Origin of the sequence: Rhodoferax koreense (assembly GCF_001955695.1) — a bacterium.
Classification (GTDB): domain Bacteria; phylum Pseudomonadota; class Gammaproteobacteria; order Burkholderiales; family Burkholderiaceae_C; genus Rhodoferax_B; species Rhodoferax_B koreensis.
Genome location: NZ_CP019236.1, coordinates 675,902 through 731,959, shown reverse-complemented (window position 1 = coordinate 731,959; position 56,058 = coordinate 675,902). Strand labels below are relative to the sequence as shown.

Sequence of the window (56,058 nt, the reverse complement as noted above, 5' to 3'; positions counted from 1 at the left end):
CGATCACTCGGAGTGCCTGCGGGAACACGATCCATTTCAACGTGTTTGATGATTTCAAGCCAAGGGCGCGGGATGCTTCTATCTGTCCATGACTAACCGACTGGATGCCGGAACGAACAATTTCGGCAATGAATGCCGCGTTGTAGATCACCAGACCAAACAACAGCGCAAAGAATTCTGGCGAGACGGTGACGCCGCCACGGATGTTGAAACTCTGTGGGCTAGGCATGTCCAAGGCGAACGGAGCGCCCAGCGTAATCACGACCGTGGCGGGCATGACCGCCATGAGCAGGACCGCGGTCGGCCAAGTGGCGCGCTGGCGCCCATCGTCCAGTGACTTGCGAGTGGCTCGCTTTGCGGAGATCACAGTGGCAATCAAACCAAGGATGAAAGCGAGGAGCGTCCAGCTGTGGGCCGTTTGCCAGTCGAGAACCGGGAAGCTCAAGCCGCGGTTGGACAGGTAGACGCCCGCGATGGGGTGGATCGCTTGGCGAACCGGCGGCAGACCCTGAAGAAGGGCGTACCAGAGGAACAGTTGCAACAGCAGGGGCAGATCGCGGAAGAACTCGACGTAAGCCGACATCAGCTTTGCGAGCAGCCAGTTCTTCGATAGGCGGGCAACTCCGATTACGGTGCCCAGGATTGTGGCGAGCACGATGCCCCAAAACGCAACCCAGAGCGTGTTGAGCATGCCCACGACCAGCGCACGCAAATAGCTATCTGCTGGGGTGTAAGGGATCAGGTGCTCCGCAATGGGAAGCCCTGCTTCGCGTTGCAGAAAGCCGAATCCCGAGGCAACATTACGTGCGCCGAGATTCGCCTGTGCATTACCGATCAGCCAGCTGAAAACGCCGATCACGATCAGCGCAGCGAGCACTTGCCATACGACCCGACGCATGGGGACCTTGGAGCGGGACAATCTGTTTGAGGACATTGGAGTTTCGCCATCCCGACCAGATGGCGGGCTTAAACATTGACTAGGGAAAAGGGATTCGCCGGCTCGATTTGAGCCGGCGACATCAGCGTGACTAGCGCATCGGAGCGGCGTACTGGATGCCGCCGTCCTTCAGTAGACGATTCAGGCCGCGCGGCAGGCCCAGGGGCGCGATGCTGCGCTCGTAGATCTCAGCATAGTTGCCAACGCCTTTCACGACGTTCACTGCCCATTGCGCGTCGAGGCCGAGCGCGGCGCCGAGGTCGCCTGTCTCACCCATGAAGCGCTGGATAGCCGGATTCGAGTTGTTCCTGAACTTGTCAATGTTGGCGGCTGTCATGCCGAATTCTTCGGCGTTCAGCATGGCCGCGTGGGTCCAGCGAACGATGTCAAAGAAGCGCTGGTCACCCTTGCGGATGAAAGCTCCCAGCGGCTCCTTGGAGATGATTTCGGGCAGGACCTGGTAGTCGTTACCAGCGCTACCGATGGATGCCTTGAAAGAAGCAAGTTGCGCGGTGTCGTTTGTATAGGCGTCGCAACGGCCGCTCACGATGGCGTCGCGCATTTGCTCCATCTTCTCGATGACGACCGGCTTCATCTCGAGCTTGTTTGCGCGGAAAAAGTCGGCGGCATTCACTTCGCCGGTGGAGCCGGGCTGGAAACACACTGAGGCGCCGCCGAGATCATGCGCGCTCTTGATGCCGTCCTTTTTCTTTACAAGAAAGCCCTGACCGTCATAGAAGTGGATTGCCGGCACTTCCAAGCCAAGCTGCGCTTCGCGGGTCAGCGTCCAGGTGGTGAAGCGAGCCACGATGTCGACTTCGCCGGACTGAAGCGACGGGAAGCGCGTCAGGCTGGTCAAAGAGACGAAGCGAACCTTGTCCGGATTGCCGAAGATCGCCGCCGCGATGGATCGACACACGTCTGCATCGAAGCCGCGCATCACGCCGCGTGCGTCGGGGAAGCCGAAGCCGGGGCGATCACCGCCGACGCCGCAAATGAGCTGGCCACGTGCCTTGATGGCGTTGAGCGTAGGCGAAGCCACCGATGGCGCCGCTACGGCCACAGGCGCCGAGGCCGGCCGCGGTTGTGCGATGGCAACACTGGCCACAAGCGTTGCCGCGCAGGCAACTGCGTTGAAGATGTTGCGGGGGCGATGACCGTTCGTGGACATGGAGTTTGTTCCTTCAGGTAGGTGGAGTGGTATAGGAAATCGTAAAAGTGACCCCTCGCACGAATGGTTGAATCTGGATAGCGAAAGCGCGCCGTTATTGCGTTCGTGAAACATTCAGCCGAGGGTTTCCCCTGATAGGGCGCGTGGCACGCACAAAATTGGGCGCTTTTCCTCGTTTTGAGCCCCTGGTGCAACAATGTTTCGGTTGCCAGCGCACATACGCGTCAAAAAACCGCTCCTTGCGGCCCAGAATTTAGCTAGCGCTGACGCATAACAACCATGCTTTTAGACAACTACGACATCAAGCTCCTCAGCCTCCTGCAGGCGGACAGCAAGATTTCCCAACGCCAGCTCTCGGAAGAGGTGAACCTGTCGCCGTCGGCAGTGAACCGGCGAATTGCTGCGCTTGAAGCGGCCGGCGTCATCATGACGACGGTAGCCGTCGTCGATCCAACGGCGGTGGGTCGCCCCATCACCATCCTGGTCGAGGTGAAGCTGGAGAGCGAGCGGCTGGATCTGCTCGATCAAGTCAAGAAGAGTTTCGCGAACTGTGTGCAGGTGCAGCAGGTCTACTACGTGACTGGTGATTTCGACTTCATGCTCGTGATCAACGTCAAGGACATGTCCGAATACGAAAAGCTCACGCGCGAGCTGTTTTTCTCGGCAGGAAACATCAAGACGTTCAAGACTTACGTTGCCATGCAGCGGATCAAGGTATCCCTCAACGTGCCGTTAACGATTTAGGAATTTCGATGCGAGATTTTGAAGCCCCAAGCCGGTCTGTCGCGGTCGGCAGCAGGGGAATGGTGGCGACCTCCAACCCGCAGGCAGCATTGGCTGGACTGGACGTCCTGCGGTCCGGTGGGAATGCCATCGATGCAGCAGTCGCTGCTGCGGCAATGCTGGCAGTCGTCGAACCGACCCAGACCGGAATCGGCGGCGACTGCTTCGTCATGCTTAGAAAACGTGGCCAGGCGCCGGTCGCGCTCAACGGATCGGGTTGGGCTGCCAAGGCGGCGAGCGCGGAAGAATTGCGCGGGCGCGGAATGGCCTCCATCCCGGTCGATAGCGTCCATGCCCTGACCGTTCCAGGTGCGGTACGCGCGTGGAATCGATTGGTCGAAGACTACGGGACGCGTTCGCTGCAAGAACTGCTCGAGCCCGCGATCGGTGCCGCCGAATTGGGTTATCTGGTCACGGAACGCCTTGCGCACGATTGGGCGCGACAGGCGGCAAAAATGATGGCGACGGCAGAAGCGAAAGCCCTGTTCTTTCCCGCAGGCAGAGCGCCTGCCTTAGGCGAACGCAGAAGCAATCCTCAGTTGGGCAAGACGCTGCGCGCCATCGCCAAGTCCGGCGCCGACTCGTTCTACGAAGGCTGGGTTGCCGAGAACATCGTGACCTCGTTGCGAAAGAAGGGAAGCCTGCTGAGCCTCGACGATTTCGCTGAATTCAAGCCGGAGTATGTGACGCCGATTTCGGCGAGCTACCGTGGCTATCGATTGTGGGAGTGCCCGCCCAACGGGCAAGGGGTCGTGGCGCTGCAGATTGCGGCGATGCTCGAGGCGTTTGATCTCAGTGCAATGGGGCCTCTCAGTGCAGAAAGGTTTCATCTTCAGGCAGAGCTATCGCGCATCGCCTATGCACAACGTAACGCTTTCCTATGCGACCCGCGGTTCAACGCAGTAGATGTGAATGAACTGCTTTCCGACGACACGATTGAACGCTTGACCCGAGGGATCGATCTAGACACGAAGTCCGATGGATGGACGCCTGTTGCGTTGCCCGAACACAAGGACACCGTCTACGTGTCAGTCGCCGACTCGGACGGCACGCTCGTCTCATTCATCAATTCGATATACGACGATTTTGGCAGTGGGATCGTGGCACCTGGCACAGGAGTCCTGATGCACAACCGAGGATCAGGCTTCGTACTTGAGGAAGGTCATCCCAACGAGTTGCAGGGACGCAAGCGGCCCATGCACACCATCATTCCCGCGTTGGTCACCAAGGATGCAGACACCGTCATGAGCTTTGGAGTTACTGGTGGCCACTTCCAGCCGGCGGGCCAGCTCCAAGTACTCTCGAATATCGTCGACTACGGCATGTCTGTGCAGCAAGCTATCGATCATGCGCGGATGTTCGCCAGAGGCGATGTGTTGGAGCTCGAGCGGACGGTTCCTGACGCGGTGTGGTCAGGCCTTCGCAAGCGAGGCCACGAGCCGGTGGCAGCGCCGAGCCCGCTCGGTACCTGCCATGCAATCTGGGTCGATCAGGGATCGGGTGTCTATATGGGTGGCTCTGACGGTCGACGGGACGGGCTCGCGATCGGCTTCTGATGAAGCCGTTGCGGGCATGGCGGTCAGCGCTGAATTCCGCTACGGTTGGAAGAGAAGTAGTCCATCGCTGCCTGCACGCTGTTGCCAGCGAGCTTGACGCCCGCAATGCGCAGACCCATCTCGGCACCGGCGGAAGGTAGCTGGGCCCTGCCGCCTTAATCCCGTGCTTGACCTGCTGGGTGAGTTCATCGGCCTGCACCTCATCGACGCCCGATTTGATTCCGTCGAGCACGCGCCTGAAGATTTCCTCGGGACTGGACTTCGGGACATCGAACCCGCGCGTGAAGTCGGTGTCGACGTACGCCATGTGCAGCCCCAGCACTTGCGCCTTCTGCGCCGCCAGTTCATTGCGCAGGGCATTGGTGAGCGACCAGGCTGCGAACTTGCTTGCCGAATAGGCCGCCAGCTCGCCGTCGTTCACCCACGAGGCGACCGACAGGACGTTGAGCAGCGCGCCGCCACCGTTGGTCTTGAGAATTGGCGCGAAGGCATTGCTCATGCGCACGGCGAAGTAATTGGTCTCGAAGATGCTCCGTGCGAAGTCTTCGCTATCGGCTGCGAGAAAGCTTCCCGGCTGGGCAATGCCGGCGTTGTTGATCACCAGCGTCACATCGGACGCACGCCAGCGCTGCGGCGGCCGCCACGTCTTCCGGCTTGTTGACGTCCAGGTGCAGGGCCTCCACACCGGATTGGGTGATGGTCGCAGGGTCGCGTGCGCCGGCGTAGACCTTTGGGGCACCGCGGGCGAGCATCTCGCGCGCGAAGGCCAGGCCGACACCGCGGTTGACCCGTGACGAGGGCAATAGCGTTTGCAATCTTGATGGGAGTTCCAAAAAGCTGGGGTGGAGAACTAGGCTCATTTGATCTTGATAACGACCTTGCCCTTTGCGCGACCTGCTTCGACATAGGCCAGGGCCTCGTTGGTCGACTCGAACGGGAAGACCCGATCCATCACGGGGCGGATGACGCCAGCATCGAAGAGACGGGTGATCTCGCGCAGCTGGCTCCCGTTCGGCTTCATGAAGAGGAACGAGAAGCCAACGCCACGGCTCTTTGCCCTCCGCCTGATTCCCGAGCTCAGTAGCCGCATGACCAGCTTCACGAAGCCGGGTGCCCCGATGTCCTTGCCGAATTCGGGATCGGGCGGTCCGGAGATGGAGATGAGCTTTCCGCCGCGCTTGAGCACGCGAAGGGATTTTTCGAGCGTCTTGTTGTCCTGGCTGTTCAGGACCACGTCGTAGTCCCGCAAGAGATCCTCGAAGTCCTGCGTCTTGTAGTCGATGACGACGTCTGCGCCCAGACTCTTCACGAGCGCGACATTGGTCGTGCTCGTCGTCGTGGCCACGGTGGCGCCCAGATGCTTGGCCAGCTGAATGGCAAAGGTGCCCACGCCGCCGGAGCCAGCCTGGATGAAGACCTTCTGCCCCTTCTTCAGGCGCGCCTTCTCGATCAGTGCCTGCCAAGCCGTCAAAGCCACCAGAGGAATGGAGGCGGCTTCTTCCATCGTGAGGCCCTTGGGCTTGAGCGCCAGCGAGGCTTCCTTGACGGGGACGAATTCGGCGAACGTACCGATGCGGAAGTCGTCCGCCCGCGCATAGACCTCATCACCCAGCTTAAACTGGCGCACGCGTGGGCCGACTTTGACCACCACCCCCGCCACATCGTGACCGAGGATCAGAGGCAGACGGTAGGGCAGTATGAGCTTGAACTCTCCGTCCCTGATTTTGGAGTCCAGCAGGTTTACGCCAGCGGCGTGGACCTGCACCAGGACTTCGTCGTCGCGCAGTTCCGGTGTCGGCACGTCTGCCAAGGGCCATGCGAGCTTTTTCCCATATCGACCGAGAACAAAAGCTTGCATGTCTTTCCTTGGTATTTTTGCGCCGAGGTTTGCGGAGGGTCCAAGACGGTCACGCGGATAGCCGCCTAAGCTTCGAGTCGAAGGTCTTTTCGAACCCCTGCATCTAACACCCTGGCGGGCGCAAATCTACGCAGCAGCCGCATGCGGCTAGCAAGGCCCGGGGTGTAGTGGATCTTTGGATGCGCCACCGTTGCCGCCTTCAACACGATTTCGGCGACCACATCGGGCCCGTCCGCGCCCACTAGCGCCTCCTTGACGCGTTTCGCCACTCCCTCGCGAATCTCTCGATACACGTCGAGGGGCGCATCGGGTTGAATTAGGTTCGCGTCGAAAGGCGTATTGATGTAGGCAGGCTCGACCACCGAGACGCGAATGCCCTGCTTGCGCAGTTCATGGTCGAGCGATTCCGAATAGCCCGCGACCGCATGCTTGGTGGCGGAGTACAGCGCCATGTAAGGCATGGGCAGGAAACCCAGCACGGAGCCGATATTGATGATGCGCCCACCCTTTTGGCTGCGCATATGCGGCACAACGGCCCGGGTCATCCGCACCAGCCCGAAAAAGTTGGTATCAAAGATCGACTGAGCCTGCTCGATCGAACTTTCTTCAGCGCCGGCTGCTGCGACCCCGAAGCCTGCGTTGTTGACGAGAAGGTCGATGCGGCCTTCCAACTGCATCACCTTCTGGACCGCAGCTTCGACCGACTCGTTCTTGGTCACATCAAGGGGCAGCATCTCGAACGATCGTCGACCCGCCTGATCTCCACGTCTGCTGGTGCCGTAAACCTTGTAGCCAGCCTTCGCAAGCCGCTGCGCAGTCGCTTCACCGATGCCTGAAGAGGCCCCTGTAATGAGCGCAACCTTGTTTGCCATGTTCATCATGTTTCTCCTTGAACCGCGTATTGTGCTATTGAAATGATGTTCATCATATGTTCTGGCGAGCAGCTAGGCTGCATGTTTCAGTTGGCTCAGGTGGGGGGTAGATGCTTCAATGCGGCCGCGCACAGACTGTCCGACAGTGCAGGCTCGTCGACCGCACGGGCCAGCAGCAATGTGCCCACCATAGTGGCGACGGTCACGAGTGCCCGTTCGTGGGCACCGGGCTGCCCCCAGTCAGGCGACTGACGGGCGACAAGATCGATCATTTCCTTGACGTGCCGGGTGGTCACCCGGCGTACTTCGGGTGCCTGGCGAGGCGTCTCCGAGCCCAGTGCGGCCAGGGGACACCCCATTTCAACTTGTTCCAGGTGCTCGCGCGAGAGATAGACGCGAAGCATGGATGGCAAAGCCTGCTCGGAAGGCACGCTGGCGACAACCTCCGCCGCTACGGCAGCTGACTCAGCGCACGCCCGACTCGCTGCTTCGGTGAGCATAGCTTCGCGCGACGTGAAATGAGCATAGAAGGCGCCATGGGTCAGGCCGGCCTCCTTCATGATGTCGGCGACTCCGGTGCCGTCGTAGCCGCTACGACGGATCGCCCGCGCAGCTGCGGAAACGATGCGCTCGTGCGAGGCTTCCTTAGCCGCAGTTCTGACGTTGTGGTTCGTCTTTCGCATGACGATGATCATACATGATTCGCGAAACATGCGCTGTGACGTTCTTGGCGATGCCGTTAGGCGGCAACGCATCGCAATGAGACGAGCGAATACGGAAGCCGAATTAACGTCAGGACATGATCGAATACCAAAGGCTCACCCGAGAGTTGTGCTTCATTTCCGGAAACATCAATGCGATGTCGACTGGCGATGTCGATGTCGATCATGGTGGCGACGGGACGTGGCGCGACGCAGGGCGCGTCGTTCCGCGACGCCGCCGCCATCGACAACCTGCGCCGCGTCGACATGCTCATCGTGAGCAAGACGGGCACGCTGACGAGCGCCGGCTGGCTGTCTGATCCGGTCAAGGCCGGCACGCCCGCAGCGTTGGCTGTGCTGCATGCGGCGGGCCTGCGAATCGTGACGGCGACAGGCGACCACGCCCTGGACCGTCGCCGCGCGGCTGGGCATTCGGTGGAAGTCTCGTTGTGCAGGACACAGACAGCTTTGCTTTTCTGAACTCCATCGCTCCATCTGCCCGCAAGCGTTCTTCGAGCATGCCCGCTTCCACGCACCGCTGCGAATCGGGGTGGCCAACGGAAACGCGCAACCCAAACTTTCGGGGTGCTTGGTACGCTATCTGAGAAAGTCTGTACCGAGCAGATAGTCTACTGTTCGATTGAGGTGGGTGCCTAGTAGCTCGCACGCGAGCTGCGGCCTCCGTTCAACAACCGCTTTCGCTAACTCTTCATGCTCACTGTTGAGATCACGCTCACGGTTCGCATGCAGCAACGATAGCCATCGATATCTCTCACTGTGTGTGAAAAGAAGGTCGCGGGCCCGAAGTAGCCAGTCGCTGCCGCAAGCATCGATAAGCGCGCGATGAAATTCAGAATGCGCGTCAGTGACCGCCAGTACATCTTCTGCCTCGGCTGGCCCGAGAATCGACAAACGCTTAAGGCGGTGAAGCGCAGACATGATTCTGCTCTCCCACTCTACATTGCCCAATTCGATCGCCTTTCGCAGACAAATCCCTTCCAGTTCGACTCGCGCACCTGCGAGATCAATGAACTCGCTAGCAGATACGGGCGCGACGCGGAAGCCCCGCTGCGGCTCCGCGACAACTAGCCCCTCCGCGGATAGCCGCGACAAGGCCTCTCGGATGACCCCAGAGCTCACGGAGAGCGCATCACCAAGATCGGCGATCTTCAACTTAACGTCGGGTGCGTACCGACCTTTAAGCAAATCGGCGCGCAAGACCTGATAAATCGAATGAGTGATGCTGCTGTTGCTTGGTGAGATACCCATATCTTTGTCTGCGCTGAATTAGAAATTGTGCTGCCGTACCGATGCTGACCCACAGGAGAAAGCTCACGTCATTCTGGACGACTGGTCGTCTCGCGAGGCGCCCTCGCGAGAGGGCCTCAGATGGTGCTCAGGAAGGGGCTGTGGCCGTCATCGATGTCGTTCCTTATGGCATCCGCACTCCAAGCCAGCTTCAGGATGATCATGTGCGGCCAGCCGACATAGGCGCCCGGCTGCCAAAGTCAGATCCCGGGAGCGGGTGAGCGCGCAAAAGGCTCACCACCAAGACCCTGCATCTCCTCACTCTTTTCAAGGAATATAGGATATTCTATGCGTTTGTCGACATTATATCACAATGTCGTACAAATGGCAGAGAAGTGCGACAAGGTGGAACTTTTCGAGCTTCGGAGTGGCGCGCAGTATGGACCAGGCGCCTCAATGGGAGCCGAAGATTCGCGTTTCTCACAGGAGGACAGTTCAGGCTTTCCGAGCCGCCTCGGACCCAGTCGCTTCCACGGCTTGGGTAGCTCGGCACGCGAACTGTTTGCCTCGGGTCATGTGCGCTTCGAGTTCAAACGGCTGTCGCCGTCACCTTTCAGAAGGTGTGGCGAATTTGCATCGGGCTGAACTATCGTTTCTACCCGGGCGAGAGCGGGGGGCGAGAGCGGGTTTAGGGTTTTCGAGTGCCCATCGGCTTACTCACGCCTTGGTTTCCAAAGCGCCGGAGACGGCGTGGCCATCATTTGGTGCCGCTAATCCCGAGCAATTCGACGGAAAGGGCGACTTGGTTGCCATTTTGGGCGAAAGCCTGCGCCACTTCTCGGGTGACCCGCCTAGCGTTGGGCAATCAGCGAGAGCAGCTGCGGGTTGGCCGCGGTGGTTGCCGCCAGGCCCCGCGCAGTCCACTGCTCCCACAGTTGCCCCCTGTGCTTGAAGCTCAGGCTTCGCGACTCCTGCCCGTGTCAAGATAGTTGTCGCCTGAGTCATGCAGCCAAGCGCTGTTTACGTAAGCGGTCCACGTCGGCCGCGACCACGCTGTCACGCTCCGGATTCAGTGTCACCGCGCCCGCTGGTGTTCAGTTGCGCGTGCTGCGCGCCCAGTGCGCCGGATGGCGCTCGCGCGCCTGGGTGTAGAGCGCGTGCGATCACCGCATCAAGGCCAGCATGGCGCTGTGCAGGCGTGACGTAGCGAATGCCGCTTTGAGATGCAGGCCTCACGTTAGCAGCCAGGTCACGCATCACTTGGCCAGGAAGGCCAGTGCCTTGGGCACGAAGTCCTCGTGGTACTGGAAGATGCCTCCGTGACCTGCATCGGGGTAGACGATCAGCTCGCTGTTGGGCAGGCGTTTGGCTAGGTCGTAGGTATTGCTGGTCGGCACCATCCGGTCGTCGTCGCCATTGGCCACGAGGGCCGGCTGCTTGATCACCGAAAGGTCAGCAGGCCGCTTCTGCCCCCATGCGCTGAGCGCCTGCAACTGCGCCAGATACGCCCCCGCGGCGATGTCCTTGTCGCGGTTCACGGTGCGCTCCTGCAGGCGCTTCAGGAAAGTCTTGCCGGCCTCGATCCCATTCGGCGTGCGGGTGAAGAAGAGGTACTGCTTCGGGTCTTGGCCGGTGAAGGTCGCGCGCAGCAGGTCGTAGTTCGCCACGCCCGCCACGGTGCTGATGCCTGGACCGCCCGCGGGGCCGGTGCCCGTCAGGATCAGCTTGCGCACGAGCTGCGGCTCTTTCAGCACGATCTCCTGGGCGATCATTCCGCCCATCGAGAAGCCGAAGAGGTCCACCTGCTTGAAGCCTTTGGCCTTGATGAAGGTGATGGCGTCGTCCGCCATTTGTTCGATGGTGTTAGCCGGCGAGCCGGTGGAGGCGCCGATGCCGCGGTTGTCGAACGCGACCACGTAGTGCTTAGCGGCGATGCCATCCACCACACGGGGGTCCCAGTTGTCCAGAACGGCGGCCAGATGGGTGAGCAAGATCACCGGCGTGCCGGCGTTCTTCTGGCCCAGCTCGCGGTACGCGAAGTCAACGCCGCCCGCAGAGAGGGCCTGCGTTGGCACGCTGTTCCATGTGAGGCCCTGCGTCGTGGCGACCTTGGCAGATGTGGCTGCGGCCACAGGCGGCTTGTCGGCCGTGGCGCAGGCCGACAGCAGCGTGGCAGAGAGAGCGAGCAGGCACAGGCCGACTCGGGACAGGTAAAGCATGGTGTCTCCGGTGGAAAGAGTGATGGGGTGATGAAGAACTGAGGGGGCAATCAGGCTTGCTGTCGATAGCGGTCGGCAGCGTGCGCCTGCCGGATGTCCGCCAAAAGTCCCTGACGCGCGCCGTCCAACGCAGTCCAGCGCTCGGCCACGTGCAGCGGCGGGATCGTGATCAGTTCGCGGCGGTCGAAACCGACCAGTGCCGCATCGACCAGTTCGTCGACGTCCATTACCTCGGTCAGCGTGTTGACGTCGATCCCGGCGCGCTCCCAGATTTCGGTGCGGGTGGCCGCTGGCAACACGGCTTGCACGTAGACCCCCTTGGGAACCAGTTCCAAGCTCAGCCCCTGCGACAGGAACAGCACGAACGCCTTGGTGGCACCGTAGATCGACATGCCGAATTCGGGCGCGAAGCCGACCACGGAGCCGAGGTTGACGATCGAGCCAGCGCCTGCCTGCGCAAAGCGCGGCGCGGCTGCTGCCGCGAGCCGCGTGAGCGACGTGATGTTGAGCGCGATCAGACGGTCGATGCTCTCTGCCGTCTGCTGCTCGAAGCCGCCCGACTGGGCCATGCCGGCGTTGTTGATCAGGATGTCGATACGGGCGTCGTCACGCAGGCGGGCTTCGACGGTAGCCAGGTCGGCCTGATTCGTCAGGTCGGCCTGCAGCACGTCCACTGCAACCTGGCGTTCGTCGCGCAGGCGCTGCGCAAGCGCGTCCAGGCGTGCCTTGTCGCGCGCGACCAGCACGAGGTCGTGCCCTCGCTGCGCGAAGCGCTCGGCGTAGGTGGCGCCGATGCCGGTCGAAGCGCCGGTAATGAGGGCGGTGGATTGGGTGGTCATATGGACGTTCTCCGCAGATCAGAGGGCACCGGGCCGCAGCGTTGGGCCCGGCGCCTGTTTGCTTACCTGGCCCCGGCCAGCGTGGGGTAGTCGGTGTAGCCCGCGGCGCCTCCGCCGTAGAGCGTGGACGGGTTGAGCTGTGCCAGCGGCGCGCCGCTCTTCAATCGTTCGACAAGATCGGGGTTGCTGATGAACGGCCGACCGAAGGCAAACAGGTCCGCCTTGCCCGATTCGAGCTGAGCGGCAGCGAATTCCAGGTCGTAGCCGTTGTTGGCGAGGTAGGTCTGCTTGAAGCTGCTGCGCAGCGCGGCGAAGTTAAATGGGGCCACGTCGCGCGGGCCGCCCGTCGCACCTTCGACCACGTGCAGGTAGACGATGTCCAGCGTGCCGAGCTGTTCGACGATGTAGCCGTACTGCGGCTGCGGGTCGCTGCTGGAGATGCCGTTGGCCGGCGATACGGGGGAGATGCGCACGCCGGTGCGATCGGCACCGATCTCCTTCGCCACCGCGGCGACGACCTCCAGCAGCAGGCGGGCGCGGTTCTCGACCGAGCCGCCGTAGGCGTCGGTGCGATGGTTGGCCCCGTCCTTGATGAACTGCTCCAGCAGGTAGCCATTGGCGCCGTGGACCTCCACGCCGTCGAAGCCGGCGGCGATGGCGTTGGCAGCGGCCTGGCGGAAGTCGTTCACGATGCCCGACAGCTCGCTCAATTCGAGGGCGCGGGGTTCGGATACGTCAGCAAAGCCGTTGTTGACGAAGGTCTTGGTCGCCGCGCGGATGGCCGAGGGCGCGACCGGCGCGGCACCGCCCGGCTGCACATCGACGTGCGACACGCGGCCCACATGCCAGAGCTGCACGAAGATGCGCCCGCCCTGGGCGTGCACCGCGTCCGTGACCTGGCGCCAGCCGGCGATCTGCTCGGGCGTGTACAGGCCAGGGGTGTCCTGATAGCCCTGGGCCTGGGCCGACACCTGGGTGGCCTCGGTGATGATCAGGCCGGCCGAAGCGCGCTGTGCGTAGTAGATCGCGGCCAGTTCGCTGGGCACCAGGCCGGCGCCGGCGCGGTTGCGGGTCAGCGGCGCCATGACGATGCGATTGGCGAGGGTCAGAGGTCCCAGCTTGTACGGCTCGAAGAGCGCTATCTTGCTCATGTTGGTAATCGTTCTCTTGAATGGATGGACACGCGGCCGATGCGCGGCATGCGGCCGCCGAGTGAAGTCAATGGCTGGTGGCGCAGTTACTCGTGCGCACCGTCACTCCGCCAGGAACTGGATGGCGTGCTTGAGGAAGCGTTCGGGGTACTGGAACTGCGCGCCGTGGCCGGCGTCCGGGTAGACCAGCAGCTGGGCGTTGGGGATGTTCTGCGCCAGGTGCCAGGAGTTGATCGTGGGGATCATCACGTCCTTGACCCCGTTGAGCACCAGCGTGGGCTGCTGGATGCCATTCAGGTAGGCGTAGGGGTTCTCGCCAGCCAGCGGCGGCAGGTAGGCGCCATGTGCTTCGGCCTGCGCCTGGGCCACCGCTGCGGAGCTGGGCGGGTCCTGGTCGACACGCTGGTGGCGGCGATCCCAGAAGGCCTGCCCAGCCTGCTTGGCGGCTTCGGAGCGTCCGAAGAACAGGTAGAGGAAGTCCTCCACCGTGGGCACCGGTCGGGGCGCGACTTCGAGCACCTTGGGCTCCATGTTCGGATCGCCGCCGCGCAGCCCGGTGCCCAGCAGCAGCAACTTGCGCACGAGCTGCGGATGGCGCAGCGTCACCTCCTGCACCTGGAAGCCACCGAGCGAGAAGCCCAGCAGGTCCACCTGCGACAGACCCAGCGCCTGGATTACCAGCGCAATATCGTCGGCCATGTCCTCGATGCGGTTGCGCGGAGTGCCGCTCGACGAGGCAATGCCACGGCCGTTGAAGAGGATGACCTCGCGGCCAGTGGCGAGACCATCGGTCAGCAGCGGGTCCCAGTGATCCATGCCACCGCGGAAGTGCTGCACGAAGAACAGCGGCGACTGCGAACTCGAGGCGTTGCCCCAGCGGCGGTAGGCGAACTTGTCGCCATCGACCTCGACGAACTGGGTGGGTGCGGTCAGGTGCGTGTTGCTCATGATCAGGGTCCTTTCAAGTGAGAGACACCAATGATGATGATCATAATCTAACTTGTCAAGAGGTTTGATGATGAACGACATCAATGTATAGTGAGGCCTCCTCGCACAGCGAAAAATCAACTCAACTCCGATATGAAGGTCACCAAGGCACAAGCGCAGGCGAACCGGGCGCACATCGTCGAAACAGCGTCGGCGCTCTTCCGCGAGCGTGGCTACGACGGCGTGGGCGTTGCCGACCTGATGGCCGCTGCGGGCTTCACCCACGGCGGCTTCTACAAGCACTTCGGCTCCAAGGCCGATCTGATGGCGGAATCCGCAGCGTGCGGCATCGCGCAGACAGCGGCGCTGACCGCGGGAGTGGACACCCCGGATTTCGTGCGCGCCTACGTCTCGCGCGAGCATCGCGACGCCCGCGCCAGCGGTTGCACGATGGCTGCGCTGGGCGGGGACGCCGCCCGTCAGCCCGAAGCGGTCCGGTCGACGTTCGTGGCTGGCATCGAGAGCCTGCTGGCTGAGCTGAGCCGCGCGGGCACTGCATTGGATGGTGCAGATCCGGAACAGGCGCGAGCCCGGTCGCTCGGCATCCTGACCCACGTGGTGGGCGCTATCGTCCTGTCGCGCGCCTGCCCGGACGATTCGCCGCTGGCCGACGAGATCCTGACGGTGTGCCGCGATTCGATCCTCGCGTCGGTGGACCTGCCTGGGAGCCCGTCTGCGAAAACCCGCGCATCAGCGCGAGAGCGCAGCGCGAGTTGATTTCCGGGCCTTGAGCGGAGGGGCGGTCGCCGGCATGCGAGCGCCCATCCGCAGTGTTCAGTGATTGTTTCTCGGGACGAATGCGCCTCGTGGACCAACGAGGAAGTCCAGGTCGCAGCCTTCATCTGCTTGCGAGACGTGGTCGACATGCAGGCGCCAGTAGCCGCTCTCCAGCGGCGCTGTGGGCGCCTTACACTTGGCGAGACGTGCGGCCAGCTCTTCGGCGCTGACATGCAGGCGCAGCAGGCGCTGCGGCACGTTCAGCTCGATGAGGTCCCCATCACGAACGGCCGCGAGAGGGCCGCCGGCAGCAGCCTCGGGGCGCGAATGCAGTACCACGGTGCCGTAGGCCGTTCCGCTCATGCGTTCGCACACGGCGGCGAAGACCTCCAGAGGGGTGTTGCCCGCGCCCAGGCCGGCAACCGATCCGTCGATGCGCGTCGCGCCCGCGCGCACGGCGGCGACGGAGTTCGCGATGCCCATCCCCAGGTTGTGCTGCCCATGGAAGCCGATCTCAGTCGCGGGATCGAGCACGTCGCGCAGCGCCGACACGGCCGCGCCGACGTCCTCGGGAAGCAGATAGCCTGCGGAGTCCGTGATGTAGACCGTCTGCGCTCCATAGCTCTCCATGAGCTTTCCTTGCGCGGCCAGATTCTCCGGACTGTTGAGGTGCGCCATCATGAGGAACCCCGTCGTGTCCATTCCCAGCTTGCGAGCATACGCAATGTGCTGCGACGAGGTATCCGCCTCCGTGCAATGGGTGGCGACTTGCACGCTGCGCGCGCCGCAGTCGTAAGCCGACCGAAGCTCGGCCATGGTTCCCTCCCGGGGCAAAGCAGCACCGAAACCTTGGCCTGCTTCACCTGCGCGCACACGGCACTGATGTACTCGTCGTTGCTATGGGGGCAAAGCCATGCTGCAGGGAGTTGCCACCCAGTCCGGCACCATGGGTGAACTGGATGTACGGCACGCCCGCATCATCGAGCGCCGTTGCCACCTTGACCATCTGCTCCAGGCTGATCTGCTCGCGCTTGGCGTGCATGCCATCGCGCAGGCACATGTCATGCAGGACGATTTTCTTGCCGCTCACGTCGGAGGCATTCATGCTGCAATCTCCTTTAGCGTGCGCTGCATGGTTCCCGCGAGCATCTCGCCCGCGAAGACTTCGGCCGTTCAGCTCGCCGCCGCAGTCATGATGTCCAGATTGCCGGCGTACTTGGGCAGGTAGTCACCCAAGCCTTCCACTTGCATGTACACCGCGACGCGGTGGCCCCTGGGTGTGTCGTCAAAGACCGGGCCATTCACGAGGCGATAGCCCAGCACATACTTCTCGACCTTGTCGATCATGGCGTGCACCGTCTCACGACATCGTCGTACTGCGGAGCGCGCAGTTGCTCCATATCCCCCCGCGATTTATTCGAGCGCCTCATGAACGATGCGCGCTTTGCCCGTGCAATGGCAGTGCTGCAATCGGCGCGCACCCGCACGCTGTACAGTTTCGTCGAAGACGCGGCGCTACATACAACCCGCGTGCGCATCGCCCGGCGCCTGCTCAAGCTCACGCACGGCGACGCACCGATGGCGCCTCGCACGCGGCGAGTGGTTCCCGTGACCCAGGAGATGCATCTCCATGATGCTGGGCCTGACGCGCCAGACCCTCGCTCTCGAACTGAAGGCTCTCGCCGCCACAGGGGCGATATCTCTGCCCTATGGCCGTGTCGTCATCGAGTCGGAGCCGGCGTTGCTGGCCATGAGCCGCAGCTCCACAAAATCGTGACGTTGACATTCGCGAGGATGCCTCCGCGATGTCTGCTACCGCGAGCTGGGGTGGTCGCTTCCCTTACTGGGTTGTGATCGAACTCAGCGCTCGTAGATCGGTCAGATCAATGCGGCCATAGCTGATTTCGATGACGTGTTTCTCGCGCAGCTGCTGGAGAACCCGATTCACCGATTGTCGCGAAGCGCCAACCATCGCCGCCAGGTCTGACTGCGACATCTGTATTTGCGACTCATCCGAATCGTCTTGCTCTGCGGTGCGCAGTTGCATGGTTCTGGAAAGCAAGAGCTGCCTCGCCACCCGTACCGGAAGGCTGTCCAAACTGGCGCCTTCGTAGTTTTGCGCCATCGCCCGCAACTGTGCAGCCATCAGGCGCGAAATAGCCCGGTCGAATACCCGATAGCGGTCGCAGAGCCATCGGAAATCCATCTTCGACAGCACGTCCACCTCGACAGCATTACTGGCTTCTGTCGACTGCGGTCGAGGTTCACCATCCACCAGGCTCGTCTGCCCAAAGCAATCGCCGGATTCAAAGAGGCGATAAGTAATGTGCCGGCCATCTCCCCTCAGAACCGATATTTTCACGGTCCCTGAAATGAGACGGAACATCTCGTTGCCGGGGGCATCCTGCACATACACCGGTTGGCCAGCGGCATAGTGGCGACGGTACATGCGGGCAAGAAACTCCTCTTGCACGTCAGGCGTCAACCACTGCAGCAAATCGAATTTCGCAAGACGCATAGCTACCCAGCCTCCGAAGGACTCCCGGGGCCAGAACTCAGCTCGGCACCTCTGGGGGCATCGGAGAAACTGAGAACGATATGCATACTATCCACCATCGTGAATTCTCGCGGCGGCACGTTCGAATTGGTCAGCCAAATCGATTAGGCTCTCCGCCTGCCAATCCCATGCTTGCTGGGAAGACGCATCGGGAGCGGGCGCGCCGCCGTACTCCAGCGGACGATCTACATACGCCGTCTGCAAACCACAAGCCCTTGCCGCCGCCAGGTCGCTATGGTGGCAGGCCACCAGGCACAGCTCCTGGGGCGGGAGTCTGAGTGCAGCGGCGGTGGCGAGGTATGCCGTCGGCTCGGGCTTATAAGCCTTGGCGAGTTCTGCGCCGAGGATGGCATCCCACTGCAACCCATTAAAGCGGTTCATCGCCACCATGAGTGACACATTGGCATTCGACAGCGTGACCACGGGAAGGTGAGTTCGCAGTTGACTCAAGCCAAGTGGAACGTCGGGCCACGGATCAAGCCGACGCCATGCGCTGGAAAGACCATGGAGCGTTGACGGCTCAAATCGGCTCGCGGGCAAGTTGTATTGCTCAAGCAGCTCCAGCAACATTTCATGGTGAAGCTCATCCAGCGGCACGAACGGCCTATCTCCACTGCGGCAGCGCTGCATCGCGGGTTGGTAGAGCATCCGCCACTCCAATGCAAACCGTTCAGCGCTGACGCCTGGTAAGTGGTTCGCAACGAACGAGCGGGCTTCGCGAGCAATGCTCTGATGCCAATCGACCACTGTGCCGAAGACATCGAACGCCAATGCTTTTGGCAGCTTCATGTAGTTTCTCCTTGATCCGTGTTATTGATAGGCCAGCGCCACACCATGCCGGAGATAGAAATGGGTTTGGCCCACCGTCGGTTGTCGATGCCAGGTCTTGCGACGTAGCTCGACTGATCATGCAGCCTGACCAGCCATTTGTCTTCGATGGGTGGCTCGCGTTCCGACCAGAAGAGCCATGGCGCCGGTGAGAACAACCGCGGCCAAGAAATAGATGCCGTAGGTCATGCTCCCTGTTTCAGCCCGCAGTTTGCCGATGATGAATGGGCTGACGAATCCTGCCAGATTGCCCAGGCTAGCGATCATCGCGATGCCCGCCGCTGCTTCTGCGCGCGACAGTGAGATGGTCGCAAATGTCCAAAACGGGGATAGCGAGGAGTACAGGCCAGCCGTGGCGACGGCCAGCAGTGCCAATGACATGCCGAGGCTATGGGATGCCTGAGGAAGCGCCATCAGTGCGAGGCCGCCCAACGCTGCAGGAGTTGCCACATGCCAACGACGTTCCGAGAAGAAGTCCGAACTTCTTGACAAAGCGATCATGGCGACACCTGCAGCGACATAGGGAATGGCTGAATATAGGCCAATCTGCACGAAGTTGCTCACGCCCAGTTCACGTATCGTCGTAGGCAGCCAGAATGCGATGATGTAGCCACCTGCCAGGATGGAGAAGTACACGAAGGAGAACAGGTACACCATCGGTTGTGTGAACGCGCTGCGCAGGCTGGGACGCGTGCCTTGCTCGCTTCGCACGTCCGGGCGTTCGGCTTCCAGTGCTTTGAGCACTACACGCTTTTCTGCGGGAGTCAGCCACTTGGCGTCTTCCGGCTTGTCGTCGAGATGGAGGTAGACCATCAGCCCCAAGATGCAGCTCGGCAGCCCTTCGATGACGAACATCCATTGCCAGCCGCGCAGTCCCCAGAACCCGTCCAGGTTCTGAAGGATCAGTCCGCAGACCGGCCCGGCGATCATGCCCGTGACCACGAGCGCGGACATGAAGAGCGCTATGACTCTCGCGCGGTAGGCGGCCGGAGCCCAGAACGTGAGGTACAGAATGATGCCCGGAAAGAATCCGGCCTCGAACAGTCCCAGAAGGAAGCGCACCACGTAGAAATGGGTGGGCGTCTTCACGAACATCGTCGCGGCGGAAGCCAGTCCCCACAGCATCATGATGCGCAAGATCGTCTTTCTTGCACCGATCTTCTCCAACAGCATGTTGCTGGGCACTTCAAAGAAGAAGTAGCCAATGAAGAACAGTCCTGCGCCCAGCCCGTAGATCGCGTCCGAGAATGCGAGATCCTGCTTCATCTGCAGCTGCGCAAACCCGACATTGATCCGGTCGAGGAAGTTCAGTATGTAGCAGGCAAAGAGTACGGGGACGATGCGCCACATGATCTTGCGCATCGGGGCGGCAAGTTTGTCAGCGGCAATGCTTCCGGGGCTGGGCGTGGATGTCGTCATGGAAAGTCTCCGTGTGTTTTGGCTTTTTCACTTTGATTTGCTGTCTCTGGATCAAGAGATGGAAGATGGCCCATAGGCCTATGCACTGCGCCGCGCGACCCTTGCCGCGGCCGAGCAGGCTCGCTGACTCGTTCTTTGACTCACGCCTCGACGTCTCAAGGCCGGGAGAGCACTTCAACCGGAACGTGTGGATCGCACGTTTCGATGCTCACGCGGCTCCTCCCGAATGGGTCACTGCGCCTCGATGCGCAGACCCCACCAGGCGCACATACTTCTCGTCGATACCGCTCAGGCGAGAACCTCGCTGCGCGGGGCGCCATGAGGCGCGGCGGTGTTCGACCTCTTTCGGGTCGACCAGCCATTCAAGCGTCCCCGCCGTGGCATCGACACGGATGCGGTCCCCATTGCGAACCAGGCCGATAGGCCCGCCCTGAGACGCCTCGGGCGATACGTGACCGACGCACAGGCCGCGCGTTCCTCCCGAGAATCGGCCATCGGTTACCAGAGCCACGGTCTGTCCATGCCCTTGTCCCACGATGGCGGAAGTCACCGCGAGCATTTCACGCATGCCAGGCCCGCCGTGCGGACCTTCGTTGCGAATGACGATGACGTCGCCTTGTTGGTAGGCTTGTGCGCGGATGGCTACCACCGCGCTGGCCTCGCTCTCGAACACGCGAGCCGGCCCCTCCAGCACCAACGTATTCAAGCCTGCGATCTTGATCACCGCGCCATCGGGTGCCAGGCTGCCGCGCAGCACCACCAGTCCACCGGTGGCGCGGAACGGTTCGTTGTGGGGGCGCACGATGTTCCCATCTGGCGCGGCGGCCTCACTGAGTGCCTCGCTCAGTTGGCGGCCATCGAAGGTGGGCACATCGCCGTGAAGGTAGCCGCCACCCAAGAGCGCCTTCATCACCACCGGCACCCCACCAATGCGATGCAGTTCATAGGGCACGTAGGGGCCTCCCGGCATCAGGCTGGCCAGCGTGGGTGTGCGCCGCAGAATCTCCTGCATGTCCGCCAGCGTGAAGTCGATTCCCGCCTCGTTGGCCAGGGCCGGCAGGTGCAAAGTGGCGTTGGTGGAGCCACCGGTCGCCGCGACGATCGCCACGGCGTTCTCCAGACCCTTGCGGGTCAGCAGATCTCGCGGCAGCGGGCCGTTGCCTTCCAGCACGTTGCGCATCAGCTGCTGCCCGGCCTGGCGCGCCACTGCTTGGCGCTGCGAAAACGCGGCCGGGATGCCACTCGAACCCAGTGGACTGAACCCTAGGACTTCGGCAATGCTGCCCGCGGTGCCCGAAGAAAACTGCCCAGGGCACGCGCCCGCCGTGGTGACCAGATCCTTCCCCATCTGCTCCAGTTGCTGTTCGCTCATTGCGCCGGAGTGCACTTTTCCGACGCCCTCGAACAAGTGCAGAGGATTGACCTGTTCACCCTTGTGCCAGCCCACCAGCATCTGACCGCCATGCAGAAACAGGCTGGGGACGTTCAGCCGGACCATCGCCATGAGAAGGCCTGGAATGGTCTTGTCACAGGCTCCTATGCCTACGAGCGCGTCGTAGCACTGCGCCCGCATCACAAGCTCCACAGAGTCGGCAATCACCTCGCGCGACATGAGGCTGTACCGCATGCCGTCATGCTGCTGCGACAGCACGTCGGAAACGGAAATGGTCGAGAACTCGCGTGCGGTACCACCACCGACCTCCACCCCGAGCTTGGCCGCTTGAATCTGTGGCAGCAGCGACTGGGAGCAAGGACTGACCTCGCCGTAGGTGTGCGCCACGCCGATGAATGGCTGCTCGATGCTGACGTCATCAAGACCGGTCGCGCGCAACTGCCAACGATGCGCGACCCGATCCACGCCTTGCGTGATTTCCTTGGAACGCCAAGCCTTGTTGTCGCGGGTCTGCCTGGACGCCGCAGACGCCCGTGTTTCATCGTGAGCCATGTCGATCCTGTTCTCAGTTGCTGCAGAGGCGTTGCCACGAGGGCTGTGGTCCCAATCTCCCTGCACGGCAGGGGGTCAACTCTGCTGGACTTGACTCTAGGATCGAGGTGGCGCTAAAGAATGTCAGGACTGAGACAATGTTCGGGGCCAAACCCTTCTCGTTTTCCCGAGCCTTGAAGCCAGCTTTTGCTTGGCCGTCTGACCTTACGTTGCCGAGGCAAGCTGTCGCTGCGCTCCAGGCATCAAGCGCTGCGCGGCGTGCTGACGCACCAGGTCCATCAGGATGCGCATTGCCGTGGTCGGCGTGCGATCGGCCATCCAGACCATCCCGAGGTCCACCTGCACAGGGTTCCGGTGCGGTGCATCCCAATGCTCGACCGTCAGTTGCGTCAGCAGTCCTGCCCGGATCTCGTGCTCGAACAAGGAGGCCGGCGCAATGATCGCGGCATCGGAGCGCATGACGAACTCCTTGAGCACGGCAACGCTCTCACATTCGAAGACCACAGGGAGCAGCTCAACGTGGGAGAAACCGAGCGCCTCGGACAGCCGGCGCCGGATGGGATGCGGGATGTGAACACTGGCGAGTTCCAGCCGAAGCAACTGTTCAACGCTGATGATCGGATGACGCGCCATCGGGTGATCTGCACGGCATATCACCATGCTGCCGTAGCTGCCGAGTGGCTCGATTTCCCAAGGTCCGCTCGCAGGCAGTTCCTGAACGTCGGAGAGGAACAGATGGATGTCACCCGCCTCCAGTCGCTGCAGGAGCGCCGCGCTGTGATCGACCTCCAATCGAAACCGGACCTTGTGGAATTCTTGTCGGGCCTGTGTGATGACGGGAACCGTGAACAAGACAGCGGTGTATGGCCCGGACCCCAGCGCGAGCGTTCCTACTTCCCCACCCCGAAGCAGCTCGGCCTCTCGGCTCAAATCTGCGGCCGACGCCAGCAGCCGGCGTGCCAACTGCAGGATGCGCTCCCCGTCTGCGGTGATGTAGACGTGGCGCGAATCTCTGTCGAACAGCCGCAGCCCCAACTGCGCCTCCAGCGCACCGACGCTGCGACTGAACGCGGACTGCGACAGGAACGCGCGTTGTGCTGCACGCGCGAAGTGACGCTCTTCCGCAAGAAATACCAAGTGCTGTAGCTCACGGACGTTGGGGAGCATCTGAAGACGCCATTCAGGTTCAACGAGGGATTCATTGTGTTTTTCACAATGAAGTCTATCGATTATCTCATTGGACACATTGAAACCCTCTTCGCAGAATCGGGGGCACAGCAAAGTGCCAGGAGACAAAGATGGAAACGCTTCAACCGCGTCCGCAGACCACGCTGCAAGACAAGTACGCTGCCCAAGACCAATGGGTCTACATGACGGGCATGCAGGCGTTGGTGCGCCTACCGTTGCAGCAGCGCGCCCGCGACCAGGCTCAAGGGTGGAATACCGCCGGCTACATTTCCGGGTACCGTGGTTCGCCCATGGGGCGCTACGACATGGACCTGTGGGCCGCCCAGCGAGAGCTTGACGAGGCCAACGTGGTGTTCCGTCCCGGCCTCAATGAAGACTTGGCGGCCACCGCCATCTGGGGTAGCCAGCAGGTTGGGAACTTCGCTGGTGCAAGGGTCGACGGTGTGTTCGGCATCTGGTACGGCAAAGGCCCCGGAGTCGATCGATCCGGCGATGCGCTGCGCCACGCCAATCTGGCGGGCACTTCACCTCGGGGCGGCGTCATCTGTCTGGCCGGTGATGACCATGGCGCGAAGAGTTCGACGGTCGCCAACTTTTCCGATCCGATCTTCATGGCGGTCGGAATCCCCGTGCTGTACCCATCGAACACGCAAGAGTTGCTGGACTACGGGCTGCATGGCATCGCCATGAGCCGGTACAGCGGATGCTGGGTCGCGATCAAGGTGGTCACCGACGTGGTGGAAGGTGGGGGATCGGTGCGGGTTGGAGTGCACACCCCCGAAATCCGACTCCCGGAGGCGCCAGCGATGCCTGCCGATGCTCAAGGAAAAGGCGTGCACATTCGCGCTATTGACATGGCGCTTCCCCAAGAGGCTCGCCTCTACAACGTCAAGATCCGCGCCGCGGTCGACTATGCGCGCCTCAACGGCCTGAACCGCGTCAGTGTCGCTCCAGCCGTTGCTCATGCACTCATCGTGTCCTCGGGCAAGGCGTGGCAAGACCTTCAGCAGGCGCTGGGCCACCTCGGCTGGAGCGAGTCACGCCTGGAGCTTGCTGGCATTCGACTGATGAAGATTGGCATGATCTGGCCTCTCGATCCGGATGTCGTGCGCACTGCTGCATCGGGCGTCGGGACCGTCATCGTGGTGGAGGAAAAGCGCCCGATTCTGGAGGACCAGATTCGCAGCATCCTGTACGGTCAAGCCAATGCACCGCAGGTGGTCGGGAAGCACATGCATGGCAGCGTGTTCGACCCCGAACGGGGACCGGTGGCCTTTCCCGACCATGGGGAGATTTCACCGCCGATGGTCGCCCAAGTGCTCCAGAACGTGCTGGGGCATCGCATCAACGATGCTGCGGTCTCGCCTTCTACGGGTGTACCAAAACCCCACGCCACAACGCAAAGCACCCTGGAGACCAGCCCATGAGCAAGCCCAACCGCACCCCCAGCTTTTGCTCCGGCTGCCCGCACAATCGCTCAACGCGCGTGCCAACGGGCAGCCGCGCGCTTGCCGGCATCGGCTGTCACACCATGGCGATGTTGGCCGACCCGCTGACCACCACAACGGTATCCCATATGGGCGCGGAAGGCGTGATGTGGCTGGGGCAGCAGCCATTCACCGACGAGAAGCATGTCTTCGCGAACCTTGGTGATGGCACGTTTTCGCATTCGGGCTTTCTGGCTGTACGCCAAGCCATCGCGGCCGGCGTGCCGATGACGTACAAGATCCTCTACAACGGATTTGTCTCGATGACCGGCGGCCAGGCCGTGGAGACCGGCCTGAGCCCCCAGCAAATCGTCGGCGCGCTGGCGGCAGAAGGCGTGCGCAAGATGGCCATCGTGACGGACGAGCCTCAGAAATATGAAGGCATCGCATTGCCGGAGGGCGTGGCGGTGCATCATCGGAGCGAACTCGACGCCGTTCAGAAGGAGTTTCGGGAGTACGGGAACGTCTCTGTCATTCTCTATGATCAGCCCTGCGCTACCGAGCGGCGACGGTTGCGCAAGCGCGGCAAGTGGCACGACCCCGACAAACGCAGCTTCATCAATCCTGCCGTATGTGAAGGCTGCGGTGACTGCGGCAAGGCGTCCAACTGCATGTCCATCGAGCCGCTGGAAACGGCGCTGGGTCGCAAGCGCCGCATCAATCAAAACAGCTGCAACAAGGATTTCTCCTGCGTCGAGGGGTTCTGTCCCAGCTTCGTCACCGTCTCGGGCGGCCAGATCAAGAAGAATCTCCAGCCTGCATCGCAGCCACGTCGGCAATGGCAAGGAGAGTTGCCAATGCCGGCGATCGCGCCGATCGAGCGGCTCCACAGCGTACTCATCGCCGGCATCGGAGGCACCGGTGTCGTCACCATCGGTCAGACCTTGGCCATGGCCGCTCACATCGAGGGGTACTTCAGCTCCAACCTTGATGTCACCGGCCTCGCGCAGAAATACGGAGCAGTTCATTCGCATGTGCGGTGGGCGCCGCAGCCAGAGTTCCTGCACGCCACCCGCATCGCTCAGGGTGAGGCGCAGGCATTGATTGGGTGCGACCTCATCGTGGCTGCATCCGACGATTCGATGGCAAAGCTGCATGCCGTGGAGGGTGCGGCCGTCGTCTGCACCGACATCATTCCGACCGCTGAGTTCGCGCGAAATCCAGACTGGAGCGTGGATACCGACGCCATGATCGGCGAGTTCCATGAGCGACTGGGCGAGCGCGTGCTGTTGCTCGAAGGACAGCGGCTCGCAACGACGCTGATGGGGGACCCCATCGCTGCCAATATGTTCATGTTGGGCGCCGCCTGGCAGCTAGGTCACATCCCTTTGTCCCTGGAGTCGATTGACCGGGCGATCGAACTCAACGACGTTGCAGTCCCCATGAACAAGGAATCCTTCACATGGGGCCGGCGTGCTGCAGTCGATCTGCCGCAAGTTGAAGCCATTGCCCAAGCTCGCACGCCATCGAATGTGGTGCGGTTCGTCCCCCGCAACAAGCCGGTTGTCGATGAGGTCCTGGCGCATCGCAGCCAACATCTGAAGGAATACGGCGTCAAAGCACTCTTGCCGCGATACACAGCGCTCATCGCCCGCGTGCGTGAAGCCGAGACTCGTCTCGGCAGCACCAGCGGGCTGACTGCGGCAGTTGCGCACAGCTACCACCGCCTCCTGGCGGTCAAGGACGAATGGGAGGTGGCCCGCCTGTATACCAACCCGGACTTTCAAGCGGCTCTGGCGGAGCAATTCGAGGGGGACTACACCATCCGCTTCCATCTTGGTTCAGGGCCTTTCGCTCGCCGCAACAAGGCCACCGGCGCTCTTGAAAAAACAGAGGTCGGCCCATGGATGTTGCGCGTGTTTGGTGTGATGGCGAAGTTGCGCGGCTTGCGCGGTACTTGGTTCGATCCATTCCGCTGGAGTTCGGAACGAACTCTGGAACGCGAGCTGGTCCAGCAATACGAGCAGGACATAGAACGCCTGCTCGCCGGGCTCCGGCCGGACGCGCTTTCTCTTGCACAGCAGATCGCACAGTGGCCTGACAGTGTGCGGGGCTATGGCCACGTCAAGGCAGGCAACGCTGAACAGGCCCAGCGCAAGCGCCGTGACCTATGGCAGCAATGGGATGACGCTCATAGCTTGAGGCCGATAGCTCGGAGCGCCTGAGACCGGTTTGTGGGAATGTTCGTCAACCGACTGCTCACCGAAGGCGTGCACCTGGACAGAGGGACTGGGGGATGGCTACGGCTATCTGGCGCGAGGCTGCCCCCCGAACGCCAACAGCGACAACGCCAAGCTCGTCACCAGGACGATGCAAAAAGCCAGGTAGGCAGGAATCCGCAGCGCTGAGGCAATTCCGATGGCGAGGGCCGCACAGCCCATCTGCAGGAAGCCGAGCAAGGCCGACCCAGCCCCGGCCTGATGTCCGAAGGGCTGCAGCGTGATGGCAGTTCCCAGCGGGTTGATCATGCCCATGCCCAGCAGGAACACTGTCAGTGCCGTCGAAAAGTAGTAGACGTCATGCGGGCCGGCCAGCAAGGCGACGCTGCCCGCAAACGCGACGATGATCCCGGTCCGCGCCGCTTGCGTCGGTCCCCATCGGTGCGCCAGCCGCGGGGCCAGCATGCCGGCGCCGAAAACCACGAAGACAGTGGAAGCGAAGAACAGTGCCAGTCCAAGCGGCGAGAAGCCGAAACCCTCCATCAGGATGGCCGGCGCCATCGCGAAGAACATGTACAGGGAACCGATGACCAGACTCACTGACAGCGCGGGGGCGATGAAGCGGCGGTCGAACAGAAGTTGTCCATACGTCTTCGCCACGGCAGAAAGCGAAAGAGCCACGCGTCTATCGGCACGGTGCGTTTCTCCAAGGCGGAAGAGGTAATGAGTGCCCAGCAGAACGGCCAACACACCCACCATAACGAATGTCGCCCGCCAGCCCAACAAACTGTTCAATGCGCCTCCCAGCAGCGGAGAGAAACCTGGCGCGGCCGCCATGGCCACCATGATCAATGAGAGTGCGCGCGCGAGCACTTCGCCCTCGAACAGGTCACGCGCAATGGCGCGGGAAAGCACGGACGTTGCGCACACGCCAAGCGCCTGCACGATGCGACCGGCTATAAGCTGAGGAAGGTTGACCGCCAGTGCGCAAACGGCGCTGCCGACAACAAACGCTGCCAGTCCACACAGCACCAACTGCTTGCGGCCGAATCTGTCTGAGAGAGGCCCAACGAAGAGCTGGCCCACGGCGAAGGCCACGAAGAACGTGCCGAGCGTTGCACTCAGATCCTTCACTGAGGTTCCAAGCTCGGCGCCCATGCTCGGGAATGCGGGCAGGATGATGTTGGTGGCCAACGAGCCTAGGGCCCCCAGGCCGGCGAGCATCAGTAGCAATTCACCGGTCAGCGGCACCTGCGGTCTCAGGCTGCCGTCGCCTGTCGCTACGTGGGTTTGCTTGTGCATCACTCGGTCGTCTGTTGAACGGTCGGAGGCGGCGTGGATCGCGTCGTCCACTGGCGGGACGGTCACGACGACGCCTCATCCAGGTCGAGAATTTCACAGTCAGGGACTGATCGGGCGATGTTCGAACGAATATCGGCCGCATCGAGTCCCCAGCGTTCCTGCTCATCGAGCAGGCTGACTTGATGGTTGACCAGCACAACGCGGAACAGCGTCAGCCGCGCGAGGTTCCTCGTCGGCACTGCGCACAGTGTGGTGTGTGCCTCCGGGGCTGGTAGCACCAGGCAACTATCCCCGGCATTGATCACTCTCACGCGTGCGCCTTGCGGGAAGAGTCGGCCCTCCACTTGGGTGTCCTTGAGGAACTGCATCATCGACTCCAAGGCTATCTCCGGGATTGCCTGCTGCGATCACCGCTGTCAACTGATTCAGCGTTGTCTTCGGCGGAACTTTGGGGATCGTCATCGAGGCATTCGATGCAGGCGTCCAGCAGCTCGTGCAGCGCGGCGACGCGCGCGATTCCCAGACGCTCGTTGAGCGCCAGTTGCGCCGCCTTCCAGGCCCGCTGCCCTTCGGCCTGCTTGGCTCGACCCGCTTCTGTGGCCTCCACCAAGCGGCTGCGCGCATCGCTACCCGCACCGATCTGCAGCCACCCATGCGCCACCAGCGGCCGCATGTTGCGCGTCAACGTCGAAGCATCCATGTGCATGCGTTTGGCCAGTTCGCCCGGACGAATAGGCCCAAGTCTGACGACGTGTAACAGCAGCGCGTACTGCGTATTCTTCAGTCCCGTCTCGCTGACGTGGTAGTCGTAGTGACGCGTCACCATGCGAGTGAGCTGGCGGAGCTTCAGGTTCGTACACCCTTGCGGCTTGGCGGCGTTCTTCATGTGCTACATTGTATATGCAACTTTTGTATATGCAATCGCGTCGAGCGAAAGGAGTGACGGATGGAAGTCGACGACGTAGTAGCCCGCTGGGAAGCGGACGAAGCGCGCGTGCGCGCGCGCCAGAGTGCTCCGGGCGCAGAGCCCAAGGGAAAGGTCTTTGGCCGCTCGGGCATGGAGATGTTCGAGGCAATCTTCTCGGGCGAGCTGCCCCCTCCGCCGATCAACGACACGGTCAACATCCTGGCGATCCACATCGAACCCGGAGTCGCCGTCTTCCAGGGGCGACCGCAAAGGCGCCTCTACAACCCGCTCGGTACCGTGCATGGCGGCTGGTTCGCCACGCTGCTGGACTCTGCCGTGGGGTGTGCCGTGCATTCGACGCTACCCGCCGGCAAAGGCTTCACCACCCTGGAACTCAAGGTGAACATGCTTCGCGCGCTCAACGATCAAGTGCCGCTGGTGCGTGCGGAAGGCAAGTTGATCCACGCCGGACGGCAAGTAGCCGTGGCCGAAGGTCGGATCGTCGGCCCCGACGGAAAGATCTATGCGCATGCAACCACGACCTGCCTCATCTTCGACCAACCCGCTCTCACGACAAGGAGTTCCGATGAGCAAGCCTGAAATCGTTCTTTGTGCGCCGGTGCGCACGCCGATCGGCACCTTTGGTGGTGGTGCGTTGAAAGACAGGCGACGAGTTGCACGTGGAAGGCGAGGTGCTGGAAGTTCGCCAGTCCAAGTCCAGGCCCGAGCAAGGGCTGGTCAAGGTGGGGACGAACAGCCTGAATCAGGACGGGGGCTTCGTGCAGATTTCCGTCGGCAATGTGGTGGTTCCGCGCCGGTCGGCATCGTCGGGTGAGCCGCAGCACGATATTTCTCAAAGGAGCGAAGCATGAAATACACCGTCTTTGGAAAAACCGGCCTGCGTGTGTCGCAAGTCGCATTGGGCACTGGCAACTTCGGCACGGGCTGGGGTTATGGTGCCGACCCCGATGCCGCAGAGGCCGTCTTCAACGCCTATGCCGAGGCCGGCGGCAACTTCATCGACACGGCAGACGTTTACCAGTTCGGTCAATCGGAAGAACTGCTCGGCACTCTGCTGCAGGGGCGGCGCGAGGACTTTGTGCTGGCCACCAAGTTCACCAACGGCGCCGTGCCGAACGCGAACCGGTTGGTCACCGGCAACAGCCGCAAAGCACTGGTGGCTTCCGTGGAGGCGAGCCTCAAGCGCCTCAAGACCGACAGGATCGACATCTACTGGGCGCACCATCCCGATGGCGTCACGCCCATCGAGGAGATCGTCCGCGGCTTCGAGGATCTGGCGCGTGCGGGCAAGATCCTCTATGCAGGCTTGTCGAACTTCCCCGCCTGGCGCCTGGCCCGTGCGGTCACCCTGGCTGAACTGACCCACGCGGTACCCATTGCGGCGGCCCAGTTCGAGCACAGCCTGGTGCGCCGTGAGCCCGAGGCCGACCTGTTCCCGGCCGCGCGCGCCCTGGACCTGGGCGTGGTGACCTGGTCACCGTTGGGAGGGGGCATGTTGACCGGCAAGTACCGGCAAGGAGAAAAGGGCCGGGCTGAAGGCTTTGGCGGCCGGGTCTTCCAGTCGGAGAACTCGGCGCAGCGCACGCAGGTTCTGGACACCGTGCTGGCTGTTGCAAGCGAGTTGGGCGTCAGCGCAGGCCAGGTTGCCATTGCCTGGGCCGGCACGCATGGGGCCGTGCCGATCATCGGACCGCGCTCGGTTGCCCAACTGATCGACAACCTCGGTGCGCTGACGGTCGACCTCTCGGCCGAACAACTCCATCGCCTTGATACCGCAAGCAGCCTCGTGCCATCGGCGCCGTCACGGTCGCCGGTTCCCTGGGCCGGAGAACTTACCGAAGTCGTCGCCTGAGCTGAGCCTGCCGCTGTAGATAGCAGCAATAGTCGGCGATCCATCCTGGAGGTCGCTGCCAACGAACGGCCACGTGCAATCGCGTGGCCGTTGGCTTTTGCAGAACTTGGTGCTCGCCTGGTATCGCCCAACCATCCGTCCGTCGAGCCGCTAGAGCCTCCTCGTTCGTGGCTTTGCTGCTGGGCGTGCTCGACGCAGACCTCTTGCACCGCTCCGACCAGCGTCGTCCAGAGCCTCTTGGCCCGTTGGTCCGTCATGAGTCTGGACCCGCCCAATCGACCATAGCAGTTGCGGCGGATGCGTGTGCTGGATCCCGACCCCGATCGGCGCCTAGCCCGACAATCAGATTGATGCACATGGGCAACTGCGCAGGGCTTCAACGGCGTGAAGCCGCTCTCTCGAAGCAGTTCACTGCGTCCCAGGAGGCGCACCGACCTTTGCTCGGGAAAACCCGCTCTTTGCGCGTCCAGTCAAGCACGACTTCCCTTTGAACGCAGTCCATCCCGGTCGCGCTGCGTATCGTTCTTCGGTTCATAAGTTCACGGCCCTGAGCCGAAAGGAGACAACGATGCCCCTGCATATTCAATCATCACCGCGGCGCGCATTCCATCAAGGCGCGCTGGTGCTTGCCGCAGCCCCGCTGGCTATCCTGTCCGGCGAGGCTGCCGCAGCCTATGCCTCTACCGAAACTGTGCTGAAACATCACCTTGGTGCGTTTGCCAAAGGCTTGGACGAAATCATGCAAGACTATTCCGACTCTTCGATCCTCCTCACGCATGACAAAAAGTATCACGGCAAGGAGGAGATCCGAGGCTTCTTCGACGGTTTCCTGAAGTCGGTCAAGCCAGGCTTCTGGGAAGCCTTCAAGATCAATGCGCAGGCGATCGACGGCGACGTGGCCTATCTTGTTTGGGACGCGAAGCCCTTCGTGAATATCGCGACTGACACCCTGGTGGTGCGCAAGGGCAAGATCGCGGCTCAGACGTTCACTGACGGCTAGGTCTTGCTCGAACTTTTGAAGGACTGAATCGATAGCGGTCTTTCCAGTGAAACAGCGTTGCATGCGCGCCGGGCGAGATCTCCATCTGCTGCTGCGGCGCCCATGTTGGACCTACTTGCGCCGGACGCGCGCACTCTGATAAGAGCGGGTCGTCGCTCAGCCTAGTAGAGAGCGAGGAGCTAGGTAGCCGCTAGTAGCGGTGGAACCGCGAGTTGCGTGCCAGCCGTGTCTTGAAAGGGGCCCGCACGAGCTATTGCGGAGCCGTCTCGCGAAACTCCCGAGGCCCGACGCCATACTGCAGCTTGAAGATCCTCGTGAAATGCGAAGGGTCCGCGAATCCCCAGGTATAAGCAATCTCCGCGACGCTGCAGTCCCGATAGGTCCGGCTGCGAAGGTCGTCCCTGCATCGCTCTAGTCGTTGCGTTCTGATCCACACTGAAGCGCTCACGCCGATCTGAGCAAAGAGCATGTGTACGTATCGCGGCGACATGTTGTTGGCTGCCGCGATACTGGTCGGCGACAGGTGGTCGTCCTGCAGGTGGGCGAGAATGTAGTCCTGCAGTTGCTTCAGGTAGCGCGATGACAGTCCGCGCTGTGGCGCCTCGACGCGATGGCACATCGCCGCGGTCAGCAACTCCAGCGTGGCACGCCGTACGCCGGCATTGTCGCCTTCGGTGAAGAGTTCCAGTTGATGTGCGAGGCTGTCGATGTGCGAATAGAGAACCGCACCGATTCCGACGCGGCTGTCGATCACCGTACCGGTGAATCCCGTGCCACGGGGAAGTCGCTCCTTGACCTCCGCCCAAGGCAGTACTAGCGACACCTTGTGCAGACGTTCCATCACCGTGAATTCGGCTGGCTGCGCGCTCGTCCAGATCACCAGGTCTCCCGCACCCAGGCTGATGTCCTCTCCCGCGAAATGGAATCTCTCGCGCCCAGCCTTGGTAATCTGCACGCCGATGTAGGGGACGGGCTCACGGCCGACAAATTGCGGCAGCCGGCTTCCCGAGCAGGGGTCGCACACGCACTCGACCGCGCGCAGGCCGTTGATGTCGCGGCTCCGAATGCTCGCCGAGAAACCGTCGGCGACCGATTCGGTGACCTGCCAATGGCCGTAGTTCTGCGTGAGGGCGGCTTGCCACGCGTCAGTGGCCTCGGACCTGCGGATGCCGGCGGTCGACCAGTGCTGTACCGTCAAGGGGCTCTTCATGCTGGCGTTTGCTTGCATGTTGTCTCCGTTGTGCACGTGACCCCGATGGGTCGCGATGCAGAATATCCGGGAGCGGCGCGGGTGCCGAGGGGGTTTGCACTCAGTGGTAGTGACCGTGGCGCTCTAGCACTTCGATTTTGTACCCGTCCGGGTCTTGGATGAAGAAGAAGCGCGCAAGCAGTTCTTCCCCGCGCCTGAATTCCTTCACATCTCCGGGCTGATAACCCATGCCCAATAGGCGCGCCCTCTCGGCGTTCGCATCGTCGACCACGGCGGCGATGTGCCCGTAGCCGCTGCCGTGGGTGTAGGGCTCCTCCCTGCCCTTGTTCAGCGTCAACTCCAGTTCGAATTCGCACTCGCCGCTGCGCAAGTAAACCAGCGCGAAATCCGGAAAGTCCAGCCGATGGGACTCGGATAGATCCAACAGGTCGGCGTAGAAGCGTATTGAACGATCCAGGTCGGCTACCCGGATCATGGTGTGGATGATCTTGGACATGAGGGAAATCGGAGCCCGAGTTCAAGGCACTCGATCGTCTACCTATGCGCGTCGACGTGCGCCTGCCAAGCGCCCTGCGCCTCTTCCCAGCCGATGTTGGCAATCACGCTTGCATCGGGGTTGATGAACGCGAGCGGCCCGGAAAACGTCATGTAGAACGCGCTCGGGACAGGGAAGTAGGTCTTGTCGTGGCGCGCGCCGGAAGACTCGAAGCCGTAGCCCGGCGCCAGCGCCGTATCGCCTCCTTCGGCCTTGCCCCCGCGCACGTCCATGCGGCCCTTGTAGAGGAAATATTCGCCCGGCCCGGTGTGGAAGTGCGCATTGAAGGACGAGCCCTCCGGACACTCGAACACGGCCGTCCAACTGCTAGCCTCCGGCGAGACGTAAAGCAGCCTCCAGGTGATGCCCCCCTTTGAAAAGGCGTCGGGAAAAGGCGCCCACGGCATGTCGTCTATCTGGACGTACTCTTCCTTGGCTTTCATTTTGGCCATTTGTTCTGTCTCCTTGCTCGCAAGAGCTTCAAGTGATTGCACGGACATCGGCACCCCGCAACGACGAGCCGACGGAACGCGCGCCCTGGGACTGCGCGAAGGCATGTCTTGGAACACGCTCACACAAACGATAGGCGGTGCGGGCGCGAACGACTGGGGCTTGCAGGAAGTACTGCTTGACTGCGCGCGAACTCCACGGATTGAAGGTCTCCGGGTTAACGCGAATACCGGGGGGTACCCGGCAGTGAGTATTTGCGGCCGTCGTGGAAGACGTCGGCGCATGCGGCATTTGTGAGGCCAGGGCGACCGCGGTGTTCGGGAAGTGCTCTGTGCCGGAATTCGGGCCTAGCCGGGCGCGCGCAATCCGGGGCTTCGAGGGCTATGCGATGGTGCTCGTGTCTGCGGCCACGAGGTAAGCGCGCGGTGATCCCGTCTTGAGTTGCGGGCTTGTGTCCATGACGATGGTGTCCACCAAGAAATAAGTGGAGTAGTGAACACGATGCTCCTAGCCCTGGTAGCGGGGATCAAGATGGGTTGGCCGGACGTAGATGAACGCCCCCTATGCCAGTCTCTCAATTCATGGCGACGCGAAGGTGAAGATTGCTCCCGTACATTCGGACTGTGAGTGCAGCTTTTGGCCGCGGTCCCTGATGGGATCTGCTGGTTGACGCCTCGATCGCTTACACGCACTCTAGGTGCCTCGTCCGGCGCGGGCTTGGTCAACCACGGTCTTACCGTCTTGCCATCACTTCATGATCACCTGAGCAATCGGTGGTATTTCTCCCTGAAGTTGTTTTGCGACTTTCGCGACTGGCCTTCGATCACGCGACCTCGGCCGCCTTGCTATAACCCGTCTCGTAGAGCCGGTCATGAGCCAGCAGCGCCCAGACGATTCGAGCTTTCTTATTGGCCAACGCGACCGCCGCGACATTCTTGTTGCGTCGCTGCACCACTGCGTTAACCCAACTGCACGGATCCGCCTTCTGCCCCGCGCGATTGATGACCGACCGCGCACCATGTATCAGCAAGGTGCGAAGGTAGCCGTCGCCGCGGTTGCTCATGCCCAGTAGGTTGGACTTTCCTCCAGAGGAATGTTGCCTGGGCACCAGGCCCAACCACGCCGTCAGTTGCCGGCCGCCGTCGAAGTTCTTCGCATCCCCGATGGAGGCTACCAACGCGCTCGCTGTGATCGGACCGATGCCGGGCACCTGGGCGAGCTTGGTGCTGAGATCGCTACTTCGATGCCATGCTTTGGTCTGCGCCTCCAGCTCTTCGACCTGCCGCCCAAGTTCCTTGAGGTGGTCGAGCAGCCGCTGGATGAAGACGCGAAAGGAGCCAGGCAATTCGTTGTTGGCATCTTCGATCAGCTCCGGGACTCGAGAGGCGATGTAGCCGATGCCTTGGGGGACGATGAGACCGAACTCGCCGAGGAGGCCACGGATCTGATTGGCCTGCGTCGTGCGCGCCTTTGCGAATCCCTGGCGCCCGGTGCAACGCCAACACTATCTGAGAAAGTCTGTACCGAGCAGATAGTCTACTGTTCGATTGAGGTGAGTGCCTAGTAGCTCGCACGCGAGCTGCGGCCTCCGTTCAACAACCGCTTTCGCTAACTCTTCATGCTCACTGTTGAGATCACGCTGCACGGTTCGCGTGCAGCAACGATAGCCATCGATATCTCTCACTGTGACCCGCCTAGCGTTGGGCAATCAGCGTGAGCAGCTGCGGGTCGGCCGCGGTGGTTGCCGCCAGGCCCCGCGCAGTCCACTGCTCCCACAGTTGCCCCCTGTGCTTGAAGCTCAGGCTTCGCGACTCCTGCCCGTGTCAAGATAGTTGTCGCCTGAGTCATGCAGCCAAGCGCTGTTTACGTAAGCGGTCCACGTCGGCCGCGGCCACGCTGTCACGCTCCGGATTCAGTGTCACCGCGCCCGCTGGTGTTCAGTTGCGCGTGCTGCGCGCCCAGTGCGCCGGATGGCGCTCGCGCGCCTGGGTGTAGAGCGCGTGCGATCACCGCATCAAGGCCAGCATGGCGCTGTGCAGGCGTGACGTAGCGAATGCCGCTATGGCGATGTTCGACGCTGTACCAACGCACGAATGCACTGGCCCAGGCGGCGAGCAGCGTGCAGGTCGCCAAAGCCCTTGGCAGGGAACTCAGGGCGGTACTTGGCGGTGCGAAACCGCGACTCGGCATAGGCGTTGTCATCGCTCACGCGCGGCCTGGAGTACGACGGCTTCACAACCAGCAGATCGGGCAGCGGGTGTTTGTCGTGCACGTTGGCTGCGCACACCCTCACACGTTTGACATGGCGAGCCGGCGACCTCGCAAAACAGAAGTTCACGGCCGCACCCACAAACCTGTTGAAAAAATAGATTTTTCTGTGTAATATCAACAAACGGCTTACGCAACCGAGCATTGTCCGACGCTGGATGAGTGGGAGGTAACCGTTAGTCGAGGCCCGGCAGCTTGACCCGTTGGGTCAAGCCTCGCAATCCAATACGCCCAGGAGACAAAAGTGTTAATCCATCATCCCCTCACCTCGGTCAAGAAAATTTCTGCATGTTGGAAGGCGGTCATATTCAGTCTGATCGCAATGGCTTTCTCTCTGCCGCAATACAGCGCTAGTAGCGAGCAATATCCGTCAAAGCCAATAGTAATCAAGGTGGCGTTTCCGGCCGGAGGTGGAGTAGACGGAGTTGTCAGGCAAATTCTCGCATCGCTTCAAAGTTCGCTTGGTCAACCCGTCGTAGTTGAAAACCTTCCGGGCGTAGGTGGTGCCATTGGCGTCATGAACGTCGCGAGAGCGTCGTCGGACGGATATACGCTGCTCGCCCACGCGAACGATCTGATTCTCGCGCCACTTGTGTTGTCGTCCGCCCAATACAAGGCGACCGACTTTAGGCTGATCACCCCATTATCTCGCAGTGACTTCATTCTTGTAGCTCGGCCAGGGCTTGCAGGAAAAAAGCTCAAAGATTTAGTTGAGATGAGTAAAACAACGCAGGGAGGGCTATCCATCGCGCACCAGGGTCTTGGATCGCTATCGCATTTGGCCAGTGAAGACTTTGCCTCGTTCGCCGGAATGCAAATCACAGGAGTGCCCTATAAGGGAGGGGCGCCAATCATTCAGGATCTTCTCGGGAACCATGTCGACTTGGCCTTTTTGCCTATTGCAGCCAACAGCATTTCTATGATCAAAGAGGGCCGGATCATTCCAGTCGGCCTAGCTGCATCGCAGCGCAACGCTGAGATCCCCGACGTAGCAACTCTCGCGGAGGGGCGTGATCGCACGTTTGAATACGCCTCCTGGAGTGTGATTATGGTGAAGCGGGATGTGCCTGAGAGCGTTGCCGAAAGGCTAAACATCGCTATTCGCAAGGCGATTGAAACGCCGGAATTCCAGAGATTTGCCAAAGATAGTGCCGCCAAGCCATTCGGTATGTCGCTGAAAGAAGCTGATGTCTTTTACGCATCGGCTATCAAGCAGTACGCAGATATGGCGGTCAAGTTCAAATTGCAGCCGCAGTGACCTCTTGAAGCGCGGTCTTTGCCGAAAGAAATTTTTGCAACTCGGAGTGCACCACGGCGGGCTCTAAATGTTATGTGGCCCAAAGTATCTAACGTATGACAGAAAGAGGCGGAATTGTGAATGATTTGATTAAGCATAGTGTTGACGGCCCAGTTTCCATTTTGTCGATGGAAGCACGCCCGCACAATTTTATGAGTATTGCATTTTTGGACGCGGTACTGGATGGTCTGTCCGCAGCTGAGTCCGCAGGGTCACGAGCGGTAATTCTGCGCAGCGGTCTCAAGAATTTCTCTGCAGGCGCGGACGTCGACTATTTGAATGAAGTGCGAAACGCCGCTATCGCGGGTCGTGCACATCCGTATGACCTTCCCGGATTTCTCAGTCGATTCGAATCATGTCGATTGCCAGTAATCGCTAGCGTGCACGGCATCTGCGTGGGGGGGGGATTGGAATTGGCAATCGCTTGCGACTACATCATTGCATCCGAGTCGGCGAAGCTGGGATGTGTTGAAGTGGTTGTCGGCTTGCATCCTTTGATGGGTGCAGTCCAGCGGATTACCCAACGCGCCGGTGCATTGCGCGCAAGTGAGATGGCGATTCTTGGACGCAGATACGACGCCTCTACTCTGGAGCGATGGAACTTGCTTAACTTGGTGGTCCCAGACGACCGATTGCAGTCGGCCACGTTGAGCATTGCTAACGAAATCGCTGCCGGCCCCACTGTCGCTCACACCGCATCAAAGCAACTAATTCGCATTTCTGTGAGTCAGGGAGTGGCCGCCGCAGACGCGGCGATGACGCAGCTTCAGGCCTCAATCTGGGCTTCCAAGGACCTCGTGCTCGGGCTTGCTGCGTACAAAGCAGGCGATTTGGGCTCGACCAAATACGAGGGGGTTTAGCCATGAGCGGCCCACTAAGTGGAATCAGAGTCGTTGACTTTTCACGTGTGCTCGCCGGCCCATTGTGTGCCCGAACCTTGATGGATCTGGGTGCCGATGTGATCAAGGTCGAACCGCCACGGCAAGACCTTTCCCGGTTCGCCTACCCAAGGTCTTCGGGCATGTCGGGATACTACGCGCAGCAGAACGCTGGAAAGCGCAACGTCTGCATTGATCTCAACGTGCCGGGAGCACTCGACGTCATCCTCAAGCTATGTGACGAAGCAGATGTTGTCGTTGAGAACTTCCGCGCCGGAACGATGAAGTTTCTGGGATTGGATTATGAGACCTTGGCAGCGCGCAATTCGCGCTTGATCTATGTATCCATCTCCGGGTATGGCCAACTCGGACCTTGGGCCAGCAGGATGGCATACGCACCTGTAATTCAGGCAGAGTCTGGATTTACGCGTAATAGTCTGGACCATTACGGCGCAGCGTTAGAGCGGTCAATGACCGACAGTCTCTCGCATGCTGATGTGTATACCGGCTTGCAAGGCGCAATCGCCGCATTGGCGGCGTTGAACCGGCGGTCCTTGACCGGTGTTGGTCAGCACGTCGATGTTCCGATGGCTGCCACGATGCTCGCAACGAGTGAGCGTGCACATTTCGATCTGAATCCGGAGGAACTTAACGACGAACCACCCATTCTCGGAGCGGCGGATTGTCCTTTCTTTGAAGGACCGAACGGTGAGCAGATCGTGTTGAGTGCGAGCTTGGTTGGCTCTCTTACGTTTCCATTCTTTCTTAAAGCGATGCGTCGACCTGACCTAGCGTCTGACGTGCGCTTTGCAACGGCGACCGCTCGAAAACAGAATGTGGCCGACTTGCATCGGATAGTGCAGACATGGTTCTACACATTTCAAAGCCTTGCAGCTCTCGATTGCCAATTGGACGAAGCGAAAATCGCGATGGGTGTGATCCGTACGGCGCATGCCTTGACTACCTCAGTGTGGGCTGAACATTGGCGCGCAGTAGAGCGTGTGCCGAACCGCCGCGGCGGAGAGTACATATTGCCCGGTCGTCCGTGGCGGTTTTCCAAGGATGAACTAACGCCTCCTGGATCGCCTGCATTCCGAGGCGAGCACAACCGAGAGGTACTTTCGAGTATCGGAGTGTCAGAGGAGCATGTTAATTCGCTCTTTGATGCTGGCGCGCTACTCATCGACTCAGAAAACCTCTCACAAATAAATTGAGAATTTTTGAATTTCGCGGCCCAGCCGAGAGTACTGACTACAAGCATCGACATCGTACATACCGCGTCACATAACCAGATAGCACTGTTAGATTTTTTACAGGATCCAGCATCATGACTGAAAAGCACGAAGTACTTGAATCTTTCTGGAGATCCGCTTGGGAACGAACGCCTACGCCTATGCAATGGGCTGGCCAACTTTCTGTTGATGAAGGCAGTCTTATTCAGATTCAAGTGGGAGATCGCTATGAAGCCCACGGGATTCGCCGATTTGGTTGGAAGGTTGCGGCAACCAACAAGGCTGTTCAGCAACAACTCGGAGTTTCCGAGCCTGGATTCGGATCGATTTATGAAAATAAAGTGCTTTGGTCTGGGGCTGCCTTAGCTTCGAGCCAGCTTATTCAACCGCACATTGAATGCGAACTGGCATTTCAGCTCAACAAAAATATCAAATCCGCCCGTACGCTTGACGACATGGCTGAGTCTGTTGATTTTGTATACCCAGCATTCGAGTACATCGAGAAGCGTGTAACAGTTCTCGATATGGGCGTGGCTTTTGCTGACAACGCGGAACACACTGGAATCGTTCTAGGCCAGCCCGTCAGGCATCAAATCGATAGAGATTACAGGCAAGTCGTTTGTGCGTTGTTCAAAAACACATCGCTGATTGACTCCGCTCCCGGTGAGGTTGTGTTGGGAAATCCGCTGAATTCGATCTTGTGGCTAAAGCAGCGGCTGGAGAAATACCAGCGTCAGCTTACTGAAGGCATGGTCGTCATGACTGGTTCATTTCTGCGTCAGCTTCCTGTTTCATCGGGAGATCACATTCGAGCCGAGTTCTCCGGGCTCGGTGTTGTGGACGTTAATGTGGTTAATTAGATTGAATTTTTCCACGGGTGAATTGTTTTAAATACTTACGACACTGGAATTAATATGAAGATTGCACGCTTCTCAGAGCACGGCCGCGATGGCTTGGCTGTAGCCCTTGATGGAATGGACTTTAAAGGACTTTTCTTAGATAAATTGGGCATCGCTGGCGATTTGCAGACCGCGCTGGAAGGTGGCCCGAACGCCATCCGAAAACTGACGCGCGCTCTTTCGCTTGGCGAAGATGTGGATTTGGCGCAGGTTTCGCTTAGACCGCCGCTGCTCTCGCCAGAAAAAATCATTTGTATTGGTCTGAATTATGTAGATCATTCGGCTGAAAGTGGATTTGTGCCGCCAGCTTATCCGACCGTGTTCTCTCGTTTCAATTCAAGTTTGATCGGCCATGGAGATGCGATTGAAAGGCCTCAGACGTCTGAGCAGCTTGACTACGAGGGTGAAATTGCATTTGTGATTGGAATTGGCGGGCGAAACATTTCAAAATCGGCAGCGCTCAAACATGTTTTTGGTTATTCATTGTTCAACGATGCGTCATTGCGCGACTATCAAACCCGGACGCCACAATGGACTATCGGTAAGAATTTCGACAAGACAGGTGCTTTTGGCCCATATCTCGTGACAGCCGACGAGCTGCCCGAAGGTGCAAAGGGACTGTCGCTGCAAACTCGCCTAAATGGCAATCTGGTGCAAGACGGAAACACGGACGATCTGATTTTCGATATTCCTACGCTGATCGCCGAATTGAGTGCGGTTATGACTTTGCGCCCAGGTGATGTTGTCGTCACAGGAACGCCAGCTGGCGTGGGCGCAGCACGCAAGCCGCCGCTGTGGATGGTCCCTGGCGATGTTTGCGAGATCAGTGCAGGCGGGCTAGGAACTCTTCGAAATCCGATTGTCGCTGCGGGTTGATCGAATGACGCTGACCGATAGGAGGCCGCTCCATCTAACGAGGGAAATACTCCTGCGAAGAGATCTACGCATCGCCCGGTAATCTCTACTTCCTTTTTGAAAATCAGACTTGAGGTTAACGCAATGATCAACAGATCTTTGAAAATCCGAAGCATCTCCGCCAGGCCAATCGTCATCAAGCTCAAACGACCCATTGTTACCCGAATGGGTTCGTTTGCTGATTGGCCCATTGTCTTGGTCGATTTGATGACGGAAGATGGCGTGATTGGTCGCAGCTATCTGCAGCCTTACATCATTAAATCTATGCGTTATTTGGTAGCTGCTCTTGAAGATGTTGGGGCGATGCTTAAAGGTCAAACTGTGTCGCCAGTTGACTTGTTCAATGCAGTCCGGAAATCGCTTCATTTAATTGGGTATGAAGGTTTCTCAATGATTGCTGCTTCAGGTGTCGACATGGCGGCATGGGATGCTCTTTCAAAGAGCGCGCAACTCCCGTTGTGTGCAATGCTTGGTGGCTCTGTCGGCCCAGTCAGATGCTACAACACAAACGGTCTTTGGCTTCAGGAACCGAGGGCCGCGGCCGAAGAAGCTAAGGAACTTATGAATGAAGGTGGATTCACCAGCTTGAAGATGAGATTGGGTCGAGAAAAGATAGCTGATGACCTTGCCACTCTCGATGCAGTTCGAGAGGCGGTTGGTGATGAAGTCGATTTAATGGTTGATTTTAATCAGGGTCTTAACCTCGCCGAGGCTCTACAGCGATGTCATTTGATTGACGATCATGGACTGATCTGGATCGAAGAACCACTGCTTTATGACAACTTTGATGGATATGCGCGCCTAGCGGCAGATCTTAAAACTCCTCTGCAAATGGGCGAGAACATTTACGGATCGCGGGAGCTGTACAAATCAATCCAAAAGAAGGCATCTGATTTAGTCATGCTGGATCTAATGCGCATCGGCGGCGTAACTGGATGGACGCGAGCGGCTGCTATTGCGGGTGCCGCAGGGTTGCCCTTGTCGTCCCACGTTTATCCCGAGGTTTCAGCACATATGATGCGAGTGTCGGAAACCGCCCATTGGCTAGAGTGGAATGATTGGCACAACGTAGTATTGCAGACTCCGTATGAGGTCAAGGGCGGAAATCTGATAATTCCCGATGTCCCCGGCGTAGGATTGGAATGGGATGAAAAAGCTGTTCAGCATTATCTAATCTAGCAGCCCACGCGGAGCATTGCATGCCCATCATTTCACATCTTCCCCACTCGGGTTGCGGCTGCAACTTAAAGCGCTAATTGGACCTAATCCCGTGACGATTAGAGCCTGCAGCATATTTTCCACGTTTCGTATTTAATTAATCATGACAAATAGCATAGATACTCCTTCGCGTTACAGAATGCCGACGGTGTTTGGACCCAGTCCCGGACCGCGCCAAGGACCGAATGGAGAAAGATTTGACCTTAGTGATACGCCGCGCACTATCGCTTCTATCAGCTTTTTAACGGATGAAGCTGAGCTTCGTAAATTGCTGCCGCCGAATTGCGAACTCGACGGTGAGCCCATCGTCACTGTGGAACATGTGACGTTGACAGAACTTGAGTGGCTCGCCGGGCGCGGTTATTCACTGCTTTCGGTTTCATATCCAGTTCGCTACCGCGGCGCTAGCGAATCAGTTCGCGGGTCATTCATGCCTGTCCTGTGGGAAAACCGATGTGAACCAATCCTTACTGGTCGTGAGGAACTAGGATTTTCGAAGCTGTACTGTGAGCTGCCAGAGCCCCGAATCCTACAAGGGACTCGACTCCACACGGCCGTTTGGGAAGGGCACGAATTTATCCGGATGGCATTCAGCGACTTGGTGGTCGGGGCGCCGCCGAATTCACCGGAAAGTGATGGAATTCTGCATCATCGGTACATCCCTAGCCTGCGCCAAGTAGGCGAATCCGCTGTTGACGAAATGGTGTTGTCTCCACAAGTCAGTTCAGCCAAGCCTCGATATACCTCTTTTGTTTCAGGTATTGGAGAAGTCAAATTTATCCGCTCTACTTGGGAGGAGCTTCCAACTATGTTTCACATAGTGAATGCACTTGAAAGTCTGCCGGTGCTTTCACCGCGTTTTAGCTATATCGCCGAAGTGCGAGGCGCTACCGATCTTTCTGAGCAGCGAGTACTGGGATGATCGACTTGGCATGTGCATTCTGAGTCCCATGCGATGTATCCAACGCGGCTTGAACTATTGGACAGGTTTGTTAGTCGGCCCGCTTCAAAGATCACAATGCAGGTGCACACGCGGTTGCGTTGCCCAACCTTTGGATTGCGCAGTGCAGTTTTATGGGAATGCAGGCAGATTGAACTCGCCAGGCGAACTGATACCAGGCGCCTGAGCATACGAATCGATGCGAATCAGGACATCGATACACCTTGAAGCAGCTTACGCAGACCATCTTTAATCGAACTCTCAATAGAACGGCATATCAGGGGATCCTGCTTGTTCTGGCATTCATAAAGTCAAAAATAGAGTTCACCTTCTAGAACGTCCACATCGGAAACGCTATGACACTCGCGCATGCTTATGCGGCCCAGTCCGCCACCACCCCACTCGCACCGTTCACTTTCCAGCGTAGATTTCTGACGGCGCGGGATGTTGCCATTGACATTTTGTACTGCGGCGTCTGCCACTCCGACCTGCACACCGCAAGGAGCGAATGGGGCCCGTCGGTATATCCCTGTGTGCCTGGCCATGAGATCGTCGGACGTGTGAGTGAAGTGGGAACGGACGTTTCAAAATTCAAAGTGGGTGACTTCGTCGGCGTGGGCTGCATGGTGGATAGTTGCCAGCACTGTCAACCTTGTGCTCAAGGTCTCGAACAGTACTGCGACAACGGCATGACCGGGACCTACAACAGCCAGGAACAAGTGTCGCGCGCCAATACGTTGGGCGGATACTCGGACCACATCGTGGTATCTGAAAAATTTGTGCTAAGAATCTCACACCACGAAAAGGCCCTAGCTGCTGTAGCGCCATTGTTGTGTGCGGGCATCACAACTTATTCGCCTCTGCGCTACTGGAAGGTTGGTCCGGGCCAGAAGGTGGGTATTGTTGGGCTGGGCGGGCTTGGGCACATGGGGATAAAGATCGCGACAGCGCTGGGTGCGCACGTCGTCCTATTTACCACTTCGCCTAGCAAGACCGAGGACGCGCTGCGGTTGGGAGCCAAGGAAGTCGTTGTTTCGGAGAATGCCGACGCATTGGCGATCCATCGCAACAGCTTTGACTTCATTCTCGATACGGTCGCGGTCGCTCACAACTTGGATCCGCTAGTGACACTGCTTAAGATGAACGGCACTTTGGTCTTGGTTGGGATACCGAGTTCGCCGAATCCTTCGCCCGGCGCATTTGGCCTCATCAGCAAACGACGCAGTATCTCCGGGTCGATGATCGGCGGCATTGCTGAGACTCAGGAGATGTTGGACTTTTGCGCGAAACACAACATCGTCTCTGACGTCGAGATCATCAAGATGCCGCAAATCAACGAGGCCTATGAGCGGATGCTCAAAAGTGATGTCAAGTACCGCTTCGTCATCGACATGGCAACGGTGCGTTAACTCGCGCTAGTCAATCTGGCTGTGTTAATTGAAGTGGAATCGGCGGGTGGACCAACCGTGTCAGAGCTTGCGAGCATATTGGCCGGTTCGATCGAACTTACCTGCGCCATGGGCTGCTGCCGATTCCGTGGACACCGACCCAAGCTTCTTGAACTCTATCGGACTGACCAGCCGAGCTTCAATTGACGACGAGTAGGGTTGTAGAACCGCTCGATGTAGTTGAATACGTCCGCGCGTGCCTGCTCTCGTGACCGGTACACCTTCTTGGCCGTGCGCTCGGCGCTCGGTCTTCAATGAACTGAAGAAGCTCTCCATCGCCGAGTTGTCCTTGTCTCCGCGGCTCATGCTGCCGGTGATACGTAAGCGCTCAACAATGCCGGCGCCGACCGCCCCATCAGTGCTGCTGGTAGCCGATACCGAAGTGGTGCCGCGTGCCCGGCGCCGGCGTTTCTCCAACGCCGACAAGCGCCGCATCCTGGCGGCGGCCGACCGTTGCACCCAGCCTGGCGAGATCGGCGCGCTGATGCGCCCAGAGGGTGTGTATTCATCCTCCTCGAGCAACTGGAGGCGCCAGCGCGAGCAGGCCGAACTGACTGCACTGGCACCGCAAAAGCGTGGCCCCAAGGTCAACCCCGCGCGGCTCGATGCCGTGCAGATCGCCCAGCTCACGCGCGAGCGCGACAAGCTGCAGATCCCGCTGGACAAGGCCAGCCTGGTCATCGCAGTCCAAAAAAAGTTGCCGCCTTGCTGCCCCTGCTCGAACACGACGGCAAGCCCGAGAGCAACTGATGGCTGGCGTGCTGGAACTCACCCCCGCTCTGGGCACCAGAGCGGCGTGCCGCGCGCTGGGCCTGTGGCGGGGCGCACCGCAGCGCCAGCAGGCCAGTGTGCGCCGCAAGGCGTTCGTAGGCCCGCGGGTCCACCATCGCGCACGAGCGTGCGCGCCGTTGGCCCTGCTCGACTGGGTTCAAGCATCACGGCCGACACCGCGTCGCGCAATCCCGGCTGATAGGCAAGTGCGAAGTGGACGCCATTGTTGCCTATGATCGATTTGCACGACCATAGTGCTATTGGTGGCCTCCGTCCATCGTCCTCAGCGCAGGCATGCATCCTTCCACAGTGATCCGCCCCGCATCCGGATTTGAAGACCTAACAGCCCACAGCCTGCCCATCCCGCCGATGGTCGGAACCCGCGACATAGGCGATGTCATCGCCCGGCAGACGCTGCACCAACTGCGCGCTGCCGAATTCGAGCGTGTCGGCAGGCATCACTTTCACGTCATGGCCCATCGCGCGCATCCCCTGCACGCATTCGGTTGGCATCAAGGCCTCAACAATCAGTTGCCCCTGGTCATCGATCCGCCAACGGGGCGCGTCTGAGCTTGCCTGTGGATTGAGTCCTTCCACGACAGAATGGATCACCATCTGCACGTGGCCTTGTGACTGCATGTTGGCACCCATGACTCCGAACGCCATGACAGGTTCCTCGTTCTTGAACAGAAAGCCCGGCAGGATGGTGTGCGATGGAAGCTTGCTGCCGGCGACTTCGTTCGCGTGTCCTGGCTGCAAACTGAAGCCGGCCCCGCGGTTCTGCAAAGCAATGCCTGTGCCTGGCACGACCAAGCCGGATCCGAATCCGCGATAGTTGGATTGGATGTAAGAAACCATCCGCCCGTCTTTGTCGGCGGTGCACAGATAGACAGTCCCCGAACTGCGAGGTGCGACTCTGGATTTGACCGAGGCTTGCGTCGCATTGATGGCGTTCGCAAGAGAGCGGAGGCGCTTCGTGTCGAGTAGGTCAGCCACCGGCACGCGCATCGTTGCGGGATCCGAATTGTGCGTGTAGAGGTCGGCGAACGCTAGGCGCATGGCTTCGATCTCCAAATGCATGCGCTGCGCCGAACCTGCGGCGTGTGCTTCGTAGTCGAGATGATCCAGGATACCGAGTGCCAGCAGGGCGGCAATGCCTTGGTTGTTGGGCGGCATTTCGCAGATGTGGTGCTCGCGGAATTCGTGGCGGACGGGATCCACCCATTGCGGCGCATGAGCATCCAGGTCGGAAGTACTCAACGCGCCACCGTGCTCCTGAACGAAGCCGGCGATTTGGGTGGCCAGTTCGCCGCGATAGAATGCCTCTCCCCTGGATTTTGCGATGAGTTCCAGGCTCGCCGCCTGCGCCGGATTTCGCCAGATTTCGCCAGGCTTCGGGGGCCGTCCCTGCACGAGGAACTCGGTGAATCCGGGAAACACCTTCAGGTTCGGAGTCTGATCCGTCCACTGGCGTGCGATGATCGGGCTGACAGGATAGCCATCGCAGGCGTGGCGAATCGCATCGTCGAACAGGTCTTCAAAGGGCAAAGCACCGAACCGCTCTGACAGTGCAACCCAACCTGAGACGAGACCTGGAACGGTCACGCTATCAGGACCTCTTAACGGCATGGCGCTCTTACCTGCGAAACGGTCCTTCGTCCACACTTTCGGGGACCGACCGGAGGCATTCAACCCGTGCAGTTGCCCACCATCCCAGATCTGGGCGAAGGCGTCGCCGCCGATGCCGTTTTGGGTGGGTTCGACAACCGTCAAGGTAATGGCGGCAGCCAAGGCTGCATCGATCGCGTTGCCTCCCCGCCTGAACACCGCCAAACCCGCTTGGGCGGCCAAGGGTTGAGAGGTAGAGACGATGTTGCGCGCCATGATCGGTTGGCGGGCGGAGCGAAAGGGCAATGCGGTGTTGATCATCTGTTGATAGCTCGCGGGCCGGAGACGCGTCCGGCCCTGGGGGTGGTGTAGTGGGCCGTTCAGTCGATCTTGACCCGAATCAATTTGACGAGTTGGGCGTTCTGCTGCGCTTCCTTGCGCATGAAACTGTGGAAATCGGCTGCGTTCAGGTTGCTTGCTTCCAGTCCCGCGTTGGCGACGAAGGTCTTCACATTGGCCGTGCTCATCGCATTGGCTGCGGCCTCCCGGAGTTTGCCCAGGACAGGGTCAGGCGTGCCCTTGGGCGCGACCAGACCGGTCCATACGTAGGCGTTCTGTTCGGGATAGCCTAATTCCGCGAGCGTGGGAACGTCGGGCAGCGCGGACGAACGGGATCCGCTGGTGACGGCCAGCACCCTGAGCTTTCCGCTCTTGATGAGGGGAATCATGGCGGCCTGCCCGGGCATCATCATTGACACTTGGCCGCCCATCAGGTCGGCGACTGCAGGAGCAGCCCCTTTGTAAGGCACATGCACCATGTCGAGACGAGTGGACTGCAGCAGGTGTGCGGCGAAGAGATGCTGATTCGACCCGTTGCCGGAAGATCCGAAGTTCAGCGTGCCGGGCCGGGCCTTGACGTATTCGACGAACTCCTTGAAGGTCTTGACTGGCAATTCGGGATTGACGACCACCACGCAAGGCTCTCGCGTGATGAGGGCCACGGGAACGAAAGCTTCCACCGGGTCGAAACTGAGCTTGTAGAGTGACCCACTGATGGTTTGAGGGTTTGACACCGCGAGCAAGGTGTAGCCATCTGGTGCGGCCTTGGCAGCGGCTTCCGCACCGATCATCGCGCCCATGCCGGGTCGGTTGTCGATGACCATGCCTTGACCAAGCGCTTTGCCGATCTCGGCTGCGACGGCACGCACAGGCACATCGGTGGAGCCACCTGCCGAGTAAGGAACGATTACTCGAATGGGACGTGTTGGATAGTTATCTGCCACGACGGCGGCGGATGCCACGGCTGCGAAGAGTGCACAGACCGCGGCCCGGAGCAAGGAGAGGGTTGGCATGGCTCAGTCCTCCATGTAGCCGGAGGCGACGACGATAGGACGTAGCACATCGCGTTCGGCGGCTGTGGCGCGGCCGAAGTCCTGGCCGACCAGAAGGCTGGGAACAACGCCCAGTTCCAGCAAGCGCCGACCGATGTCCGGATCGCCGATCATCTTGCTCGCCGCCACCTCTAGTGGCTTGATCGCATTCGCAGGGGTGCCAGCCGGCGCCCAGATGCCGTACCAGAAGGACCTGAACGATTGCAGGCCCAACTCTTCGAACGTCGGTACATCTGGGGTTAACGGGAAACGTTGGGTCGTCGACACCGCCAGCATGCGAACTTTGCCGGCCTTGTGCATGGCTACCAGGCTCGCGTCGGAGGCGGCCGGGATGTGGCCGCCCAGCAAGTCCGACGTCATGGGCGCGCCGCCTTGGTAGGGGACGGCCTCGAAGCGAACGCCCAACTCCTTACTCAGACCGGCCAAAGCGATATGGGAGGCGCCACCGAGCGCCGCGACTCCCACCATGGGGCTGATCTTGGCCGCCTTGATAGCGGCCACGTACTCGCCGAGTGACTTGTAAGGTGAGTCGCTACGTACAGCAATCGCGTTGGGTACCACGGCAAGGCGTGCCACCGGCGCGAAATCCTTCTCGGGGTCGTAGGGCAGCTTGCGTTTGGTCAGGGCGAGCAGCGTCAGCGAGGTCGAGGGCGCGAACAGCAGGGTGGTGCCGTCCTGGCTCGCCCGCTTGACGTAAGCGGCGGCTAGGCTTGTCGAAGCGCCAGGCTTGTTCTCGACGATGAAGCTCGTGCCGAGGCTAGGCCCGAATCGTTCGGCGGTGAGGCGAGCGACCGCATCGGCAACGCCGCCGGGTGGAAAGCCTACGACGAGCCGAGAGACATTGCCTTGGGCCATAGCCCGCAGCGAGGCCATGCCGAGTCCCGTGCTTGCGGCGGCGGACAGAAAGAATCGACGCTTCATGAACACTCCTGTACTGGTACTACTTCATAGGCACACCGTGCCCAAGCCCCTCCTTAATGTCGATTGTCAACAATAGTATCGGGGAAAATAAAGCAAGCAGTTGAACCCCTGTGTAGAGCCAAACCTACTTGCCTCGATGAAGTAGCACAACGTGTGCCAGAAAACCTAAGGTGTACGGCGCCGAAAATGCCCTCTATTGATTCAATACCCTAGCTTGGGATCGATGATGCCTGTGATTGGTGCACCTGTGGCGTGCGCTTTGATCTTGGACGCAATCTGCTGGGTTGCAATCGAGTCGATGGGTGTGGCCGACACGTGCGGCGTGATGCGCACTCTCGGGTGAGTCCAGAATGGGTGATCGGCACTGGCGGGCTCGGTGTTCAGTACGTCCACTGTTGCCCCGGCCAGTTGGCCGCAGTCGAGCGCAGGAATGAGTGCCTCTTCGTCAAGGTGACCACCGCGTGCGATATTGATCACGTAGGAGTTCCGCGGCATTTGGCTGAACAGTCGCGCATTCAGAATGTGCTGAGTTTCCTCCGTCAGCGGAACGAGACAAATCAGCACTCGGGTGGCTGCCGCAAATTCCCTGAGGCCTTCAGCGCCGACGAAGACCTGCACATTGCCACCGCGGGCACTTCGAGCCCAGGCGTGCACCGGAAACCCGAGCATCCTCACGCGCTCAGCGACGACCGATCCGAGGGTGCCGAAGCCTAGAATGCCAACGGGAAAATCGGACTTCTCGCGGGGCGGGAAGGGCAGCCACTTGCGCGCATGCTGCAAATCCTCGCAGTGATCGAATTCCCGGAAGTAGTGGAGCAGTTCGTGTGTCACGTAGTCGGCCATTTGCTCGCTCATGCCCGCATCCTCCAAGCGGACGATCGGTAGGCCGGCAGGGATCCGCAGTGCACGAATGCGGTCGACACCGGAACCGCCGTTGAAGATGGCGCGCAGATCAGGTTGGGAGTCGATGATTCGTTGATCTGGATTCCAGAGGACAAGGTAGTCGCCCGCAGGACCGTCGGGCTGCCAGTCGATGACCTCGAAATCCGGCAGCAGTGCTCCGAGCCGCTCTCGCCATACTTTGGCACGCGGGTCATGCGGCGCGAACGCGCAGATCACTCGCATGAGGGACTCTCCAGTCGGCGTTGCACCACGCGCAGCAGCACGCGAAGCCCGTGAATGAGGTCTTGATCGTCGGTGTGTTCCCGCGGGTTGTGGCTGACGCCTCCGGCACTGGGCACGAAGATCATTGCGGCCGGCGCGATGCGGGCGATCATCTGCGCGTCATGACCGGCACCCGAAACCATGCGCATGGCGGGCAGCCCGAGCTCCTGTGCCGTCTGCGCCACCAGGCTGACGATGGGCTCGTCGAACTTGACCGGCTCGAAGCGGGCGAGCGACTCGGTGCTGAACTCGATGCCGTCCGTTTCGCGCAGTTGCTCGAGAAACGCCAGAAGCTTCTTTTCGGCCTCCTGGAGTTTCGTTTCGTCCGGGTCGCGGATGTCCGCCGTGAAGATGGCCTTGCGCGGGATGACGTTGACCAGGTTGGGTTCGAAGGCGATGCTTCCGGTGGCTGCGATGGTGGTGCCTCCCGAGTTGTCGGCGATCTCCTTACGCATGAAGGCGATGACCTTGGCTGCCGCCAGGCCCGCATCGCGGCGCAGCCGCGTCGGAGTCGTGCCAGCATGATTCGCTGTTCCGTTGATGGTGATGCGTTGCCAGGAGATGCCCTGGACGCCGAAGACGGCGCCGATGGTCAGGCCCTCGGCTTCGAGCACTGGGCCTTGCTCGATGTGCAGTTCGATGTACTCGGCCGGGACGATGGTGCCCACGGGCGCCGTGCCGTCGTAACCGATGCGCCGGAGTTCATCGCCCAACACGGTGCCATCGATGCCATGGCTAGCCAGACCTTCTTCCAACGACATTCCGCCGGCATAAACCAGCGAGCCAAGCATGTCGGGGTGGTAACGAACCCCTTCTTCACCGGTGAAAGCGATCACCGTGATTGGCCGCTCAGGCAAGATGCCCGCATCTTGGTAGGCCCGGCACACGGCCAAACCGCCGAGAACGCCGTAGCAACCATCGAGTGCACCTGCATTGCGCACAGTGTCGATGTGCGAACCCATCATCAGATGGGGCTTCGAATCGTCCTTGGAGGAAAGGGTGCCTATGAGATTGCCGATCTGGTCTACTTGCACACGCATGCCCAGATCAGTCATCAATCCCTTGACGAAATCGCGCCCCTGCCTTTCCGCGTCTGTCAGGGCCAGCCGGGTTCGGCCACCCTTTTCGGTGTCGGTGCCGATGGCGCCCAGTGTCCGGAGTTCGTTGAGGAAGCGATCTTCATCGATGTGAAGCGCGGCATGCTCGGTTGTCGACATGGAATGCCCCTGATTAAATATGATTGACGATTGCTGACAATAATAGGATGGGTAGCCATAGTTGCTCGCGCGGTCAGGCAGGTTTGCCACGAGCCCCTCGGCTAAGTTTCTTCGAACAATTTCAGGTGTATTGAACTATGAGCGTTGCGCAAGTCCGTCCGATCTTCAAGCTGTCTGCAGAGGCGCAAGTCGAGGCTAACCTGCGAGACTTCATCCTGTCCGGCGCGGTGAAACCGGGCTCGCGCGTGACGGAGATCGCGCTCTCGGAGCAGTTGGGTGTTGCGCGCGCGACGCTTCGCACGGGCCTGCACAAGCTGGCCAGTGAAGGCATCCTGGTGCAAATTCCTTACACCGGTTGGCAGATCGCCGAATTGTCGGCGCAGGACGTCTGGGAAGTCTGGACCTTGCGCGGAAGCCTGGAAGGGCTCGCTGCGCGCCTCGCAGCCCAATGCCGAAACGAAAAGCTGCGCACGAAAATCACCCAGGCGTACCTGCGACTGGACGCCGCTTGCAAGGCAGGCAGGATGGATGCGATCTCCAAATGCGATTTCGCGTTCCACCGCGCGATCATCGAAGCGGCACAGCATTCCCGCCTGGACCACCAGTACCGTTTGGTCGAGCAGCAGGTTCGCCTCTGCATCGATACAAGCAACAGGATCGAGGAAATTACGCCCGAAGCGATTCGCCTGCAGCACAAGCCGATCTACGAAGCCATCCAGGCGGGCAAGCCGGCACTGGCTGCGGAAGAGGCGATGGCGCACAACGAAAGTGAAGGTAAGCGACTCGAGGAATGGCTGAAGGCTGCGGCGGGGACCCGGTAGAGCGGGGCGCTGCGCCCGGCGGGGTTCGGCCGGCCAGCCGCAGCTGCCCATCATTTTGGCAAACGTCTGAAGACGTATTCCAGTTCGGTCAGAAAGCGGTCAACGTGCTGTTCACCGAACACCAGTGGCGGCCGAATCTTCAAGATGTTGGCGTGGTTGCCAGTGGCTGAGATCAACACGCGGCGCTGGCGCAGGCCGTTGACGACCGCGGTCGCCGCGGCGGCATTCGGGGTCTTCAGCGCGCGATCGCTGACCAGCTCGACGCCCGTGTAAAGGCCCGAACCGCGCACGTCGCCAATGATTTCGAATTGGGACGCCAACTGCGCGATGCCCTCGCGCAGCAGGCGACCAATGCGGCCGGATTTCCTCACGAGATCCTCTTCCTGGATGACGTCGAGAGTGGCCTGGGCGGCGGCGATGGCGACGTTGTTGCCACCGAAGGTGTTGAAGTAGCGCATCGAACTGCCAAAGCCGGCGACCACCTCGGACCTGACGGCAATGGCCGCGACCGGGAAACCATTGCCCATGGGTTTGCCCATCGTCACAATGTCCGGATCGATGCCGTGGCGTTGAAAGCCCCAGAGTTTTTCGCCGGTGCGGCCGAAGCCGGACTGCACTTCGTCGGCGATGAACAGGCCTCCGGCCTTGCGCACGACTTCTGCAACCGGGGCCAGCAGCGATGTCGGATGACCGTAAACGCCATCGGAGGAGAACATGGAGTCGACGATGAAGGCCGCCAGCCCATCGCCATGACGTTGCAGGTCGTCGATTTGCACCTGTACGTCGGCCGCCATCTTGCGGCCCAGTTCTTCGGGTGAAAAGCGGTAAGAGTCCGGCGCCGGCACCTGCCGCACCCAGGTGCCCAGCGGTGAACTGATGCCCAGAGAGGGCGAGAACCCGGCCGTTAGATGGGAATTGCCGTGATACGCCTCCTCGGTCACGATGATGCCGCGCTTGCCGGTGTGGTGCAGGGCAATGCGCAAGGCCAGGTCGTTGGCTTCGCTGCCGGTACAGGTGAACATGACATGGCCGGCCACGCCCACGGCGCCGCCGAACGTCGCCAGCAGCTGCTCCGCATACTTGAGGATACCGGGTTGTAGGTAACGCGTGTGGGTGCATAAGGTCTGCATCTGCTCGTGAACCGCTGCCGCGACCCGAGGATGTGCATGACCGATGGAGACGACGTTGTTGTAGGCGTCCAGATACTCGTTGCCTTCGGCGTCCCACAGAAGCACGCCACTGCCCTTTACCACTTGCACGGGTGTTTGATAGAAGAGGCGATACGCGGGGCCGAGCAGGCGCATGCGCTTGTCGATCATCTGTCGTGTCTCATGGGCTAGGCCTTCGGCCGTAGCCGGGTTGAAGGCGTTGACCATCTTGCCGCCAGGGGCGGTGCGGGCGAGATCCTTGCTCATGTTCTTTCTTGGTTCAGTGGAGCGAAATTCGAGATCAGGCGGGATCGGCCACCAAGATGGCCGCGGAAATCTCTTCGTGGCTGCGATTGAGAAACCACTGCAATTGGGCCCACCCCTGCAGCGTGTTGCGCAACAGATAGGCGGAGTTCTCGGGAAACTGCTTGGCCAGGCTGATACTTAGCAACGCGCGTGCGATGACACGCGCCATGACCAAGTGTGGAATCAGTTCGAGTTCTTCGGCATGGAGTTCCGCATTCGCAAGGTAGCCGTGCAGGACATCGCGCCCCGCGGCGAACATATCCTGGCTGGGCAGCGTTCCGCTATTGCGAGGAAGCTGGTTGAGCAGCGCGGTGGAGACGTCGATCGCGATGGCGGTGTGGACAGCGTCGCCGAAGTCGATGATGCCAGTGACGAACGCCGCCGTAGAAGGGTCGACGACGATGTTGGATTTGCTGAAGTCGTTGTGCAGTACCTGCTTGCGTAGCGCATGGATGCGCGGTAGCAGCGGGGCCAGTTTCTGCAAGCCCTTGACCAGCATCCCACGTTGGAAGCCGTCATCGATGTTGGCCACGAGGAACTCAAGACTCTCGATGTTCTTGACATCCCACGGGATGAAGCGGTGGCTCGCGGCATGAACAAACCCCTCAGTGGCCAGACGCAGGCGGGCGAGCATCGCACCGATGAGGCGGCGCTGATGGCCATTGGCGGACGACGCGTCCAGCGGCGTACCGTCCACGAAAGACATGAGCCTAACAAGCCGTGTCTGGCCGGCATGGTCCAAGATGCTGGCATGTGTTTTGCCGGTCAACGTCCGTACGATGCGCGGAATGGGCAAATCGGGTGAGACCTTGGCAATATGCTCCAGCAGTCGGACTTGAAAGTCCAGTTCATCCTGCGCGTCGGCAGGGTTGGCCAGCTTCAAAACATACGCGCCGCAGGGGCTGTCCAGTCGATACGTGTCGTCTTTCTCTGTGGCAAACCTTGTCAACCGACCTTGCAGGCCGTAAATCCGACTCGCAATGCTCTGTGCTTCGCTCTCTGCGACTGGCACGAACGGAGTTGCCATGCGACTTAAGTCGAATTCGGGAATCTTTGGCATGCGAATTGGTGGCTGATAGAACTCGGATGAACTGAGTTGAAAACTCAATTTTTGATCGGCGCATGACTATAGCATTCAATTTGACGATTGTCGACAATGTGAGCGAAGGTCGTTGACGAGGGCTTTGAGTCGCCTTGCCTGGTCACGAAGTCTCGAGAGATTGCTCATCCGCCCCGGACCTGCAAGCAGCGGTTACCACGCCATCGCACCTTGGGACACGAAGATGGATGAACAGTCATTGGCATGCGTCGATTGACACGCGCAGGTCGAGCCCTGAACTTTGACTGTTCAGCTCCTGGAGGGCAGTTCAGACCGAGGTGGTTCATGCTGCGAGCGTAAGTGCGTGGTGAGCAGCAATGCTGATCAGAAAACTCCCATCCTTTACTGTCTCAGCGTCTCAACCTCCGCCGAATATATCCCCGGACTCGTTTCCACGTCGAACCCAGCCCGTACTCCGGCTCTCAATCACATCAGCCAGCCAGTACATGCAGATGCCCAGCACGGCGACGACCAGCAGGGCGGCGAATACCAGTGGAACTCGGAAAAACGAGCTCGCGTTGAGCAGTAGGTAGCCGACGCCCGCATTGCTGGCCACCATCTCAGACACCACGGAGCCCACGAAGGCTAGCGTTATGGCAATCTTCAGAGAAGCGAACA

The 56,058-nt window shown here is 60.3% G+C and carries 51 protein-coding genes and 7 pseudogenes (2 of these 58 only partly in view); 20 read left to right on the top strand and 38 right to left on the bottom strand.

Features of this window, described 5'->3' with window-relative positions; translation table 11 throughout:
* Both RD110_RS03505 and RD110_RS03500 read right to left on the bottom strand, forming a co-directional pair.
* A protein-coding gene (locus RD110_RS03505; protein WP_083686622.1) for an amino acid ABC transporter permease crosses the window boundary here: on the bottom strand, nucleotides 1-898 show its 5' portion. Its footprint begins 224 nt before the window's first position; only the first 898 of its 1,122 coding nucleotides appear in the window; it begins with the start codon at nucleotides 896-898; its stop codon lies off the left edge, out of view.
* A gap of 130 nt (nucleotides 899-1,028) precedes the next feature.
* Complete coding sequence (locus RD110_RS03500) at nucleotides 1,029-2,108, bottom strand: amino acid ABC transporter substrate-binding protein (protein ID WP_076196738.1); 1,080 nt, start codon at nucleotides 2,106-2,108, stop codon at nucleotides 1,029-1,031.
* Between the two features lie 279 nt (nucleotides 2,109-2,387).
* Between RD110_RS03500 and RD110_RS03495 the strand changes: the two genes are divergently transcribed.
* Both RD110_RS03495 and ggt read left to right on the top strand, forming a co-directional pair.
* The gene (locus RD110_RS03495) at nucleotides 2,388-2,852 is read left to right on the top strand and encodes an Lrp/AsnC family transcriptional regulator (RefSeq protein WP_076196736.1); all 465 of its coding nucleotides are present in this window, start codon (nucleotides 2,388-2,390) and stop codon (nucleotides 2,850-2,852) included.
* An 8-nt stretch (nucleotides 2,853-2,860) separates the two neighbouring features.
* Nucleotides 2,861-4,447 carry a gamma-glutamyltransferase gene (gene ggt / locus RD110_RS03490; protein ID WP_076196734.1) on the top strand — a complete coding sequence of 529 codons (1,587 nt, stop codon included), beginning with the start codon at nucleotides 2,861-2,863 and terminating at the stop codon, nucleotides 4,445-4,447.
* 130 nt (nucleotides 4,448-4,577) lie between these two features.
* Here the strand turns inward: ggt and RD110_RS03485 are convergent.
* The 5 genes and pseudogenes from RD110_RS03485 to RD110_RS28230 form a co-directional block, all read right to left on the bottom strand.
* Nucleotides 4,578-5,269: pseudogene (locus RD110_RS03485) on the bottom strand (SDR family oxidoreductase); the annotation flags it as partial.
* A gap of 34 nt (nucleotides 5,270-5,303) precedes the next feature.
* Nucleotides 5,304-6,305 (bottom strand): NADP-dependent oxidoreductase, encoded by a 1,002-nt coding sequence (locus RD110_RS03480; RefSeq protein WP_076196732.1) that lies wholly within the window; start codon nucleotides 6,303-6,305, stop codon nucleotides 5,304-5,306.
* 65 nt (nucleotides 6,306-6,370) lie between these two features.
* Nucleotides 6,371-7,183, bottom strand: coding sequence for an oxidoreductase (locus tag RD110_RS03475; RefSeq protein WP_076204329.1), 813 nt, complete (start codon nucleotides 7,181-7,183; stop codon nucleotides 6,371-6,373).
* Nucleotides 7,184-7,272: 89 nt separating this feature from the next.
* Entirely contained in the window at nucleotides 7,273-7,872 is a 600-nt protein-coding gene (locus RD110_RS03470; protein ID WP_076196730.1) for a TetR/AcrR family transcriptional regulator, read from the bottom strand.
* 44 nt (nucleotides 7,873-7,916) lie between these two features.
* The gene (locus RD110_RS28230) at nucleotides 7,917-8,066 is read right to left on the bottom strand and encodes a hypothetical protein (RefSeq protein ID WP_162277341.1); all 150 of its coding nucleotides are present in this window, start codon (nucleotides 8,064-8,066) and stop codon (nucleotides 7,917-7,919) included.
* Between RD110_RS28230 and RD110_RS03465 the strand changes: the two genes are divergently transcribed.
* Complete coding sequence (locus RD110_RS03465; RefSeq protein WP_162277340.1) at nucleotides 8,056-8,358, top strand: hypothetical protein; 303 nt, start codon at nucleotides 8,056-8,058, stop codon at nucleotides 8,356-8,358. The genes RD110_RS28230 and RD110_RS03465 overlap by 11 nt on opposite strands.
* 117 nt (nucleotides 8,359-8,475) lie before the next feature.
* Here the strand turns inward: RD110_RS03465 and RD110_RS03460 are convergent, their stop codons facing one another.
* The 6 genes and pseudogenes from RD110_RS03460 to RD110_RS03440 form a co-directional block, all read right to left on the bottom strand.
* Entirely contained in the window at nucleotides 8,476-9,147 is a 672-nt protein-coding gene (locus tag RD110_RS03460; RefSeq protein WP_076196726.1) for a GntR family transcriptional regulator, read from the bottom strand.
* Between the two features lie 980 nt (nucleotides 9,148-10,127).
* Nucleotides 10,128-10,344, bottom strand: a pseudogene (locus RD110_RS28940) (IS3-like element ISAzo10 family transposase); the annotation flags it as partial.
* Nucleotides 10,345-10,382: 38 nt separating this feature from the next.
* Nucleotides 10,383-11,345, bottom strand: a complete 963-nt coding sequence (locus tag RD110_RS03455; RefSeq protein WP_076196724.1) for an alpha/beta fold hydrolase — start codon at nucleotides 11,343-11,345, stop codon at nucleotides 10,383-10,385.
* 50 nt (nucleotides 11,346-11,395) lie between these two features.
* Nucleotides 11,396-12,184: an SDR family NAD(P)-dependent oxidoreductase gene (locus RD110_RS03450; RefSeq protein ID WP_076196722.1), complete on the bottom strand. Its 789-nt coding sequence runs from the start codon at nucleotides 12,182-12,184 to the stop codon at nucleotides 11,396-11,398.
* 62 nt (nucleotides 12,185-12,246) lie between these two features.
* Entirely contained in the window at nucleotides 12,247-13,335 is a 1,089-nt protein-coding gene (locus RD110_RS03445; protein ID WP_076196720.1) for an alkene reductase, read from the bottom strand.
* 102 nt (nucleotides 13,336-13,437) lie between these two features.
* Nucleotides 13,438-14,283 carry an alpha/beta fold hydrolase gene (locus tag RD110_RS03440; protein WP_076196718.1) on the bottom strand — a complete coding sequence of 282 codons (846 nt, stop codon included), beginning with the start codon at nucleotides 14,281-14,283 and terminating at the stop codon, nucleotides 13,438-13,440.
* A 132-nt stretch (nucleotides 14,284-14,415) separates the two neighbouring features.
* Between RD110_RS03440 and RD110_RS03435 the strand changes: the two genes are divergently transcribed.
* A complete protein-coding gene (locus tag RD110_RS03435; protein ID WP_076196716.1) occupies nucleotides 14,416-15,039 on the top strand; it encodes a TetR/AcrR family transcriptional regulator in 624 nt (207 codons plus the stop codon).
* A gap of 57 nt (nucleotides 15,040-15,096) precedes the next feature.
* Here the strand turns inward: RD110_RS03435 and RD110_RS28465 are convergent, their stop codons facing one another.
* The 3 genes and pseudogenes from RD110_RS28465 to RD110_RS03425 all read right to left on the bottom strand — a co-directional run.
* A complete protein-coding gene (locus RD110_RS28465) occupies nucleotides 15,097-15,402 on the bottom strand; it encodes a dihydroxy-acid dehydratase domain-containing protein (protein WP_239467247.1) in 306 nt (101 codons plus the stop codon).
* Nucleotides 15,400-16,144 (bottom strand): annotated as a pseudogene (gene dmpG / locus RD110_RS03430) (4-hydroxy-2-oxovalerate aldolase); the annotation flags it as partial. The pseudogene dmpG and the gene RD110_RS28465, both read right to left, overlap by 3 nt.
* Nucleotides 16,141-16,401 (bottom strand): annotated as a pseudogene (locus RD110_RS03425) (acetaldehyde dehydrogenase (acetylating)); the annotation flags it as partial. The pseudogenes dmpG and RD110_RS03425, both read right to left, overlap by 4 nt.
* 268 nt (nucleotides 16,402-16,669) lie before the next feature.
* Here RD110_RS03425 and RD110_RS28460 point away from each other — a divergent pair.
* A complete protein-coding gene (locus RD110_RS28460) occupies nucleotides 16,670-16,816 on the top strand; it encodes a hypothetical protein (protein ID WP_239467159.1) in 147 nt (48 codons plus the stop codon).
* Between the two features lie 63 nt (nucleotides 16,817-16,879).
* Here the strand turns inward: RD110_RS28460 and RD110_RS03415 are convergent, their stop codons facing one another.
* The 5 genes from RD110_RS03415 to RD110_RS03395 all read right to left on the bottom strand — a co-directional run bounded on the left by RD110_RS03415 (nucleotide 16,880) and on the right by RD110_RS03395 (nucleotide 22,955).
* On the bottom strand, nucleotides 16,880-17,557 hold the full coding sequence (locus tag RD110_RS03415) for a Crp/Fnr family transcriptional regulator (RefSeq protein ID WP_076196714.1): 678 nt from the start codon (nucleotides 17,555-17,557) through the stop codon (nucleotides 16,880-16,882).
* 87 nt (nucleotides 17,558-17,644) lie between these two features.
* Nucleotides 17,645-18,385, bottom strand: a complete 741-nt coding sequence (locus tag RD110_RS03410; RefSeq protein WP_076196712.1) for a haloacid dehalogenase type II — start codon at nucleotides 18,383-18,385, stop codon at nucleotides 17,645-17,647.
* A gap of 117 nt (nucleotides 18,386-18,502) precedes the next feature.
* Nucleotides 18,503-19,843, bottom strand: coding sequence for an MFS transporter (locus tag RD110_RS03405; protein ID WP_076196710.1), 1,341 nt, complete (start codon nucleotides 19,841-19,843; stop codon nucleotides 18,503-18,505).
* A gap of 208 nt (nucleotides 19,844-20,051) precedes the next feature.
* Nucleotides 20,052-21,788: a dihydroxy-acid dehydratase gene (locus tag RD110_RS03400; RefSeq protein WP_076196698.1), complete on the bottom strand. Its 1,737-nt coding sequence runs from the start codon at nucleotides 21,786-21,788 to the stop codon at nucleotides 20,052-20,054.
* Between the two features lie 204 nt (nucleotides 21,789-21,992).
* Nucleotides 21,993-22,955: a LysR family transcriptional regulator gene (locus tag RD110_RS03395; RefSeq protein WP_076196696.1), complete on the bottom strand. Its 963-nt coding sequence runs from the start codon at nucleotides 22,953-22,955 to the stop codon at nucleotides 21,993-21,995.
* A gap of 131 nt (nucleotides 22,956-23,086) precedes the next feature.
* Between RD110_RS03395 and RD110_RS28305 the strand changes: the two genes are divergently transcribed.
* Both RD110_RS28305 and RD110_RS28300 read left to right on the top strand, forming a co-directional pair.
* Complete coding sequence (locus RD110_RS28305; protein WP_204250019.1) at nucleotides 23,087-24,403, top strand: hypothetical protein; 1,317 nt, start codon at nucleotides 23,087-23,089, stop codon at nucleotides 24,401-24,403.
* Nucleotides 24,400-26,628, top strand: coding sequence for an indolepyruvate ferredoxin oxidoreductase family protein (locus RD110_RS28300; protein ID WP_204250018.1), 2,229 nt, complete (start codon nucleotides 24,400-24,402; stop codon nucleotides 26,626-26,628). The genes RD110_RS28305 and RD110_RS28300 overlap by 4 nt, the downstream gene beginning before the upstream one ends.
* Nucleotides 26,629-26,709: 81 nt before the next feature.
* On the opposite strand, the gene RD110_RS03385 is transcribed toward RD110_RS28300, so the two are convergent.
* The 3 genes from RD110_RS03385 to RD110_RS03375 are packed head-to-tail and all read right to left on the bottom strand — an operon-like array spanning nucleotide 26,710 to nucleotide 28,810.
* Entirely contained in the window at nucleotides 26,710-27,975 is a 1,266-nt protein-coding gene (locus tag RD110_RS03385; RefSeq protein ID WP_239467158.1) for a multidrug effflux MFS transporter, read from the bottom strand.
* Between the two features lie 11 nt (nucleotides 27,976-27,986).
* On the bottom strand, nucleotides 27,987-28,292 hold the full coding sequence (locus RD110_RS03380) for a hypothetical protein (protein WP_239467157.1): 306 nt from the start codon (nucleotides 28,290-28,292) through the stop codon (nucleotides 27,987-27,989).
* A gap of 14 nt (nucleotides 28,293-28,306) precedes the next feature.
* Nucleotides 28,307-28,810 carry a MarR family winged helix-turn-helix transcriptional regulator gene (locus tag RD110_RS03375; RefSeq protein WP_076196692.1) on the bottom strand — a complete coding sequence of 168 codons (504 nt, stop codon included), beginning with the start codon at nucleotides 28,808-28,810 and terminating at the stop codon, nucleotides 28,307-28,309.
* 60 nt (nucleotides 28,811-28,870) lie between these two features.
* Between RD110_RS03375 and RD110_RS03370 the strand changes: the two genes are divergently transcribed.
* The 4 genes from RD110_RS03370 to RD110_RS03355 all read left to right on the top strand — a co-directional run bounded on the left by RD110_RS03370 (nucleotide 28,871) and on the right by RD110_RS03355 (nucleotide 31,704).
* Nucleotides 28,871-29,431, top strand: coding sequence for a PaaI family thioesterase (locus RD110_RS03370; RefSeq protein WP_076196690.1), 561 nt, complete (start codon nucleotides 28,871-28,873; stop codon nucleotides 29,429-29,431).
* Between the two features lie 80 nt (nucleotides 29,432-29,511).
* The gene (locus RD110_RS03365; protein ID WP_157900049.1) at nucleotides 29,512-29,703 is read left to right on the top strand and encodes a hotdog family protein; all 192 of its coding nucleotides are present in this window, start codon (nucleotides 29,512-29,514) and stop codon (nucleotides 29,701-29,703) included.
* Nucleotides 29,700-30,704 carry an aldo/keto reductase gene (locus RD110_RS03360; RefSeq protein ID WP_076196687.1) on the top strand — a complete coding sequence of 335 codons (1,005 nt, stop codon included), beginning with the start codon at nucleotides 29,700-29,702 and terminating at the stop codon, nucleotides 30,702-30,704. The genes RD110_RS03365 and RD110_RS03360 overlap by 4 nt, the downstream gene beginning before the upstream one ends.
* Before the next feature lie 568 nt (nucleotides 30,705-31,272).
* Nucleotides 31,273-31,704, top strand: a complete 432-nt coding sequence (locus tag RD110_RS03355; RefSeq protein WP_239467156.1) for a nuclear transport factor 2-like protein — start codon at nucleotides 31,273-31,275, stop codon at nucleotides 31,702-31,704.
* A gap of 250 nt (nucleotides 31,705-31,954) precedes the next feature.
* Here the strand turns inward: RD110_RS03355 and RD110_RS03350 are convergent, their stop codons facing one another.
* The 5 genes and pseudogenes from RD110_RS03350 to RD110_RS03330 form a co-directional block, all read right to left on the bottom strand.
* The gene (locus RD110_RS03350; protein ID WP_083686084.1) at nucleotides 31,955-32,932 is read right to left on the bottom strand and encodes a helix-turn-helix domain-containing protein; all 978 of its coding nucleotides are present in this window, start codon (nucleotides 32,930-32,932) and stop codon (nucleotides 31,955-31,957) included.
* Between the two features lie 82 nt (nucleotides 32,933-33,014).
* Nucleotides 33,015-33,410 (bottom strand): VOC family protein, encoded by a 396-nt coding sequence (locus RD110_RS03345; protein WP_076196685.1) that lies wholly within the window; start codon nucleotides 33,408-33,410, stop codon nucleotides 33,015-33,017.
* A gap of 38 nt (nucleotides 33,411-33,448) precedes the next feature.
* On the bottom strand, nucleotides 33,449-33,901 hold the full coding sequence (locus RD110_RS03340) for a cupin domain-containing protein (RefSeq protein WP_076204322.1): 453 nt from the start codon (nucleotides 33,899-33,901) through the stop codon (nucleotides 33,449-33,451).
* Between the two features lie 821 nt (nucleotides 33,902-34,722).
* Nucleotides 34,723-35,404: pseudogene (locus tag RD110_RS03335) on the bottom strand (IS110 family RNA-guided transposase); the annotation flags it as partial.
* A gap of 339 nt (nucleotides 35,405-35,743) precedes the next feature.
* Nucleotides 35,744-36,141: pseudogene (locus tag RD110_RS03330) on the bottom strand (integrase core domain-containing protein); the annotation flags it as partial.
* Nucleotides 36,142-36,411: 270 nt separating this feature from the next.
* Between RD110_RS03330 and RD110_RS03325 the strand changes: the two are divergent.
* The 8 genes from RD110_RS03325 to RD110_RS03290 all read left to right on the top strand — a co-directional run bounded on the left by RD110_RS03325 (nucleotide 36,412) and on the right by RD110_RS03290 (nucleotide 44,955).
* Complete coding sequence (locus RD110_RS03325) at nucleotides 36,412-37,425, top strand: tripartite tricarboxylate transporter substrate binding protein (protein WP_157900048.1); 1,014 nt, start codon at nucleotides 36,412-36,414, stop codon at nucleotides 37,423-37,425.
* A gap of 116 nt (nucleotides 37,426-37,541) precedes the next feature.
* Nucleotides 37,542-38,324: an enoyl-CoA hydratase/isomerase family protein gene (locus RD110_RS03320; RefSeq protein WP_239467155.1), complete on the top strand. Its 783-nt coding sequence runs from the start codon at nucleotides 37,542-37,544 to the stop codon at nucleotides 38,322-38,324.
* 2 nt (nucleotides 38,325-38,326) lie between these two features.
* On the top strand, nucleotides 38,327-39,556 hold the full coding sequence (locus RD110_RS03315; RefSeq protein ID WP_076196679.1) for a CaiB/BaiF CoA transferase family protein: 1,230 nt from the start codon (nucleotides 38,327-38,329) through the stop codon (nucleotides 39,554-39,556).
* 113 nt (nucleotides 39,557-39,669) lie between these two features.
* Complete coding sequence (locus RD110_RS27720; RefSeq protein ID WP_157900047.1) at nucleotides 39,670-40,434, top strand: 2-keto-4-pentenoate hydratase; 765 nt, start codon at nucleotides 39,670-39,672, stop codon at nucleotides 40,432-40,434.
* 54 nt (nucleotides 40,435-40,488) lie between these two features.
* Nucleotides 40,489-41,349, top strand: a complete 861-nt coding sequence (locus RD110_RS03305; protein WP_076196675.1) for a fumarylacetoacetate hydrolase family protein — start codon at nucleotides 40,489-40,491, stop codon at nucleotides 41,347-41,349.
* Nucleotides 41,350-41,472: 123 nt separating this feature from the next.
* Nucleotides 41,473-42,567, top strand: a complete 1,095-nt coding sequence (locus tag RD110_RS03300; protein WP_076196673.1) for an enolase C-terminal domain-like protein — start codon at nucleotides 41,473-41,475, stop codon at nucleotides 42,565-42,567.
* Nucleotides 42,568-42,709: 142 nt separating this feature from the next.
* Nucleotides 42,710-43,528: an acetoacetate decarboxylase family protein gene (locus RD110_RS03295; RefSeq protein WP_076196671.1), complete on the top strand. Its 819-nt coding sequence runs from the start codon at nucleotides 42,710-42,712 to the stop codon at nucleotides 43,526-43,528.
* 374 nt (nucleotides 43,529-43,902) lie between these two features.
* Nucleotides 43,903-44,955, top strand: a complete 1,053-nt coding sequence (locus RD110_RS03290; protein WP_076196669.1) for an NAD(P)-dependent alcohol dehydrogenase — start codon at nucleotides 43,903-43,905, stop codon at nucleotides 44,953-44,955.
* A 144-nt stretch (nucleotides 44,956-45,099) separates the two neighbouring features.
* Here the strand turns inward: RD110_RS03290 and RD110_RS27715 are convergent.
* The 6 genes and pseudogenes from RD110_RS27715 to RD110_RS03255 form a co-directional block, all read right to left on the bottom strand.
* Nucleotides 45,100-45,312 (bottom strand): annotated as a pseudogene (locus tag RD110_RS27715) (IS3 family transposase); the annotation flags it as partial.
* Nucleotides 45,313-46,104: 792 nt separating this feature from the next.
* On the bottom strand, nucleotides 46,105-47,694 hold the full coding sequence (locus RD110_RS03275; RefSeq protein WP_076196667.1) for a gamma-glutamyltransferase family protein: 1,590 nt from the start codon (nucleotides 47,692-47,694) through the stop codon (nucleotides 46,105-46,107).
* Between the two features lie 59 nt (nucleotides 47,695-47,753).
* Complete coding sequence (locus RD110_RS03270; RefSeq protein WP_076196665.1) at nucleotides 47,754-48,725, bottom strand: Bug family tripartite tricarboxylate transporter substrate binding protein; 972 nt, start codon at nucleotides 48,723-48,725, stop codon at nucleotides 47,754-47,756.
* A gap of 3 nt (nucleotides 48,726-48,728) precedes the next feature.
* Nucleotides 48,729-49,685, bottom strand: a complete 957-nt coding sequence (locus RD110_RS03265) for a Bug family tripartite tricarboxylate transporter substrate binding protein (protein WP_076196663.1) — start codon at nucleotides 49,683-49,685, stop codon at nucleotides 48,729-48,731.
* A gap of 201 nt (nucleotides 49,686-49,886) precedes the next feature.
* Nucleotides 49,887-50,810: a 2-hydroxyacid dehydrogenase gene (locus RD110_RS03260; protein ID WP_076196661.1), complete on the bottom strand. Its 924-nt coding sequence runs from the start codon at nucleotides 50,808-50,810 to the stop codon at nucleotides 49,887-49,889.
* Entirely contained in the window at nucleotides 50,801-52,066 is a 1,266-nt protein-coding gene (locus RD110_RS03255) for a Zn-dependent hydrolase (protein ID WP_076196659.1), read from the bottom strand. The genes RD110_RS03260 and RD110_RS03255 overlap by 10 nt, the downstream gene beginning before the upstream one ends.
* A gap of 137 nt (nucleotides 52,067-52,203) precedes the next feature.
* Here RD110_RS03255 and RD110_RS03250 point away from each other — a divergent pair, with 137 nt between their 5' ends.
* A complete protein-coding gene (locus RD110_RS03250; protein ID WP_076196657.1) occupies nucleotides 52,204-52,887 on the top strand; it encodes a GntR family transcriptional regulator in 684 nt (227 codons plus the stop codon).
* 50 nt (nucleotides 52,888-52,937) lie between these two features.
* Here the strand turns inward: RD110_RS03250 and RD110_RS03245 are convergent, their stop codons facing one another.
* From RD110_RS03245 to RD110_RS27405, 3 genes are all read right to left on the bottom strand, one after another.
* The gene (locus tag RD110_RS03245) at nucleotides 52,938-54,302 is read right to left on the bottom strand and encodes an aspartate aminotransferase family protein (RefSeq protein WP_083686082.1); all 1,365 of its coding nucleotides are present in this window, start codon (nucleotides 54,300-54,302) and stop codon (nucleotides 52,938-52,940) included.
* Nucleotides 54,303-54,336: 34 nt separating this feature from the next.
* On the bottom strand, nucleotides 54,337-55,401 hold the full coding sequence (locus RD110_RS03240) for a phosphotransferase (RefSeq protein WP_083686081.1): 1,065 nt from the start codon (nucleotides 55,399-55,401) through the stop codon (nucleotides 54,337-54,339).
* 397 nt (nucleotides 55,402-55,798) lie between these two features.
* Nucleotides 55,799-56,058, bottom strand: partial view of an ABC transporter permease gene (locus RD110_RS27405; protein WP_394329437.1) — the 3' portion only. The gene runs 28 nt beyond the window's last position; 260 of the gene's 288 nt are visible here — the last part of the coding sequence; the start codon falls outside the window, past its right edge; the stop codon is at nucleotides 55,799-55,801.

Coding starts and splice junctions, on each gene's coding strand:
- RD110_RS03500 (WP_076196738.1), bottom strand. CDS start 2,108: ATGTCCACGAACGGTCATCGCCCCCGCAACATCTTCAACGCAGTTGCC.
- RD110_RS03495 (WP_076196736.1), top strand. CDS start 2,388: ATGCTTTTAGACAACTACGACATCAAGCTCCTCAGCCTCCTGCAGGCG.
- ggt (WP_076196734.1), top strand. CDS start 2,861: ATGCGAGATTTTGAAGCCCCAAGCCGGTCTGTCGCGGTCGGCAGCAGG.
- RD110_RS03480 (WP_076196732.1), bottom strand. CDS start 6,305: ATGCAAGCTTTTGTTCTCGGTCGATATGGGAAAAAGCTCGCATGGCCC.
- RD110_RS03475 (WP_076204329.1), bottom strand. CDS start 7,183: ATGAACATGGCAAACAAGGTTGCGCTCATTACAGGGGCCTCTTCAGGC.
- RD110_RS03470 (WP_076196730.1), bottom strand. CDS start 7,872: ATGATCATCGTCATGCGAAAGACGAACCACAACGTCAGAACTGCGGCT.
- RD110_RS03465 (WP_162277340.1), top strand. CDS start 8,056: ATGTCGATCATGGTGGCGACGGGACGTGGCGCGACGCAGGGCGCGTCG.
- RD110_RS28230 (WP_162277341.1), bottom strand. CDS start 8,066: ATGATCGACATCGACATCGCCAGTCGACATCGCATTGATGTTTCCGGA.
- RD110_RS03460 (WP_076196726.1), bottom strand. CDS start 9,147: ATGGGTATCTCACCAAGCAACAGCAGCATCACTCATTCGATTTATCAG.
- RD110_RS03455 (WP_076196724.1), bottom strand. CDS start 11,345: ATGCTTTACCTGTCCCGAGTCGGCCTGTGCCTGCTCGCTCTCTCTGCC.
- RD110_RS03450 (WP_076196722.1), bottom strand. CDS start 12,184: ATGACCACCCAATCCACCGCCCTCATTACCGGCGCTTCGACCGGCATC.
- RD110_RS03445 (WP_076196720.1), bottom strand. CDS start 13,335: ATGAGCAAGATAGCGCTCTTCGAGCCGTACAAGCTGGGACCTCTGACC.
- RD110_RS03440 (WP_076196718.1), bottom strand. CDS start 14,283: ATGAGCAACACGCACCTGACCGCACCCACCCAGTTCGTCGAGGTCGAT.
- RD110_RS03435 (WP_076196716.1), top strand. CDS start 14,416: ATGAAGGTCACCAAGGCACAAGCGCAGGCGAACCGGGCGCACATCGTC.
- RD110_RS28465 (WP_239467247.1), bottom strand. CDS start 15,402: ATGAGCGGAACGGCCTACGGCACCGTGGTACTGCATTCGCGCCCCGAG.
- RD110_RS28460 (WP_239467159.1), top strand. CDS start 16,670: ATGATGCTGGGCCTGACGCGCCAGACCCTCGCTCTCGAACTGAAGGCT.
- RD110_RS03415 (WP_076196714.1), bottom strand. CDS start 17,557: ATGCGTCTTGCGAAATTCGATTTGCTGCAGTGGTTGACGCCTGACGTG.
- RD110_RS03410 (WP_076196712.1), bottom strand. CDS start 18,385: ATGAAGCTGCCAAAAGCATTGGCGTTCGATGTCTTCGGCACAGTGGTC.
- RD110_RS03405 (WP_076196710.1), bottom strand. CDS start 19,843: ATGACGACATCCACGCCCAGCCCCGGAAGCATTGCCGCTGACAAACTT.
- RD110_RS03400 (WP_076196698.1), bottom strand. CDS start 21,788: ATGGCTCACGATGAAACACGGGCGTCTGCGGCGTCCAGGCAGACCCGC.
- RD110_RS03395 (WP_076196696.1), bottom strand. CDS start 22,955: ATGCTCCCCAACGTCCGTGAGCTACAGCACTTGGTATTTCTTGCGGAA.
- RD110_RS28305 (WP_204250019.1), top strand. CDS start 23,087: ATGGAAACGCTTCAACCGCGTCCGCAGACCACGCTGCAAGACAAGTAC.
- RD110_RS28300 (WP_204250018.1), top strand. CDS start 24,400: ATGAGCAAGCCCAACCGCACCCCCAGCTTTTGCTCCGGCTGCCCGCAC.
- RD110_RS03380 (WP_239467157.1), bottom strand. CDS start 28,292: ATGCAGTTCCTCAAGGACACCCAAGTGGAGGGCCGACTCTTCCCGCAA.
- RD110_RS03375 (WP_076196692.1), bottom strand. CDS start 28,810: ATGAAGAACGCCGCCAAGCCGCAAGGGTGTACGAACCTGAAGCTCCGC.
- RD110_RS03370 (WP_076196690.1), top strand. CDS start 28,871: ATGGAAGTCGACGACGTAGTAGCCCGCTGGGAAGCGGACGAAGCGCGC.
- RD110_RS03360 (WP_076196687.1), top strand. CDS start 29,700: ATGAAATACACCGTCTTTGGAAAAACCGGCCTGCGTGTGTCGCAAGTC.
- RD110_RS03355 (WP_239467156.1), top strand. CDS start 31,273: ATGCCCCTGCATATTCAATCATCACCGCGGCGCGCATTCCATCAAGGC.
- RD110_RS03350 (WP_083686084.1), bottom strand. CDS start 32,932: ATGCAAGCAAACGCCAGCATGAAGAGCCCCTTGACGGTACAGCACTGG.
- RD110_RS03345 (WP_076196685.1), bottom strand. CDS start 33,410: ATGTCCAAGATCATCCACACCATGATCCGGGTAGCCGACCTGGATCGT.
- RD110_RS03340 (WP_076204322.1), bottom strand. CDS start 33,901: ATGGCCAAAATGAAAGCCAAGGAAGAGTACGTCCAGATAGACGACATG.
- RD110_RS03315 (WP_076196679.1), top strand. CDS start 38,327: ATGAGCGGCCCACTAAGTGGAATCAGAGTCGTTGACTTTTCACGTGTG.
- RD110_RS27720 (WP_157900047.1), top strand. CDS start 39,670: ATGACTGAAAAGCACGAAGTACTTGAATCTTTCTGGAGATCCGCTTGG.
- RD110_RS03305 (WP_076196675.1), top strand. CDS start 40,489: ATGAAGATTGCACGCTTCTCAGAGCACGGCCGCGATGGCTTGGCTGTA.
- RD110_RS03300 (WP_076196673.1), top strand. CDS start 41,473: ATGATCAACAGATCTTTGAAAATCCGAAGCATCTCCGCCAGGCCAATC.
- RD110_RS03295 (WP_076196671.1), top strand. CDS start 42,710: ATGACAAATAGCATAGATACTCCTTCGCGTTACAGAATGCCGACGGTG.
- RD110_RS03290 (WP_076196669.1), top strand. CDS start 43,903: ATGACACTCGCGCATGCTTATGCGGCCCAGTCCGCCACCACCCCACTC.
- RD110_RS03275 (WP_076196667.1), bottom strand. CDS start 47,694: ATGATCAACACCGCATTGCCCTTTCGCTCCGCCCGCCAACCGATCATG.
- RD110_RS03270 (WP_076196665.1), bottom strand. CDS start 48,725: ATGCCAACCCTCTCCTTGCTCCGGGCCGCGGTCTGTGCACTCTTCGCA.
- RD110_RS03265 (WP_076196663.1), bottom strand. CDS start 49,685: ATGAAGCGTCGATTCTTTCTGTCCGCCGCCGCAAGCACGGGACTCGGC.
- RD110_RS03260 (WP_076196661.1), bottom strand. CDS start 50,810: ATGCGAGTGATCTGCGCGTTCGCGCCGCATGACCCGCGTGCCAAAGTA.
- RD110_RS03255 (WP_076196659.1), bottom strand. CDS start 52,066: ATGTCGACAACCGAGCATGCCGCGCTTCACATCGATGAAGATCGCTTC.
- RD110_RS03250 (WP_076196657.1), top strand. CDS start 52,204: ATGAGCGTTGCGCAAGTCCGTCCGATCTTCAAGCTGTCTGCAGAGGCG.
- RD110_RS03245 (WP_083686082.1), bottom strand. CDS start 54,302: ATGAGCAAGGATCTCGCCCGCACCGCCCCTGGCGGCAAGATGGTCAAC.
- RD110_RS03240 (WP_083686081.1), bottom strand. CDS start 55,401: ATGCCAAAGATTCCCGAATTCGACTTAAGTCGCATGGCAACTCCGTTC.